Source organism: Micromonospora sp. DT4 (assembly GCF_049841675.1).
Classification (GTDB): domain Bacteria; phylum Actinomycetota; class Actinomycetes; order Mycobacteriales; family Micromonosporaceae; genus Micromonospora.
Window position 1 is genome coordinate 1 of record NZ_JBNCKT010000032.1, and the last position, 50,946, is coordinate 50,946.

50 protein-coding genes, 3 tRNA genes and 2 pseudogenes are annotated in these 50,946 nt (G+C 71.7%); 27 read left to right on the plus strand and 28 right to left on the minus strand.

Translation table 11 applies throughout. The features are described 5' to 3' along the window. Positions 1-179 precede the first annotated feature (179 nt). Entirely contained in the window at positions 180-392 is a 213-nt protein-coding gene (locus tag ACLQ24_RS12225) for a hypothetical protein (RefSeq protein ID WP_425891272.1), read from the minus strand. Between the two features lie 120 nt (positions 393-512). Here ACLQ24_RS12225 and ACLQ24_RS12230 point away from each other — a divergent pair, with 120 nt between their 5' ends. Further along, positions 513-896, plus strand: coding sequence for a phage holin family protein (locus tag ACLQ24_RS12230; RefSeq protein ID WP_425891273.1), 384 nt, complete (start codon positions 513-515; stop codon positions 894-896). 136 nt (positions 897-1,032) lie between these two features. Next, entirely contained in the window at positions 1,033-2,058 is a 1,026-nt protein-coding gene (gene fbaA / locus ACLQ24_RS12235) for a class II fructose-bisphosphate aldolase (protein WP_425891275.1), read from the plus strand. Positions 2,059-2,109: 51 nt separating this feature from the next. Here fbaA and ACLQ24_RS12240 read toward each other — a convergent pair whose 3' ends face one another. Beyond that, complete coding sequence (locus ACLQ24_RS12240; protein WP_425891277.1) at positions 2,110-3,303, minus strand: LOG family protein; 1,194 nt, start codon at positions 3,301-3,303, stop codon at positions 2,110-2,112. 249 nt (positions 3,304-3,552) lie between these two features. Here ACLQ24_RS12240 and ACLQ24_RS12245 point away from each other — a divergent pair, with 249 nt between their 5' ends. After that, positions 3,553-3,981, plus strand: a complete 429-nt coding sequence (locus tag ACLQ24_RS12245; protein WP_425891279.1) for a DUF3151 domain-containing protein — start codon at positions 3,553-3,555, stop codon at positions 3,979-3,981. Positions 3,982-4,026: 45 nt separating this feature from the next. On the opposite strand, the pseudogene ACLQ24_RS12250 reads toward ACLQ24_RS12245, so the two are convergent. After that, positions 4,027-5,828: pseudogene (locus tag ACLQ24_RS12250) on the minus strand (chromosome partitioning protein). On the opposite strand from ACLQ24_RS12250, the gene ACLQ24_RS12255 reads away from it, so the two are divergent. After that, a complete protein-coding gene (locus tag ACLQ24_RS12255) occupies positions 5,807-6,172 on the plus strand; it encodes a hypothetical protein (protein ID WP_425891281.1) in 366 nt (121 codons plus the stop codon). The pseudogene ACLQ24_RS12250 and the gene ACLQ24_RS12255 overlap by 22 nt on opposite strands. Before the next feature lie 382 nt (positions 6,173-6,554). On the opposite strand, the gene ACLQ24_RS12260 is transcribed toward ACLQ24_RS12255, so the two are convergent. After that, complete coding sequence (locus tag ACLQ24_RS12260; protein ID WP_425891283.1) at positions 6,555-7,574, minus strand: hypothetical protein; 1,020 nt, start codon at positions 7,572-7,574, stop codon at positions 6,555-6,557. A 124-nt stretch (positions 7,575-7,698) separates the two neighbouring features. On the opposite strand from ACLQ24_RS12260, the gene ACLQ24_RS12265 reads away from it, so the two are divergent. Next, the gene (locus tag ACLQ24_RS12265) at positions 7,699-8,988 is read left to right on the plus strand and encodes an adenylosuccinate synthase (RefSeq protein ID WP_425891285.1); all 1,290 of its coding nucleotides are present in this window, start codon (positions 7,699-7,701) and stop codon (positions 8,986-8,988) included. A 77-nt stretch (positions 8,989-9,065) separates the two neighbouring features. Here the strand turns inward: ACLQ24_RS12265 and ACLQ24_RS12270 are convergent, their stop codons facing one another. Beyond that, positions 9,066-9,524, minus strand: coding sequence for a hypothetical protein (locus ACLQ24_RS12270; protein WP_425891287.1), 459 nt, complete (start codon positions 9,522-9,524; stop codon positions 9,066-9,068). Positions 9,525-9,536: 12 nt separating this feature from the next. Between ACLQ24_RS12270 and ACLQ24_RS12275 the strand changes: the two genes are divergently transcribed. Then, on the plus strand, positions 9,537-10,085 hold the full coding sequence (locus ACLQ24_RS12275) for a hypothetical protein (RefSeq protein ID WP_425891289.1): 549 nt from the start codon (positions 9,537-9,539) through the stop codon (positions 10,083-10,085). A gap of 105 nt (positions 10,086-10,190) precedes the next feature. Then, the gene (gene purD / locus ACLQ24_RS12280) at positions 10,191-11,441 is read left to right on the plus strand and encodes a phosphoribosylamine--glycine ligase (protein WP_425891290.1); all 1,251 of its coding nucleotides are present in this window, start codon (positions 10,191-10,193) and stop codon (positions 11,439-11,441) included. Positions 11,442-11,446: 5 nt separating this feature from the next. On the opposite strand, the gene ACLQ24_RS12285 is transcribed toward purD, so the two are convergent. The 3 genes from ACLQ24_RS12285 to ACLQ24_RS12295 all read right to left on the minus strand — a co-directional run bounded on the left by ACLQ24_RS12285 (position 11,447) and on the right by ACLQ24_RS12295 (position 15,015). Further along, positions 11,447-13,009, minus strand: coding sequence for an AMP-binding protein (locus tag ACLQ24_RS12285; RefSeq protein WP_425891292.1), 1,563 nt, complete (start codon positions 13,007-13,009; stop codon positions 11,447-11,449). A gap of 337 nt (positions 13,010-13,346) precedes the next feature. Next, a complete protein-coding gene (locus tag ACLQ24_RS12290) occupies positions 13,347-14,561 on the minus strand; it encodes an acyl-CoA dehydrogenase family protein (protein ID WP_425891293.1) in 1,215 nt (404 codons plus the stop codon). Between the two features lies 1 nt (position 14,562). Beyond that, entirely contained in the window at positions 14,563-15,015 is a 453-nt protein-coding gene (locus tag ACLQ24_RS12295; RefSeq protein ID WP_425891294.1) for an SCP2 sterol-binding domain-containing protein, read from the minus strand. Positions 15,016-15,083: 68 nt separating this feature from the next. On the opposite strand from ACLQ24_RS12295, the gene ACLQ24_RS12300 reads away from it, so the two are divergent. Continuing rightward, a complete protein-coding gene (locus ACLQ24_RS12300) occupies positions 15,084-15,722 on the plus strand; it encodes a TetR/AcrR family transcriptional regulator (protein ID WP_425891295.1) in 639 nt (212 codons plus the stop codon). 178 nt (positions 15,723-15,900) lie between these two features. Here the strand turns inward: ACLQ24_RS12300 and ACLQ24_RS12305 are convergent, their stop codons facing one another. The 7 genes from ACLQ24_RS12305 to ACLQ24_RS12335 all read right to left on the minus strand — a co-directional run bounded on the left by ACLQ24_RS12305 (position 15,901) and on the right by ACLQ24_RS12335 (position 23,099). After that, positions 15,901-16,521: a DedA family protein gene (locus ACLQ24_RS12305; protein ID WP_425891296.1), complete on the minus strand. Its 621-nt coding sequence runs from the start codon at positions 16,519-16,521 to the stop codon at positions 15,901-15,903. Between the two features lie 48 nt (positions 16,522-16,569). Next, a complete protein-coding gene (locus tag ACLQ24_RS12310; protein ID WP_425891298.1) occupies positions 16,570-17,847 on the minus strand; it encodes an adenylosuccinate synthetase in 1,278 nt (425 codons plus the stop codon). Further along, positions 17,844-18,803 (minus strand): hypothetical protein, encoded by a 960-nt coding sequence (locus ACLQ24_RS12315; protein ID WP_425891299.1) that lies wholly within the window; start codon positions 18,801-18,803, stop codon positions 17,844-17,846. The genes ACLQ24_RS12310 and ACLQ24_RS12315 overlap by 4 nt, the downstream gene beginning before the upstream one ends. Positions 18,804-18,813: 10 nt before the next feature. After that, positions 18,814-19,779 carry a serine/threonine protein kinase gene (locus ACLQ24_RS12320; protein WP_425891301.1) on the minus strand — a complete coding sequence of 322 codons (966 nt, stop codon included), beginning with the start codon at positions 19,777-19,779 and terminating at the stop codon, positions 18,814-18,816. Then, on the minus strand, positions 19,776-20,528 hold the full coding sequence (locus tag ACLQ24_RS12325; protein WP_425891303.1) for an NUDIX hydrolase: 753 nt from the start codon (positions 20,526-20,528) through the stop codon (positions 19,776-19,778). Before ACLQ24_RS12325 ends, ACLQ24_RS12320 begins: the two co-directional genes overlap by 4 nt. A gap of 97 nt (positions 20,529-20,625) precedes the next feature. Then, positions 20,626-21,450: a MaoC family dehydratase gene (locus ACLQ24_RS12330; protein WP_425891340.1), complete on the minus strand. Its 825-nt coding sequence runs from the start codon at positions 21,448-21,450 to the stop codon at positions 20,626-20,628. Between the two features lie 266 nt (positions 21,451-21,716). Continuing rightward, positions 21,717-23,099 carry a 3-oxoacyl-ACP reductase gene (locus ACLQ24_RS12335; protein WP_425891304.1) on the minus strand — a complete coding sequence of 461 codons (1,383 nt, stop codon included), beginning with the start codon at positions 23,097-23,099 and terminating at the stop codon, positions 21,717-21,719. 55 nt (positions 23,100-23,154) lie between these two features. Here ACLQ24_RS12335 and ACLQ24_RS12340 point away from each other — a divergent pair, with 55 nt between their 5' ends. Together ACLQ24_RS12340 and purB are read left to right on the plus strand one after the other, a co-directional pair. Beyond that, positions 23,155-24,447 carry an acetyl-CoA C-acetyltransferase gene (locus ACLQ24_RS12340; protein ID WP_425891305.1) on the plus strand — a complete coding sequence of 431 codons (1,293 nt, stop codon included), beginning with the start codon at positions 23,155-23,157 and terminating at the stop codon, positions 24,445-24,447. Positions 24,448-24,526: 79 nt separating this feature from the next. Then, positions 24,527-25,951 (plus strand): adenylosuccinate lyase, encoded by a 1,425-nt coding sequence (gene purB / locus ACLQ24_RS12345; protein ID WP_425891306.1) that lies wholly within the window; start codon positions 24,527-24,529, stop codon positions 25,949-25,951. A 144-nt stretch (positions 25,952-26,095) separates the two neighbouring features. On the opposite strand, the gene ACLQ24_RS12350 is transcribed toward purB, so the two are convergent. After that, positions 26,096-26,659, minus strand: a complete 564-nt coding sequence (locus ACLQ24_RS12350) for a YbjQ family protein (RefSeq protein ID WP_425891307.1) — start codon at positions 26,657-26,659, stop codon at positions 26,096-26,098. Between the two features lie 23 nt (positions 26,660-26,682). Beyond that, positions 26,683-26,934 (minus strand): annotated as a pseudogene (locus tag ACLQ24_RS12355) (trypsin-like serine protease); the annotation flags it as partial. Positions 26,935-27,210: 276 nt separating this feature from the next. Here ACLQ24_RS12355 and purS point away from each other — a divergent pair. The 4 genes from purS to ACLQ24_RS12375 all read left to right on the plus strand — a co-directional run bounded on the left by purS (position 27,211) and on the right by ACLQ24_RS12375 (position 31,696). Next, positions 27,211-27,474 carry a phosphoribosylformylglycinamidine synthase subunit PurS gene (gene purS / locus ACLQ24_RS12360; RefSeq protein WP_425891308.1) on the plus strand — a complete coding sequence of 88 codons (264 nt, stop codon included), beginning with the start codon at positions 27,211-27,213 and terminating at the stop codon, positions 27,472-27,474. Then, positions 27,471-28,154, plus strand: a complete 684-nt coding sequence (gene purQ / locus ACLQ24_RS12365; protein WP_425891310.1) for a phosphoribosylformylglycinamidine synthase subunit PurQ — start codon at positions 27,471-27,473, stop codon at positions 28,152-28,154. Before purS ends, purQ begins: the two co-directional genes overlap by 4 nt. Before the next feature lie 67 nt (positions 28,155-28,221). Continuing rightward, positions 28,222-30,936 (plus strand): phosphoribosylformylglycinamidine synthase subunit PurL, encoded by a 2,715-nt coding sequence (gene purL / locus ACLQ24_RS12370; protein ID WP_425891312.1) that lies wholly within the window; start codon positions 28,222-28,224, stop codon positions 30,934-30,936. 4 nt (positions 30,937-30,940) lie between these two features. Further along, a complete protein-coding gene (locus tag ACLQ24_RS12375; protein WP_425891341.1) occupies positions 30,941-31,696 on the plus strand; it encodes a 2-phosphosulfolactate phosphatase in 756 nt (251 codons plus the stop codon). Between the two features lie 200 nt (positions 31,697-31,896). Here the strand turns inward: ACLQ24_RS12375 and ACLQ24_RS12380 are convergent, their stop codons facing one another. Beyond that, entirely contained in the window at positions 31,897-33,726 is a 1,830-nt protein-coding gene (locus ACLQ24_RS12380; protein WP_425891313.1) for a carboxypeptidase-like regulatory domain-containing protein, read from the minus strand. A gap of 323 nt (positions 33,727-34,049) precedes the next feature. Between ACLQ24_RS12380 and ACLQ24_RS12385 the strand changes: the two genes are divergently transcribed. From ACLQ24_RS12385 to amcA, 5 genes are all read left to right on the plus strand, one after another. After that, positions 34,050-34,403: a sterol carrier family protein gene (locus tag ACLQ24_RS12385; RefSeq protein ID WP_425891315.1), complete on the plus strand. Its 354-nt coding sequence runs from the start codon at positions 34,050-34,052 to the stop codon at positions 34,401-34,403. 168 nt (positions 34,404-34,571) lie between these two features. Continuing rightward, on the plus strand, positions 34,572-36,110 hold the full coding sequence (purF, locus tag ACLQ24_RS12390; RefSeq protein WP_425891317.1) for an amidophosphoribosyltransferase: 1,539 nt from the start codon (positions 34,572-34,574) through the stop codon (positions 36,108-36,110). 62 nt (positions 36,111-36,172) lie between these two features. Continuing rightward, positions 36,173-37,327, plus strand: a complete 1,155-nt coding sequence (purM, locus tag ACLQ24_RS12395) for a phosphoribosylformylglycinamidine cyclo-ligase (RefSeq protein ID WP_425891319.1) — start codon at positions 36,173-36,175, stop codon at positions 37,325-37,327. 126 nt (positions 37,328-37,453) lie between these two features. Continuing rightward, a complete protein-coding gene (amcB, locus tag ACLQ24_RS12400; RefSeq protein WP_425891343.1) occupies positions 37,454-38,557 on the plus strand; it encodes a cyclophane-forming radical SAM peptide maturase AmcB in 1,104 nt (367 codons plus the stop codon). Then, positions 38,526-38,762, plus strand: a complete 237-nt coding sequence (gene amcA / locus ACLQ24_RS12405; protein WP_425891320.1) for a multiple cyclophane-containing RiPP AmcA — start codon at positions 38,526-38,528, stop codon at positions 38,760-38,762. Before amcB ends, amcA begins: the two co-directional genes overlap by 32 nt. Positions 38,763-38,903: 141 nt before the next feature. On the opposite strand, the gene ACLQ24_RS12410 is transcribed toward amcA, so the two are convergent. Both ACLQ24_RS12410 and ACLQ24_RS12415 read right to left on the minus strand, forming a co-directional pair. Continuing rightward, positions 38,904-39,119, minus strand: coding sequence for a DUF3073 domain-containing protein (locus ACLQ24_RS12410; protein WP_007454329.1), 216 nt, complete (start codon positions 39,117-39,119; stop codon positions 38,904-38,906). A 302-nt stretch (positions 39,120-39,421) separates the two neighbouring features. Next, positions 39,422-40,504: a Glu/Leu/Phe/Val family dehydrogenase gene (locus tag ACLQ24_RS12415; RefSeq protein ID WP_425891321.1), complete on the minus strand. Its 1,083-nt coding sequence runs from the start codon at positions 40,502-40,504 to the stop codon at positions 39,422-39,424. Positions 40,505-40,688: 184 nt separating this feature from the next. On the opposite strand from ACLQ24_RS12415, the gene ACLQ24_RS12420 reads away from it, so the two are divergent. Beyond that, the gene (locus ACLQ24_RS12420; RefSeq protein WP_425891322.1) at positions 40,689-41,528 is read left to right on the plus strand and encodes a hypothetical protein; all 840 of its coding nucleotides are present in this window, start codon (positions 40,689-40,691) and stop codon (positions 41,526-41,528) included. 251 nt (positions 41,529-41,779) lie between these two features. After that, entirely contained in the window at positions 41,780-41,989 is a 210-nt protein-coding gene (locus ACLQ24_RS12425) for a BldC family transcriptional regulator (RefSeq protein WP_007073996.1), read from the plus strand. Between the two features lie 105 nt (positions 41,990-42,094). Here the strand turns inward: ACLQ24_RS12425 and ACLQ24_RS12430 are convergent, their stop codons facing one another. Then, positions 42,095-42,490, minus strand: coding sequence for a PPOX class F420-dependent oxidoreductase (locus tag ACLQ24_RS12430; protein ID WP_425891323.1), 396 nt, complete (start codon positions 42,488-42,490; stop codon positions 42,095-42,097). Positions 42,491-42,543: 53 nt separating this feature from the next. On the opposite strand from ACLQ24_RS12430, the gene ACLQ24_RS12435 reads away from it, so the two are divergent. Next, complete coding sequence (locus tag ACLQ24_RS12435; RefSeq protein WP_425891325.1) at positions 42,544-43,323, plus strand: class I SAM-dependent methyltransferase; 780 nt, start codon at positions 42,544-42,546, stop codon at positions 43,321-43,323. A 46-nt stretch (positions 43,324-43,369) separates the two neighbouring features. On the opposite strand, the gene ACLQ24_RS12440 is transcribed toward ACLQ24_RS12435, so the two are convergent. Next, the gene (locus ACLQ24_RS12440) at positions 43,370-43,660 is read right to left on the minus strand and encodes a hypothetical protein (protein WP_425891327.1); all 291 of its coding nucleotides are present in this window, start codon (positions 43,658-43,660) and stop codon (positions 43,370-43,372) included. Between the two features lie 178 nt (positions 43,661-43,838). Between ACLQ24_RS12440 and ACLQ24_RS12445 the strand changes: the two genes are divergently transcribed. After that, on the plus strand, positions 43,839-44,696 hold the full coding sequence (locus ACLQ24_RS12445) for a 3-hydroxyacyl-CoA dehydrogenase family protein (protein WP_425891329.1): 858 nt from the start codon (positions 43,839-43,841) through the stop codon (positions 44,694-44,696). 28 nt (positions 44,697-44,724) lie between these two features. Further along, positions 44,725-45,468 carry an enoyl-CoA hydratase/isomerase family protein gene (locus tag ACLQ24_RS12450; RefSeq protein ID WP_425891331.1) on the plus strand — a complete coding sequence of 248 codons (744 nt, stop codon included), beginning with the start codon at positions 44,725-44,727 and terminating at the stop codon, positions 45,466-45,468. A gap of 87 nt (positions 45,469-45,555) precedes the next feature. Here the strand turns inward: ACLQ24_RS12450 and ACLQ24_RS12455 are convergent, their stop codons facing one another. Continuing rightward, positions 45,556-46,899 carry an ABC transporter substrate-binding protein gene (locus ACLQ24_RS12455; protein WP_425891332.1) on the minus strand — a complete coding sequence of 448 codons (1,344 nt, stop codon included), beginning with the start codon at positions 46,897-46,899 and terminating at the stop codon, positions 45,556-45,558. Positions 46,900-47,053: 154 nt separating this feature from the next. Here ACLQ24_RS12455 and ACLQ24_RS12460 point away from each other — a divergent pair, with 154 nt between their 5' ends. Further along, positions 47,054-47,443: a hypothetical protein gene (locus ACLQ24_RS12460; RefSeq protein ID WP_425891333.1), complete on the plus strand. Its 390-nt coding sequence runs from the start codon at positions 47,054-47,056 to the stop codon at positions 47,441-47,443. Positions 47,444-47,662: 219 nt separating this feature from the next. Then, positions 47,663-48,367, plus strand: coding sequence for a DUF2786 domain-containing protein (locus tag ACLQ24_RS12465; protein ID WP_425891335.1), 705 nt, complete (start codon positions 47,663-47,665; stop codon positions 48,365-48,367). 17 nt (positions 48,368-48,384) lie between these two features. Here the strand turns inward: ACLQ24_RS12465 and ACLQ24_RS12470 are convergent, their stop codons facing one another. Next, positions 48,385-48,906: an SRPBCC family protein gene (locus tag ACLQ24_RS12470; RefSeq protein ID WP_425891336.1), complete on the minus strand. Its 522-nt coding sequence runs from the start codon at positions 48,904-48,906 to the stop codon at positions 48,385-48,387. A 167-nt stretch (positions 48,907-49,073) separates the two neighbouring features. On the opposite strand from ACLQ24_RS12470, the gene ACLQ24_RS12475 reads away from it, so the two are divergent. Continuing rightward, positions 49,074-50,177, plus strand: coding sequence for a hypothetical protein (locus tag ACLQ24_RS12475; protein WP_425891338.1), 1,104 nt, complete (start codon positions 49,074-49,076; stop codon positions 50,175-50,177). A 205-nt stretch (positions 50,178-50,382) separates the two neighbouring features. Here the strand turns inward: ACLQ24_RS12475 and ACLQ24_RS12480 are convergent. The 4 genes from ACLQ24_RS12480 to ACLQ24_RS12495 all read right to left on the minus strand — a co-directional run. Then, positions 50,383-50,456 (minus strand) — tRNA-Phe (locus tag ACLQ24_RS12480). 99 nt (positions 50,457-50,555) lie between these two features. After that, positions 50,556-50,629 (minus strand) — tRNA-Asp (locus ACLQ24_RS12485). 31 nt (positions 50,630-50,660) lie between these two features. Further along, positions 50,661-50,733: transfer RNA gene (locus ACLQ24_RS12490), tRNA-Glu, on the minus strand. Then, positions 50,719-50,946 (minus strand): hypothetical protein (locus ACLQ24_RS12495; RefSeq protein WP_425891339.1); only part of this gene is annotated, 228 nt, incomplete at its 5' end. The genes ACLQ24_RS12490 and ACLQ24_RS12495, both read right to left, overlap by 15 nt.

The following is a 50,946-nucleotide window of genomic DNA, read 5'->3' on the forward strand; positions in this document are numbered from 1 at the left end:
TGGCACTTCACCACCAACGACGCCCGTACCCGACTCCGCCACCTATACCCAGAACGTTAGACACGACGCTCTACTAGGGAGACCCCGGCGCTTTCGGTTACCCAGTTTTATCGATAGTTGTCTAACGACCCGAACGGCTGAGCACCTCTGCCGCAACGGACAGCCGGTCGCGCAGCAGGTCAGCGGTAGTCGTCCTCGTCCGCGGTGACCACCCGGGCCTGCTCCATGGCGTCCCAGTCGTCGACCTCCATGCCGCGGTGCGGCTCGGCGTCGACGTCGGCGGGGCCGACCATGGTGGCCTGCTCGACCGCGTCGGCCGGCTCCGCCTCCGGATCGCGTTCGTCTGCGGCGAGGTGGTCGCCGGGGGTGAAGTCCTCATCGGGCTGACCCATGGTCCCTCCGGGTTCTCGGGCACGATTCTCCCCACCGTACGGGCTGTGTCGGCGCCGCGCGCGGAAGCCGAGTCGGCGGAATCAACCCATGATGGCGCGGGCCGGTGCCAGGATGGTGCCGTGGGCTTCCTCATCCGACTGGCGATCACCGCTGTCGCGTTGTGGGTGACCACGCTGATCGTGCCCGGCGTCGACGTGCACGGCCGTTCGGGTAGCAACACGGTGCTCACGTTGATCGTGGTGGCGCTCATCTTCGGCGTGGTCAACGCGGTGCTCAAGCCGATCATCCGGGTGGTCGGCTGCGTGTTCTACCTGCTGACCCTGGGCCTGTTCGCGCTGGTCGTCAACGCGCTGCTCTTCCTGCTCACCGACCGGATCGCCCGCGGGCTCGACCTGCCGTTCCAGGTGGACGGCTTCTGGGCGGCGTTCTGGGGAGCGATCGTGATGACAGTGGTCACCTGGCTGATCAGCGTCATCGTGCCGGACCGTCTGGACAGCCGGTGAGCGGCTGACACCCCCCTCGGTTGGGCCTGCGCACCCCACCTGCGGGATACTGCCGGGCGGAGGACAGCGCGGTCCGGCGCACAGACGAACAACAGCGGCCAGTACGGCCGAGAGTGGTAAGTAAGGAGCGCATCACATGCCCATCGCTTCCCCCGAGGCCTACGCGGAGATGCTGGACCGCGCCAAGGCTGGCCGGTACGCGTACCCCGCGATCAACGTGACCTCCTCCCAGACGCTGAACGCGGCGCTCAAGGGCTTCGCCGACGCGGAGAGCGACGGCATCATCCAGGTCTCCACCGGTGGTGCCGAATACCTGTCCGGTCCCTCGATCAAGGACATGGTCACCGGCGCGGTGGCGTTCGCCGCGTACGCGCACGAGGTGGCCAAGAAGTACTCGGTCAACATCGCGCTGCACACCGACCACTGCCCGAAGGACAAGCTGGACAAGTTCGTCCGCCCGCTGATGGGCATCTCGCAGGAGCGGGTGAAGCGCGGCGAGGAGCCGCTGTACCAGTCGCACATGTGGGACGGCTCGGCCGTGCCGGTCGCCGAGAACCTGCAGATCGCCTCCCAGCTCCTCGACGAGGCCGCCAAGGCCAAGATCGTCCTGGAGATCGAGGTCGGCGTCGTGGGCGGCGAGGAGGACGGCGTCGAGAACGCCATCAACGACAAGCTCTACACCACCACCGAGGACGGCCTGGCCATGGTCGAGGCGCTCGGCCTCGGCGAGAAGGGCCGCTACATGGCGGCGCTGACCTTCGGCAACGTGCACGGCGTCTACAAGCCGGGCAACGTCAAGCTCCGCCCGGAGATCCTCAACCAGATCCAGGAGGCGGTCGGCGCCAAGTACGGCAAGGACAAGCCGCTGAGCCTGGTCTTCCACGGCGGCTCGGGTTCGCTCCTGAGCGAGATCCGTGAGGCCCTGGACTACGGCGTGGTGAAGATGAACATCGACACCGACACCCAGTACGCCTTCACGCGGCCCGTCGCCGACCACATGCTGCGCAACTACGACGGCGTGCTGAAGATCGACGGCGAGGTCGGCAACAAGAAGCAGTACGACCCGCGCGCCTGGGGCAAGGCCGCCGAGGCCGGCCTGGCCGCCCGCGTGGTCGAGGCGTGCGAGCACCTGCGCTCCACCGGCACCACGATGACCAAGTAACGACGTACCCGTCGACGGCCGGCTCCCCGTGCGGGGGTCGGCCGTCGCCGTTCACGCCGTCAACAGGCGGACGGCCTCCCGGACGTCGTCGGTGAGGTGGATCGTCGACGACAGGTCACCGAACGGCGAGGCGGCCAGCAGCGGGCGCAGCAGCGCCTCCACCGGCAGTTCCCGCGTCCAGTAGTCACGGTCCAGGAAGATGTACGCGCCGCTGGCCCCGTCGGTGCCGTAGTAGGTCTTGGTGGCCGCCTGGAACACCTCCTGCACCGTGCCCGCCCGCCCCGGCGCGAACACGATGCCACCCCGGGCGAGGCGCAGGATGGTGTCCTCCCGGATCGCGTTGGAGAAGTACTTCGCAATCCGTCCGGCGAACAGGTTCGCCGGCTCGTGCCCGTACAGCCAGGTCGGGATGGCCAGCCCACCGCTTCGCGCCCAGCCCAGATCGTCGCCGCGTTGCCGGGGCACACCCGCGTACCGCTGCCGGACCGTCAACGCCACCGCCGTGTACCGGTGGTGGTCGGTGAAGTCGGGCGCGGTGGCCAGCAGGTCGATCGCCGCGGTGAGGTCCGCCGCCGGTCGGTCTGCCAGGTACGCGCCCAGGTTCGCGGCCTCCATCACCCCAGGACCGCCGCCGGTGACCACCAGCCGGTCGGCCCGCGCCAGCTCCCAACCCAGCACAACCGCCATCCGGTACGCGGGACTGCCGCGCCGCACCGCGTGCCCGCCCATGATGCCCACCACCGACTGCGACCCGTGCGCGGCCAGCCAGGCCCGGGTGGCGTCGCCCAGCGCGTTGTCCACGCCATGGTCGTGCAGCCGCTGGCCGAGCGCCTCCTTCACGTCCGGCAGCGCGCCGCCGTGCGCCCGGTAGTGCTCGTAGACCCGGATGTCGTACATCCCGGTGAACCCGCCCTCGACGAACCCGGCAGCGAGGTCGTCCGGGGTGTAGAGGTGCGCCGGCTGGGTCGGGTACGGCAGCCCGGAGAACGGCGGCACCACGTTCGCGCCGCGCCGGACCAGGTCGGCGCCGACCTCCCGGGAGGCGAACCGGCAACCGACGAAGAGGGTGCCGGTGACGTCGACGCCGGTCAGGTCGGGCATCGGAGCGAGGTCGAGGCGCAGCCCCTGCACGGTCAGCCCGGTCAGGCGGCCGGTGACCAACTGCCGGTCGAACTCGTCCCGGGTCTGGATCTCGTCGGCGTGCAGGTGCGGTTCGATGACGTCCGTGGGTGGTGGGGTCGGCACCCGGCCATCCTGCCCCTTTGGCGGGGCCGACCAAACCCCGGGCGGCCCCCGGAAACGACAGGAGCCCGGTGGTCGTGGCCACCGGGCTCCTGCTTAACCGGTTCCTGGGGAGGCTCCGGACCATTAGTTGTAGTGGAAAACACCTGGCGGCGGCATAGGCCGCAGGCGTGATGAACTCCTCAGCCGTTCAGCGGAACGCGTCCGCCGACCCGCTCGCATGTCGCCCTGTCCAGCGGGTTGAATGGGGCGATGCAGAACCTTTTGCCGGAGCCACCGGCCACCCTCCTGCCCGCGAACGACGAGGCCGACGCCGCCCTGGCCGCTGCCCAGGAGGCCGGCACCGACGAGGCGTTCGCCGAGGTGGCGGCCCGCTTCCCGACCTTCAGCGCGGCCTGGGGCGCGCTCGCGGCCCGGGCGTTCGCGGCCGGTGCGGTGGTGACGGGGTACGCGTACGCCCGCACCGGCTACCACCGTGGCCTGGACCAGCTCCGCCGCAACGGTTGGAAGGGCCACGGGCCCGTGCCGTGGTCCCACGAGCCCAACCAGGGCTTCCTGCGCTGCCTGTACGTGCTCTCCCGGGCCGCCGACGAGATCGGCGAGGCCGACGAGGCGGCCCGCTGCGCCCAGTTCCTGCGCGACTGCGATCCGGAAGCGGCGGACGCGCTGGCCAGCAACTGACCCCGCTTCGACGGCCGGCCCGGCATCGGGCCGGCCGTCGGTTGCTCAGAGCCCCTCGGCGACCGCCGCCGCGATCTTCAGCCAGGCGTCCCGGGTGGCCGAGGACAGACCGCCGTACCGGATCGGCTCGCCGCTGTCGATGAGCCGCTCGTACGGCGCCAGCAGCACCGCCCGGGTCCGGGCCGCGAAGTGCTCCTGGATGGCCGGAAGGTCGATCTCCTTGCGGGACGGCGGCATCGACACCACGGTGACCGCCTGCCGGACCAGCCGCTGCCGGCCGCTCTGCTCCAGGTGGTCGAGCATCCGAGCAGCGGTCTCCGCCGAGTCGTTACGCGCGGACATGGTGACCACGAGCTGGTCGGTGGCGTCCATCGACGCCTGCCAGTTCTGCGCCCGGACGTTGTTCCCGGTGTCCACGAAGATCAACTTGTAGAACCGGCTGACCACCTCGCGGATCTCGGCGAACGCGGCAGCGGTCAGCATCTCGCCACCGGTGGCCGACTCGTCCGAGGCGAGCACGTCGAACATGCCCTCGCCCTGCGAGCGGACGTACTGCGACAGGTCACCGACCCGCCCGTGCGCGCCCTGGAACTGCCCGAGATCACGCAGCATGTCCCGCACCGTGCGGGAGTGGAAGTCCTGCTGGGCCCGCATGCCGAGGGTGCCCTGGGTCTCGTTGTTGTCCCAGGCCAGCACGTAGCCGCCGCGCTTCTGACCGAACGTCATGGCCAGCAGCAGGATGGCCACCGTCTTACCGGCGCCGCCCTTCGGGTTGACCACTGTCACCTGCCGCAGCCCACCGAAGTTGCGGCGCACCATCTCGATGTCCCGCTTGAGCTCCTGCTCGTGCCGCCCCGGCGAGAGCCGGAGCAGACCCATCTTGTTGACCACCGCCCGTACGCCCATGGTGGCCACCGGGTCGGCGGGTCGTACCTGCCGGCGACGGGCGAAGTCCTCGGCGGTCGGCGCGGCCGTGGTCTCCGGCGTCCACGTGGCGTCCGGGTAACCCGTGGCCGGCACCCGCGCCACCGGGTCGGTTTCCTGGCACTGCTGCGGCGGCGCTGGCGAAACAGCGGCCGCGCCCTGCTGCCAGGGTGGCGGATACCAGCCCGGCGACGGTGGGAACGGCCCCGGCGGCGGGGCCGGCACGGCGTCCTGCTGCGGCGACTCGACCGGTGCCGGGCCGGCCTGACCAGGGATCGCCGTCGAGTACATCTGCCCGGCGTAGGTCTGCCCGGCGTACGTCTGCCTCACCGCGCCGCCGTTGTCGACGGCAGGCGTCGGCGGTGGCGGAACGGGCGGGGCGGGAATCGGCGGCGGCGGGATGTTGGCCTGATCCGCCGACGGTGGCGGGCTGGCCGGTCGCTGCGGTGGATACGCCCAGGGGGATTCGGTCGCCGGCCGCGCCGCCCCGACGGCAGGCACGCTCTCCCCGCCACCCCGCGACGCCGGTTCCGCGCCTGGGCCTGCGGCGGTCGGGCCTGTCGTGCCTGGGCCTGCGGCGGTCGGGCCTGTCGTGCCTGGGCCTGCGGCGGTCGGGCCTGTCGTGCCTGGGCCTGCGGTGGCAGGGTTTGCCGTGCCTGGGCCTGCGGCGGTCGGGCCTGTCGTGCCTGGGCCTGCGGTGGCCGCTCGGTCGGCGGCTGCGACTGGGGCCGACGGGCGGTCCAGGGAGAAGGGCATATCCAGGTCGACGCCGCCGCCCGACACGGCTGGCGGCCCGGGGACCGTTCGCTGGCCGGGTTCGTCCGCCGGTTCCGCCCCGGTCGCGGTGCCTGCTGCCCCGGTCTTGGTTCCGGCCGGTCGGGTCGCGGTGCCTGTTGCCCCGGTGCCTGTTGTTCCGCCCGCACCGCCCGACGACGCGGAGGTTGACGCGGAGGTTGACGCGGAGGTGGTCGCCGGGGTCGTGGTGGCCGGGTTCGGCGTGGCGCTGTCGGTGGCCGGAGCGCCGGTGGTCGACGGCGACGAGTCGTTGCCGGGATCGACGAGTCCGCCCACCGCAGGCGGAAGCGGTGCCGTCGACGGAACAGGGGCCGTGGAGGGAGTGGGCGGCGCCGTCGACGCGGGTGGAGTGGGCGGCGGGTCGGCCGGCGGCCAGCTCGGCTGCGCCGGTGCCCAGCCCGTGCCCGGCCCGCCCGGCCCGTTGGTTCCCCAGCCGGTCGGTGGCGGCACCGCCCCGGTCAGCGACGGGTAGTCCGACGGGGACGGCGGGGGCAGAGCGGCGGCGCCCGGCTGCCCGGGTACCGGTGGACGGCCGGCCGGCGGTGCGGTGATCAGCGGCGAGACGGCCGGCGGTGCGGTGATCGGCGGTGCGGCGATCGGCGGCGAGACGGCCGGTGGCGCGGACGGCGACGGGCCACTCCGCTGCTTGGCGACCGCCGCCCACGGCGGCACCACCTCACCCGCGCCCTGCTCGGTCGGATCCGGTGGCCAGAGTGGTTCGATGTCTCGCTCCGGCACCGGCTGCTGGCCGGGCACCTGCGCCCGGTCGGCGTTCTTGTCCATTACGGTTCCTCCCCAGTCCTCCTGCGAGGATAGGCCGACCGGCCGACCAGGGCCGGTCGGCGCAACCGGGGTCAGACCGCCCAGACCGCCCAGGCGCCCGGCTCGACCCACCACGAGCGCTTGCGGGTCAGCTCCCCCTCGACGCCATCGTCGAGGTAGGGCACCTTTCCCTCGCGGGGCAGCACCGACACCGCCCGTCCATGCGCCCGCCGCACTTCGAGGCGTACCCGCTTGCGACCCAGGGCCGACCGGACGACCACCGGGACGGCCACCGCGACCTCGACCTGGCCGTCCGCCGGGTCCGGCGCGGCCAGCAACGCCACGTCATCGAGCGACGCGTACCCGCCGGCGTTGCCGACTGCGCAGGCCAACAGCGGTTCGTCACCGTCGGTGAGGATGGTGTCGTCGACCTCCACCCGGGCCCGCCAGGGCAGCGGGCGGCCCGCCTCGTCGGCGGCCCCGAGCAGTGCACCGTCCAGGGTCACCGAGCCGCCGTCGTTGCGCAGCAGGTCCAGCCGGCGCGGCGTGCCGTCCAGCACCGCAGCGGCCACGGCGGCCGGATCACGGGGCAACCCGAGCTGCGCGGCCAGGTCCCGCTGGATGCCGCCGCGCGCCGGGTCGAGAGGGAGTACGGCGACCGGCGGCAGGTCGGGCAGGGTCCGGTCGTCACGCAGGTCCGCCGGGCGGCGACTCGGCGCTGGCGCGTACCGTCGGACCAGCCGGCGCAGCACGGCGCGCAACTGACCGTCGCTGGCCGTGGCGACGACCAGCCGGGTCTTGCCGTCCGTGTCCGGCCAGGTGAGACCGTCCGGGCGGGCCGGGCCGTCGAGCTGAGCGAGTACGGCGTCGATCTCCGCGTCCGAGCGGGCGGTGACCGTCTGCACAAGGGCGCCCCGCGCGGTCAGCGCGTCGGCGCAGGCCAGCACCGGCACCCGGGGCCGGTCGGTGGCACAACTGTCCGTCGCTTCGGTGTCGGTCCCGTCGGTATCCGCGCTGGTTGCTGTCGTGCCGCCGCAGCAGGCCCCGCCGCTGCCGCACCCGCCGGAAGCGTCCCGCTCCGACGAGAGGGTGAGCAGCACCACGTCGTACACCGAAGGATCCTCCTGCCTCTCGGCGCGACCCCTGCCGGTCGCGCCGTCACTACTTGTTAACCTGACACCCCGGGCTCGCCAACCGGTCGCCACCTGGCACCCGAGCCTTCTGGAGGCGGAAGAGATGCCAGCGATCGTGCTCATCGGGGCTCAGTGGGGCGACGAGGGCAAGGGCAAGGTTACCGACCTGCTGGGTGAGCGGGTCGACTACGTCGTGCGCTACTCCGGCGGCAACAACGCCGGGCACACGGTGATCACCCCGGACGGCCAGAAGTACGCGCTGCACCTGATGCCCTCCGGGGCGCTCTCGCCGAGCGCGATGATCGTCATCGGCAACGGCGTGGTGGTCGACCCGAAGGTGCTCCTCGCCGAGATCGACGGTCTCGCCGCGCGCGGCGTGGACGTGTCCCGGCTGCGGATCTCCGGTGACGCGCACCTCATCATGCCGCACCACCGGGCGCTGGACCGGGTGGTCGAGCGGTACCTCGGCTCGTCCCGGATCGGCACCACCGGTCGGGGCATCGGCCCGGCGTACGGCGACAAGGTCGCCCGCATGGGCATCCGGCTCCAGGATCTGCTCGACCCGGGCATCCTGCGCAAGAAGCTGGAACTCGCGCTACGCGAGAAGAACCAGATGCTGTTCAAGGTCTACAACCGCAAGGCGATCGACCTTGAGGCCACGGTCGAGGAGTACCTGGAGTACGCGGAGCGGCTCAAGCCGTACATCACCGAGACCCGGGCCATGCTCTGGGACGCCCTGGATCGGGGCGAAACGGTGCTGCTGGAGGGCGCCCAGGCCACCATGCTGGACATGGATCACGGCACGTACCCCTTCGTGACCTCGTCCAACCCGACGGCCGGTGGCGCCTGTGTGGGCGCCGGCATCCCGCCGACCGCCATCAACCAGGTGATCGCGGTGAGCAAGGCCTACACCACGCGGGTCGGCTCCGGGCCGTTCCCCACCGAACTGTTCGACGCCAACGGCACGCACCTGCGCAAGATCGGCGCGGAGTACGGCACCACCACCGGCCGGGAGCGCCGGTGCGGGTGGTTCGACGCCGTGGTCGCCCGGTACGCCTGCCGCCTCAACGGCGTCACCGACCTGGTCATCACCAAGCTGGACGTGCTCACCGGGCTGCCGAAGGTCCCGATCTGCGTCGGCTACGAGATCAACGGCGAGCGGGTCGACGACATGCCGATGACCCAGACGGACTTCCACCACGCCACGCCGGTGTATGAGGAGCTGGACGGGTGGTGGGAGGACATCACCAAGGCCCGCACCCCCGAGGACCTCCCGGAGAACGCCCGCCGCTACATCGCCCGCATCGAGGAACTCTGCAACACGAGGGTGAGCGTCATCGGCGTAGGCCCAGGCCGAGACGAAAACGTAGTCCAACACCCCCTCCTCCCCTAACCCCCCGGGCGCTTTCGCCCAGGTGATCATGAGGTTGGCGAGGCCTCTGAAGATCGAGTTCCCCGCCAACCTCATGATCACCAGAGGCCGCGGGAGGTGTTGTCCACAGGGTTGTCCACAGGGATGGTGTGCCGGGTGCCCGGCGCGGCAGCGTGACTGCCGTGAATCGCACAGACCTCTTGCATTCCATCGCTGCCGAGTAAGATGGGTTGGTCACCCGGGGGCAGGCGATGCGGGTCGGATTCAGCCGGAACGATATCGATCAGCTTGCAGCCGTCGGCCGGTGGCGGCGGGCGGCCCGGGCGGTTTACCTGACGCGTGGCCGTCCCGGCGACCCGCTCGGCCGTCGATGTCGCATCCGCGCTGGCGTGCTCTCGCTGGGTCCGCCCGCGCACGCGGTATTCGGGACGGCGGCTGAACTGCACGGCATTGCCGGCCTGCCGCAACGTGACGAGATCCACGTGGCGCTGCCCGGTAGGGCGGCCAGGTTGGCGCGGATCGCAGATCCGGCCATTGTGTTGCACCAGCTCGAACATCCGCCGGCCACGGTGTGCAGGCTGAACGGAATCGCGGTAACCACGCCGCTGACGACCGTCAGCGAGATCATCCTTCGGGAGCACCGGTACGCCTCGGTCTCGGTGCTCGATTCGGCCCTCAATCGTGGCCTGCTCACGGTCGACTGCCTGGCGAGCATTCCGACGTTGATCAAGGGTCGGCGGGGCGCGGTCGCGGCACGGGGTTACCTCGCCGAGGCCGACGGCCGGTCTCAGTCACCGTTGGAAACCCGCACCCGCCTCCGCTGCGTCGATGGTCGGGTGCCGCCCGACGTTCTCCAGCTAGAGATCCGTGATCCGGACGGCTACCTCCTGGGGGTCGGTGACCTCGGCTGGCGCCGCCCGCAGGTGGTCGCGGAAGCGGACGGTCGGGATGTCCACAGCCTCCCGGAGGCAGTCTTCGCCGACCGGCGCCGCCAGAACCGTCTCGTCAACGCCGGCTGGACCGTCCTCCGGTTCACCTGGCAGGACACGATGCAACCCGATTACATCCCTTGGGCGGTCCGCCAGGCCATCGCCGCCGCCCGACCTCATCGATCATGAGATTAGCGACCTAGTGGATCAAAACTGGCCCCGCCAACCTCATGATCACCGAAGCTGCGGCGGGGGGCGGGGGTGGGTGGGGGTGGGGCGGTAGGGTGGGCGGTTGTGCGGGTTCTCTTGGTGGGTGGTGGGGGGCGCGAGCATGCGCTTGCCCTCGGGTTGGTGCGCGATTCGGCTGTCTCGGCGTTGATCGCCGCTCCGGGTAATCCGGGGATCGCCGATGTCGCTGAGCTGCGGTCCGTCACCGCGACCGATCCGGCCGCCGTTGCCGCGCTGGCGGTGGAGACCGCTGCTGACCTGGTGGTGATCGGTCCGGAGGCGCCGCTGGTCGCCGGTGTCGCCGACGCGGTACGTGCCAAGGGCATCGCCGTGTTCGGCCCGTCGGCCGAGGCCGCCCAGTTGGAGGGTTCCAAGGCGTTCGCCAAGGACGTGATGACTGCCGCCGGTGTGCCGACCGCCCGGGCGTACGTCTGCACCGACGAGGAGAGCACCGCGCGGGCGCTCGACGAGTTCGGCGCACCGTACGTGGTGAAGGACGATGGTCTCGCCGCTGGCAAGGGCGTGGTGGTGACCGACGACCGGTCCGCCGCGCTGGCGCACGCCGCGGAGTGTGGCCGGGTCGTGGTCGAGGAGTTCCTCGACGGCCCGGAGGTCAGCCTGTTCGTGGTCACCGACGGGGAGGCCGCGCTGCCGCTGCTGCCCGCGCAGGACTTCAAGCGGATCGGCGACGGCGACACCGGCCCGAACACGGGCGGCATGGGAGCGTACGCGCCACTGCCCTGGGCGCCGCCGAGCCTGGTCGACGACGTCATGCGCGACGTGGTCCACCCGACGCTTGCCGAGTTGCGGCGGCGGGGCACGCCGTTCGCGGGGCTGCTCTACGTCGGCCTCGCGATGACCGCCACCGGCCCTCGGGTGATCGAGTTCAACGCGCGGTTCGGTGACCCGGAGACCCAGGTGGTGCTCGCGCTGCTGGAGACCCCGCTGGGTGGGTTGTTGCACGCGGCGGCCACCGGCACGCTGGCCGAGCATCCGCCGCTGCGGTGGCGGGACGGCGCCGCGGTCACCGTGGTGCTCGCCGCGCAGGGCTATCCCGCCGCGGCGCGCAGCGGTGACGTGATCACCGGCGCGGACCGGCCGGGCATCATCCACGCGGGTACCGCCCGCCGGGCGAGCGACGGCGCGTTGCTGTCCGCCGGCGGCCGGGTCCTCTGTGGTACGGCCACCGGCCCCGACCTGGCGACCGCCCGGGACGCGGCGTACGCCCTAGTGGACGGGGTGGAGTTGGTCGGCGCGCAGCACCGCAACGACATCGCCGCCGCCGCGATCGAGGGTCGGATCACGATCCCGGGCTGAGCTTGTCAGCCGTTGTAGCGCCGTAGTTCCCGGGCGAGCACCTTGCCGGTGGCGTTGCGGGGCAGGTACTTCACGAAGACCACGTCCCGGGGTACGGAGAAGCGGGCCAGGTAGTGCCGGACGTACTCGCGGACCGCCTCGGGGTCGAGCGTCTCGCCGGGGTGCAGAGCGAGGAACGCGGCCAGGCGCTGGCCGTACGCGGGGTCGGGTACGCCGATCACGGCCGCCTCGCGTACCTGCGGTAGCTGGGCGAGCAGATCCTCCACCTCGGACGGGAACACGTTCTCGCCCCCGGAGACGATCATGTCGTCGGCCCGGCCGTCGACGAAGAGCAGCCCGTCGGCGTTGAGTCGGCCGAGGTCGCCGGTGTCGAGCAACCCGTCGCGGGTTTCCCGGGTGGCGCCGGAGGTGTAGCCCTCGAAGAGCATCTCGTTGCCCACGAAGATGCGCCCGACCCGTCCCTCCGGCACCGGCTGGCCGTTGGCGTCGAGCAGTTCCAGTCGGGTGCCGTGCGGCGGTCGGCCGGCCGTGGTGGGCGCCTGGCGCAGATCCGCCGGGTTGGCGATGGATGCCCAGGAGACCTCGGTGGATCCGTACAGGTTGTAGAGGACGTCTCCGTACACGTCCATGAACTTCGGGGCGAGCCCACCGGGCAGGGCCGACCCGCTGACCGCGACGACCTTGAGCGTCGGGCACGGGTCCGGCGGGGGCACCTCCAGCAGCCGCTGGAGCATCACGGGGACGGCGAAGAGGGCGTCGCAGCGGTGTGCCACCAGGGCGGCGAGCGTGGCGGCCGGGTCGAAGCGGCGGTGCAGCACGATGGTGGCACGCAGCGCGAAGCATACCTGCAGGGCGGCGAATCCCCAGGTGTGGAAGATTGGGGCGGCGATCAGCACCCGCTCCTTCGTGTGCAGGGGAATGCGGTCGATGATGGACACGAGCGGCCCGAAACCGTTGGGTGTGGGGCGGCGGGCGCCCTTGGGAGCGCCGGTGGTGCCCGAGGTGAGCACGATGATGCGGCCGTCGCGCTCCGGCGGGTGCAGTTCGCCCGGCAAGGCCCCGGCCACCAACTCCTCGCGGGCGCGCTCGTCGAGGCGGGGCAGTTCGGCGGGGAGACCGAGGACCCGTTCGGCGAACTCGTCGTCGTGCACCAGCAGCCGCAGCCGTTGTTCCTCGGCGACGGTCGCCAACTGGGCGGCGGAGAGGCCCGTGTTGACCAGGACCGCGTCGACGCCGAGCAGGGTCGCCGCGACGATCGTCTCGATCAGTCCGTGGTGGTTGCGGCAGAGCACGCCGATCCTGTCGCCGGGTTGTACGCCGAGGCCGGACCGCATTGACCGGGCCATCCGCTCGGCCCGGTCGAGGAGAGTCTGATAGGTCAACTCGACGCCGTCCTCGTCGATGACCGCCGGTCGGCCGGGGTCGCGGGCGGCCGCTTGGAGCAGCTCGCCAGCGAGGCTCCATCCCCAGGTACGCAGCGCGTTGATCTGCGAGGCGATCCGGACCGGACGGCCCGGGTTGAGCAGACCGCGACGGGTCAGCGTGGTGACGACGAACGGCAGGTCCATGCCGCAGACCTCCTCGGGGTGGTACGCGGGACAGCCCCATCGTCGGGGCGTCTTCCTTGAGCATGCACCCGGCGCGTCGGTGGGCCCAGCCGACGTCGGCGTGGGGTGATGTAGTCGGCACGGATAGACAGGAGCGGGCCGCCCGGGCCGGACCGGGCGACACCCGACCCGAACGACCGCCGGCCGGGCGGGCCGACGGTCGGAGCGACCGCCGGCCCGCAGGCCGCCGCCCTGGGCGGCAGCCGGCCCCAAGGACCCCGCCGCCCTGGGCGGCCGCCGGCCCCAAGGACCGCCGGTCGGAGCGGAGGAACCGCTTCAGCGGCCGGCGGCGGGAGCGTCAGCGGATCTGCATGCCGGAGATCGCCCGGGAGATCACCAGGCGCTGGATCTCGGACGTACCCTCGAAAATGGTGTAGATCTTGGCGTCGCGGTACCAGCGCTCCACCGGGTGGTCGCGCAGGAAGCCTGCCCCGCCGAGGAGCTGCACGGCCTTCTCGGTGACCGACACCGCGACCTCACCGGCCTTGAGTTTGGACATCGAGCCCTTGCCCCCCGTGAACGGGCGGTTGTTGCGGCCCATCCACGAGGCCCGCCACACCAGCAGCCGGGCCGCGTCGATCTCCATCCGCATGTCGGCCAGCGCGAACGCGACCGCCTGGTTCTCGATGATCGGCCGGCCGAACTGGACCCGGTCCTTGGCGTAGTCCAGGGCGTACTCGTAGGCGGCTCGGGCCACGCCGAGCGCCTGTGCGCCGACGGTGGGTCGGGACAGCTCGAAGGTGCGCATGGCCGCCTGGCCGGAGGCACGTTGCCCCGACCGGGCCCGGGCCAGCCGCTCGTCCAGGGCGTCCTTGCCGCCGAGCAGGCAGCGGCCGGGCACGCGTACCCCGTCGAGGAAGACGTCGGCGGTGTGGGACGCGCGGAGACCCAGCTTGCGCAGCTTGCGGGTCGCGGCCAGGCCGGGGGTGCCCGGCGGTACGACGAACGCCGCCTGGCCGCGCGAGCCGAGCGTGGGGTCGACCGAGGCGGTGACCACGTGCACTCCGGCGATGCCGCCGTTCGTGGCGTACGCCTTCTGGCCGGTGAGCACCCACTCGTCGCTGGCCTCGTCGTAGACGGCGCGGGTGCGCATGGCGCCGACGTCGGAGCCGGCCTCGGGTTCGCTGGTGCAGAACGCGGCGACGGCCGGAGAGTCGACGTCGCCGAAGCACTGCGGCACCCACTCGACCATCTGGTCGGGTGTGCCGGCACCGTAGATGGCGGCGACGGCGAGCGAGGTGCCGAAGATGCTCAGCCCGATGCCGGCGTCACCCCAGAAGAGTTCCTCGCTGGCGATGGGCAGGGAGAGTCCGGTCGGGTCTGCCCAGCAGGTGGCGAGGAATTCGAAGCCGTAGAGGCCGACCTTGGCGGCCTCCTGGATCACCGGCCACGGGGTGTCCTCGCGCTCGTCCCACTCGGCGGCGGCCGGGCGCACGACCTCGGCGGCGAAGCCGTGCACCCAGTCGCGTAGATCCCGCTGTTCCTCGTTCAGGTCGAGCGAGAACTCGGCCATGTCAGGCCTTGGGGATGTCGAACAGGTTGGCGATGTTGGCGGCGAGGCCCAGGTCGCCCTTCGCCTTCAGCTTGCCGGTCATGAACATCATCACCGGGTTGGCGCCACCGGAGACGATCTTCAGGAACTCGACCGGGCCCATGGTGAGGCTCAGCTTCGGGTCGTGCTGCGGGGTCTCATTCACCGCGCACCTGCCGTCGGCGATGACCACCTCGTAGGTGTCGCTGCCGCCGTCCGGACGGCCGGTGATGATCCAGTGGATGACCGCGTTGGTGGAGCCGGCCCGGTCCGCGCGGAACAGCGACGGCATCCGGCCGAACACCTCACCGAGGACCTTGCCGCGCAGGTCACCGGACATCACCTGGGCGATCTTGTCGTCCGGGGTGGACTTGACCAGCTGGGCGAACTCCTTGGGCCCGACATTGGCGAAGTTGGCCGGGTCGAAGTCAGTCATGAGACGCGCCTTCCGGAAGATTTGGCTACTCGCGCGTAACCCTACGCACGAGTAGGTATGCTCGCAAGGTGTCCACCGTTCCCGCCTTCAAGCGCCTGCCGCGCGCCGTCCGCGAGCAGCAGATGCTCGACGCGGCCGTGAAGGTCTTCTCCCGGCGCGGCTTCCACGCCGCCAACATGGACGAGATCGCGGAGGACGCCGGCATCTCCAAACCGATGGTGTACGCGTACCTCGGCACCAAGGAGGAGCTGTTCGTCGCCTGCCTGCACCGGGAGGGGACCCGGATGATGCAGGCCATCGCCGGTGCCGCCGCCCCCGATCTGCCCGCCGACGAGCGGCTGTGGCGTGGGCTGAAGGCGTTCTTCGGCTTCGTCGGCGCCCACCGCGACGGCTGGGCGGTGCTCTACCGGCAGGCCCGGGGCGAGCAGCCGTTCGCGGGTGAACTGGCCACCATGCGCGCCCGGCTGGTCGAGGTGGTCGCCGGGATGCTCGACCACGCGCTGCGCGAAGAGGGCCGCGAGATCGCGCCAACCGACCTGGAGGTCGTCGCGTACGCCTTGGTCGGCGCGACCGAGTCGCTGGCCGACTGGCTCGCGGACCACCCGGAGGCCGACCCGGAGAAGACGGCCACCCGGATGATGAACGTGGCCTGGCTCGGCGCCGCCCAGCTTCTGCACGGCGTCACCTGGCGTCCGCCGGCCGACTGACGGCCTCGGCGGAGACGGCGTCGGGGCCCGGCTGGCAGGCACGCGCCGCGCGGCGTCCGCAGAGCCAGCGAACCACCTCGACGACCACCGTCACCGAGAGGGCGAGACCCAGCCCGAGCAGGGGACCGCCCAGGGGATCCAGCCAGCCGGACGGCGGTAGCGGGCAGACAGCGAGGGGTCAGCGGCGGGAGGCGGCGTGGCGGTGGGCTCGTCGGCGCAGCCAGCGGATTCCCTCCAGGCCGAACGTGACGATCACCGAGACCCCCACACCGACCAGGACCCCACGTATCGGGTCCCGTTCGAAGGCCAGGCCGCCGAAGTAGCCGAGCAGCCCGCAGTACAGCGCCCAGGTGAACGCCCCGATGCTGTCGTACAGCAGGAACGCGCGGCGGGGGTAGCTCACGGCGCCCATGGTGAGGGTGACGGCGGTCCGGCCACCCGGCACGTACCGGCTGGTGGTCAGGATCATCCCGCCCCGGCGGTCCACCGCGCGTCGGGCCCACTCGGAACCGGCCCGCCGACGGCTGCCGTCGGGCAGCCGGGCCAGCCGGCTCGCGCCGCCGCCACGTCCGATGGCGTACGAGATGTGGTCGCCGACCAACGCGCCGACGCCGGCGCTGACGATCACAAGGGTCAGGCTGGGATGACCGCCGCTGGCGGACAGCACCCCGGCGGTGATCACGGCTGCCTCGCCGGGCACCGCCGGGAAGAACGCGTCGACCGCGGTGAGTCCGAAGATCAACAGGTACACCCAGGGCGAGGTGACCGTCCCACGGAGGAGGTCGAGCAGGGCGTCCATCCCCCCATGCTCGCCGGGCGCGATCCGCCTGGTGGCCGAGTCGCCGGATCACGCACCAGCGGTCGCGGCGCTATCGGCCAGAGCTGCCGGGGCGACGAGCGGACCGTGCGCCCGCTTGTCGTCGGCGGTGGGCCCGTGCGAGGTCAGCACCACCGGCGTGGCCAACTCCGCGCCCACCGCCTCGGCCCAGTCGGCCGGTGGGTCGTCGTACACCGGACGGGAAAGCAGGAGGCGGGCGGTGAGCGCGGCCTGCCGGTCCAGGTCGCCGGGCGGCCCCGGGGTGAGCCGGTCGCCTGTGTCGTAGCGGCGGCAGATCCGCAGGTCGGGGCCGGCGAGATCGAGGTGGGTCAGCGCCAGGCCGTCGACACCGCCGGCCACCGCGAGGGCGTACCGGTGGGCGACCGCGTCGAAGTGGCCGAACCGGAAGCGCCCCTGCCACGGGTTCGTCGGGTTGTGCCGGTCAGCGAAGGGCAGAGCCGGGTCCTCGGTCACCAGCGGGCCGGGGCCGTGCCGGGTGGTGACCACGCGCAGCACACCGATCCGGGTCACGTCGCCGGCCAGGCCCGCCTCGGCGAGCAGGCTGTCCGCCTTGCCGAACGTGGTGGTGCTCCACGTGGTGTACGGGTGGAAGCCGTGCCACTCGTCGAGCAACACCCCCTGCGCGCCCTCGAAGACGCAGGTCCCGGAACGTAGCGCCCCGGCCAGCCAGCTCCCGTCGACGATGGCGACCCGGCCGCCGAACCCGGTGAACGCGGGCAGGCAGTCCTCGACCGGCGGCGCGTCCAGCGGGCCGAGTTCGGCGGTCAACCGGTCCCGCAGGGTGGTCAGCCTTCGGCGCAGCAGGGCAGGGTGCCGGCAGTCGGCGACCCGGGGCGCGTCGTCCGGGTGGGCGAGACCGTACGCGACGGCCTCACCCACCCCCAGCCCGCAGGAGCCGTGCCGGTCGGCTCCCCGGGCGATCTCGCGGGCCCGGTTGGCGGCCCGGTGGTACGGGGTGGCGAGCAGTGCCGCCCCGTCGACGGTCAGCCGGTCGAACGCGTCGGGCACCCCGATCGTGGCGAGATGGTCGGCCTCGGCGGCCAGCGCCAGCGGGTCCACCACCACGTGCCGGGACAGGTGCGTGCCGACACCGGGATGGAACGTGCCCGCGCCGAACTGGGCGAACGTGTGGTGCCGCCCGTCGCGCAGCACGACGTTGTGCGCCGCCTGCGCGCCCCCGTTGAAGCGGACCACCGTGTGCACGGGCCGGGTGGCGCAGAGCCAGTCCACGACCGTGCCCTTGCCCGCGTCGCCGTAGCCGAGGTCGACCACCGCCACGTGCCTCACAGCCGGGTCACCCCGCTCGCGGTGTCGTGGAACGCCGGCAGCGTCGACACCTCGGACCGCCGCCCCCGGCCGAGCCGGGCCAGCGCCTTCGACACGGTCCCGGTGGCGCCGGAGCCGGCGCGGTCCAGGTGTCGCAGGCCCTCGTCCAGGTCGATGGCCTGCTCACCGAGGCCGATGGTGAGCGCGATGGTCTCGCAGACCGCGTCCAGGTCGTCGAGTACGACGGTGTTCTGCCCGAGCAGGTCCCGCCAGAAGTCGAGCACCTTGGCGTTGCCGGCGTAGTGGCTGCCGGCGGGGAGCAGGTAGTAGGTGTCCCAGCGGCGGGTCACCTCGTCGACGACCTGCCGCAGCGGCACGTCCTCGGTGAGGTTGTCGCCGATCAGGCCGGCCGCCTCCCGGGCCTTGACCCGCGGGTACGCCAGTTCGTCGCCGATGATGAACAGGTAGCCGCGTCGGCCGCGCTTCTCCCAGTTGTCGGTTGCGGTGTGCCGGGCCATGAAGTACATGGCCAGCTCGTAGGACTCGGTCATCTGCCCGCCGCCACCGCCTTCGAGGACGATGCGGCCGAGGTCGTCGTCCATCCGGTTGTCCGACTCGAACTGGCCAACCTGCAACGGCACCCGGTCGCAGGTGGCGTCGCCGATCGCGCCGAACATGATCTGCGGGTCGCTGGCGTAGCCCTGCCGTTGCAGCAGCCCGAGGAGCTGCGGCAGCTTGGTCTGGAGGACGCGCGGCACCTTGAGCATCGAGCCGGTCACGTCGAAGAGCACCGCGACAGGCGTCGACCGGGGGTGCTCGGCGGAGTCGCGGCTTTCCCGGGTCGCGTCCCGGGGGTCGAGCGCGGGGTGCACGGTGCGCGCGCCGCTGTCGCTGTAGGAGAAGGCGCTCTTGCCGGTGGACCGCCGGTAGCGGTCGGCGGCGTCGTACACGTCGGTGGACCAGGTTCCACTGCCCATGACAGCTCCTCTAGAGGGTGAAGGGTCGGAAGGTGCGTGGCCCGTAGAGCCGGTCCAGCACCTGGTCGAGTTCGCGCAGCAGACGCCAGGCGTCGTCGGGTCGGGCGTCCAGGGCGCGCTGCCGGCAGCCCTGCGCGAAGGTGTCCAGCTCGCGGGGTGCGCGTGGCCCCATCAGCCAGCTCATGCACCGGCTGGCCATCGCGATGTCGGTGCCCGGACCGCAGGGCCGCCTGCGCAGGACCTCCTTCGGATACCAGTCCTCGTGGTTCGGCACGAGCGCCGGGATCGTGCCGTCCGTTCGGGCCGAGAAGCACCAGTCGACGAGCACCACGCCGTGGGCGGCCGGCTCGATCAGCACGTGGCGCGGCAGGACTGCGCCGTGCACCACGCCGGCCCGGTGGGCCAGGCCGAGCGCCACCAGCAGCCGCCGCCATATCCAGGCCGCGTCCCGGGCGTCCAACCCGTCGGGGTACGCGCGCCGTACCTCGTCGAGGTCGTGCAGGCCGGGCGCGGTGGCGAGCACGGTGATCTGCCGCTCTGCCCCGGTGGCGGAGTCGCGGTGCCGGAACTCGTCGACCAGCCGGGGCACGTACGGCAGGTAGCGCGGGTCGCCCCGCTCGGCGATGGTGCGCAGGGCGTGCGCCTCGCGGGCCATCAGGTCGTTGTCGGTGGGTTGCCTGGGGAGTTTGAGTAGTCGATCGTCGCCGACGTCGTAGAGGTCGGCCAGGTCGCCGGAGTGGGCCGGTGCGCCGATCCGGTAGTCGCCGAGGACGGTGGTCCGCCGGGCCTGCCACCGGGTCGTGACGTGGACGAACGCGTCGAGGGCTTCGGCGCGTACTCCCGGGTCTGTCGGCAGGCGGTCGGGGTGCAGGGCCGCGACCAGCTCGCGGTAGCGGCGGGCCGGCTTGTCGGTGCCGAACAGGTCGGCGTCGGTGCGCGCGGCCGTGACCAGGTCGATGGCCTCGGCGGGCCTCATCGGACCGTCTCCTCGCGGGCGGGGCGCAGCAGCGCCGGGTGCAGCAGCCGGGCGTCGCCGGCCCGGTAGAGCCGGGCGCGGGGGCCACCCCGAGCGCCGCCGCGTTCGGTGCTGGCGCCGGTGCTCTCGACGAAGCCCGGCACCGAGAGCACCTTGCGGTGGAAGTTGCCGGGGTGCAGTGGGTGCCCCCAGACCGTTTCGTAGACGGCGCGCAGCTCGCTGATCGTGAACTCGGCGGCGAGGAAGCGGGTCGCCAGCGGCGTGTACTCCAGCTTGGACCGGGCCCGCTCCAGCGCGTCGTCGATGATCCGGCCGTGGTCGAAGGCGAGCTGCCGGCTGCTCAGCGCGGTCACCGGCAGCCAGATCGCCTCGTCGGCGTCGGTGCCGGCCGCCGGGTCCGGCAGGTCGGGGGCGAACGCGAGGTGGGCGATCGAGACGACGCGCATCCGCGGGTCACGGTCGGGACCGCCGTAGCTGCCCAACTGCTCCAGGTGTACGCGCCGCAGCCCCTCGCCACCGAGCCCGGTCTCCTCGGCCAGCTCCCGTCGGGCACCGGTGGTCAGGTCCTCCTCCGGGCGGACGAAGCCGCCGGGTAGCGCCCAGTGCCCCGCGAAGGGCGCCTCACCGCGTCGGATCAGCAGCAGGTGCAGCTCGCCGTCGCGGATGGTCAGCGCCACCACGTCGACGGTCACGGCGACCGACGGGTAGGCCCGCGGGTCGTACGCGGCCAGGAAGTCCTGCTCGTTCATCGGAGTCTCTCTCGTCTTGAGAACATCTCGTTGTGAGAACAACGTAGCGCAGACGTGCGCCCCTGCCAAGCCCGAACCGGGATCGGCAGGGGGTGCGTCAATGCACGAGACCCACCAGGTGCGGCCGGCCGCGCGAGTCGTGCAGGGCGAACCCGTCGTCCGGCAGGACGGCGAAGTGCACCGTGCTCGGCAGCGGAACGGGCAGCTTGAAGGCCACCTCGACGGTGTGGGCGTCCGGCAGCCGCGTCTCGAGCGCCGCGAGACAACGCGCCTTGCTCCACATGCCGTGCGCGATCGGCCGGCGGAAGCCGAACAGCCGCGCGCCGAGCCGGGAGGTGTGGATCGGGTTGTGATCCCCGGAGACGCGCGCGTACTCGGTGCCGACCCGGGGCTCGACCCGCCAGCGGGCCGTAGCGGCCGGCGCCTCGGGCCGCTCGCCCCGGTCGCGCCGCGCATCGCCGTCGGTCGTGCGCTCCCGACCCAGATACGTCGAGACGCCGCGCCAGACCTCCTCCCCGTCGACCGAGCCGACCAGCACCACGTCCACCTGCCGCCCCCGGCCGTGCGGGCGCAGATCCTGGGCGTACGTCGTGAAGTCGAGGACCTTGTCGGCAGTGATCGGGCGGTGCGTGGTGATCCGGTTGCCGACGTGCACCACGCCGGTCAGCGGGATGGGGAAGCCGGGTGCGGTCATCAACCGCAGGGCCAGCGGAAAGCCCAACACGTGCGGGTACGTGGCGGGCAGCCGGTCGGTGAGCCGGAACCCGCAGACCCGGTCGTAGTCGGCCAGGTGTGCCCGATCGGTGCGTACCCCGTGCACGGCGAACTCGACAGCCGGCAGGTCGGTCCCACGCTGCCCCCGGCCGAGGCCCGGCAGCGCCCCGAGCGCGGCCCGCCGGTACAGCGCCCCGGCCGCCGGCATCCGGGCCAGCTCGACGCGGTCGCGGCTGCCCGTGCCGGTCGGCCGGTCACCGCTGAGGTCGCTGGTCACCTGGGCTGCGGACGCGCTCAGGTCGCTGGTCACCTGGGCTGCGGACGCGCTCAGGTCGTGCGTCTGCTCGACGCTCAGGTCGGCGTCGGCGGATTCCGGCCGGCGGATTGCGCCCAGCGTCTCCCGCGACAGGATCTCGGTCGGGCCCTCGATCAGCTCGTGGACCGACAGCTCGTCCGGCTCTCTCCTCCTGGCCATCACGCCCCCAGCAGGCTCTGGCCGCAGACCCGGACCACGTTGCCGCTGACCGCGCCGCTCGCCGGCCAGGCCAACCAGCCGATCGTCTCGGCCACGTCCGCCGGCAGCCCGCCCTGGGCCAGGCTGTTCATCCGTCGGCCCGCCTCGCGGACGACAAGCGGGATGCGGGCGGTCATCCGGGTCTCGATGAAGCCGGGCGCCACCGCGTTGACGCTGATCCCCCGCCCGCGCAGGGCCGGGGCCAGCGAGTCGACCAGGCCGATCACGCCGGCCTTGCTGGTGGCGTAGTTGGTCTGCCCCCGGTTGCCGGCGATCCCGGCGATCGAGGACACGCCGATGATCCGCCCGCCGGCTGGGATCAGCTTCCGTTCCAGCAACACGTCGTTGATCCGCTCCTGACTGGACAGGTTGACGTCGATGACCTGGTCCCAGCGGTCGGCGTCCATCCGGCCGAGCGTCTTGTCCCGGGTGATGCCGGCGTTGTGCACCACCGCGTCGACGCGCCCGTGCCGGGTCGCCAGATGGTCGGCGAGCCGGGTCGGCGCGTCCGGCACGGTCAGGTCCAGCTGCACGGCCGTACCGCCGCTGTCGTTCGCCACCACCGCGAGGGCGTCCCCGGCCGCCGGCACGTCCAGCGCGACGACCTGGGCGCCGTCGCGGGCGAGGACCCGGGCCAAGGCCGCGCCGATGCCCCGGGCCGCCCCGGTGACCAGCACGACCTGCCCGTCCAGCGGGCGGTCCCAGTCCGCCGACGCGGTCGCCGCGCCGGCGCCGACCCGGACGACCTGTCCCGAGACGTACGCGGACCGCCCGGAGAGGAGGAACCGGAGGGTCGATTCGAGGCTCGTGGTTGTGCCAGGTGAGTGGGCCAGGCCGTCCGCCGCGGTACTGCCTGCGCGGGTCACCTGGACGAGCTGGGCGGTGGTGCCCCGGCCAAACTCCTTGCCGATGCTGCGCACCAGCCCCTCAAGGGCGCGCTGGGCGGTCGCCTCCCGCGGTGTCGGGCACTCGCCGGGTGGAGTGCCGAGCACGATCACCCGGCCGCTGGGCAGCAGCGTGCGGGCGTGCGGGTGGAAGAAGTCGTAGAGCTGGCGCAGTTGCGTCGAGTCGGTGATGCCGCTGGCGTCGTACACCAGTGCGCCGAAGCGGTCCTGCGCCGTGACGGTGCCGGTGTCGCGCAGCTCGACCCCGGCGGTGGTCAGGATCGTGGTGACCGGCTCGGCGAGCCGGCCGCCGCCGGCCGCGCCGAGCAGCGCCGGCCCGGGCAGCAGCGGGTCGCCGGGCTGATGTCGGCGCAGTCGCGGCGGGTCGGGTAGCCCGAGGCGCTTGACCAGCGCGCGGCCGGCGGCCGATTGGACGAAGCTCGCGTACCTGTCGGTCATGGGCGTAGCCTACTGGCGAGTAGGGTTCGAGCAACACTTGCCGAGGAGGCGGATCGTGCAGAGCATCCGGAGGGTCGCGGTCATCGGGGGCAACCGCATCCCCTTCGCCCGTTCCAACTCCCGCTACGCGGACGCGTCCAACGCGGACCTGATCGGCGCGGCGCTGGACGGTCTGATCGCCCGCTACGGGCTGGCCGGGCAGCGGGTCGGCGAGGTCGTGACCGGGGCGGTGCTCAAGCACTCCCGCGACTTCAACCTCACCCGCGAGGTGGTCCTCGGCTCCCGGCTCGACCCGCACACCCCGGCGTACGACATCCAGCAGGCCTGCGGCACCGGCCTGGAGGCGGCGATCCTCGTCGCCAACAAGATCGCCCTCGGTCAGCTCGACGTGGGCATCGCCGGCGGTGTCGACACCACCTCCGACGCGCCCCTCGCGGTCAACGAGGACATGCGGCGTACGCTGCTCAAACTCAACTCCGCCCGCACGGTCGGCCAACGGCTGAGGATCGCCGCGAAGCTCCGCCCGCTCCAGCCGTTCAAGCCCGAGATCCCCCGCAACGCCGAACCGCGTACCGGGCTGTCCATGGGGGACCACGCTGCCCGTACCGCCCTGCGCTGGCAGATCGACCGGCGCTCCCAGGACGAGCTGGCGCTGCACTCGCACCAGCGGCTCGCCGCCGCGTACGACAGGGGTTTCTTCGACGACCTGATGACGCCCTACCTGGGGCTCACCCGCGATCAGAACCTGCGCCCCGACAGCAGCCTGGAGAAGCTCGGGTCGCTCAAGCCGGTCTTCGGCACCCGCGGCCCGGACGGCGAGCAGGCCACCATGACCGCCGGCAACTCCTCGCCGCTCACCGACGGCGCCTCCACCGTGCTGCTGGCCAGCGAGGAGTGGGCGAACGCGCACAACCTGCCGGTGCTGGCCTGGTTCAGCTGGTCGGAGACGGCGGCCGTGGACTTCGTGCACGGCGACGAAGGGCTGCTGATGGCCCCCGCGTACGCGGTGCCCCGGATGCTGGCCCGCGCCGGGCTCACGTTGCAGGACTTCGACTACTACGAGATCCACGAGGCGTTCGCCTCGCAGGTGCTGGCCACCCTCGCCGCGTGGGAGTCGCCGGAGTTCTGCAAGGACCGGCTCGGCCTGGACGCCCCGCTCGGCGCGATCGACACCGACCGGCTCAACGTGAACGGCTCGTCGCTGGCCGCCGGGCACCCGTTCGCCGCCACCGGTGGACGGATCGTCGCCACGCTGGCCAAGCTGCTGGCCTCCAAGGGCAGCGGACGAGGGCTGATCTCCATCTGCGCGGCGGGCGGCCAGGGCGTGACGGCGATCCTGGAACGCTGAGCCCCGCCCGCGTGCTGGGCACCACCGCTGCCCGGGCCTCCTGCCCAGGCTGCTCGCCCGGTGCGAGAGGATGAGGTACGTGACGACGATCCCCAACGTGCTCGCCAACCGGTACGCCTCGCCCGAGTTGGTCGCCCTCTGGTCGCCCGAGGAGAAGGTACGGATGGAACGGCGGCTGTGGCTCGCCGTGCTCCGCGCGCAGCGTGACCTGGGCGTGGCCGTCCCGGACGGCGTGGTCGAGGCGTACGAGCGGGTGCTCGACCAGGTCGACCTCGCGTCGATCGCCGAGCGGGAGCGGGTCACCCGGCACGACGTGAAGGCCCGCATCGAGGAGTTCAGCGCGCTGGCCGGGCACGAGCACGTGCACAAGGGGATGACCTCGCGGGATCTCACCGAGAACGTCGAGCAGCTTCAGGTACGCGCGTCGCTGGAGCTGATCCGGGACCGGGTGGTGGCCACCCTGGCCCGGTTGGCGTGGCTCGCGTACGAGCACTCCGAGCTGGTCATGACCGGCCGCTCGCACAACGTGGCGGCGCAGGCCACCACGTTGGGCAAGCGCTTCGCGTCGGCGGCGGAGGAGCTGCTCATCGCGTACGACCGGCTGGAGGAGCTGATCGCGCGCTACCCGCTGCGCGGCATCAAGGGGCCGGTCGGCACGGCCGCCGACCAGCTCGACCTCTTCGACGGTGACGCCGACAAGGTGGCCGAGCTGGAGCGACGCGTCGCGGAGCACCTGGGCTTCGCGCGGGTGCTGGACAGCGTCGGGCAGGTCTACCCGCGCTCGCTGGACTTCGACGTGCTGGCCGCGCTGGCACAGACCGCCGCCGCGCCGTCGTCACTGGCCACCACGATCCGGCTGATGGTCGGCCAGGAGCTGGTCACCGAGGGCTTCAAGCCAGGCCAGGTCGGGTCCAGCGCGATGCCGCACAAGATGAACACCCGCTCGTCGGAGCGAGTGAACGGCTTCGCGGTGATCATCCGGGGTTACCTGTCGATGGTCGGCGAGCTGGCCGGCGACCAGTGGAACGAGGGGGACGTGTCCTGCTCGGTGGTCCGTCGGGTGGCCCTGCCGGACGCGTTCTTCGCCGCCGACGGGCTGTTTCAGACCTTCCTGACGGTGCTCGACGAGTTCGGCGCGTACCCGGCGGTGATCAACCGGGAGCTGGAGCGCTTCCTGCCGTTCCTGGCCACCACGAAGATCCTGGTGGCGGCGGTCCGGCGCGGCGTCGGCCGGGAGGTCGCCCACGAGGTGATCAAGGAGCACTCGGTCGCGGTGGCGCTGGCCATGCGCGAGAAGGGCGCTCCGGAGAACGACCTGTTCGACCGCCTGGCCGCCGACGGCCGCCTCGGCCTGTCCCGCGCCGACATCGACACCCTGGTAACGGACCGCACCGCCTTCGTAGGAGCGGCGAAGACCCAGGTGGAGTCGGTAACCCGCAGAATCACCAAGGTGGTGGAAACCCACCCCAACGCGGCCACCTACACCCCACCCCCCATCCTCTAACTCCCGGACCCCTCCTCGTTGATCACCCCGGCCTCTCCTCGTTGATCACCCCGACCCCTCCTCGTTGATCATGAGGTTGACGGGTGGTTCCGGGCTCGGGCGACCCGCTAATCCCATGATCAACGGGTTCGGTGGGGGTCGGCCCTACTCGCCGGTGGGGGTTTCTGCTGCTGTTCTCAGGTTGGGGGCGCTGGCTGGTTCGGCGATGCCGCCCAGGGACTCCGCGAAGGCCGGGTCGGTGGCGGTCTCCGCGGCCACCGCCGGCTGGTCGGCCGGCATGACCTCGGGCATCGTGGGTACGGCGATAACCGCCGTTCCGTACGCGCAGATCTCCATCCACATCTCGCCGCAGTCCCGGCTGTCGAAGCGCATGCCGATCACGGCGTTCGCGCCGAGCCGCAGGGCCTCCTCGCCGAGGCGGGTCACCGAGTCGGTACGCCAGCGGGTCAGGTTGTCCGGCGCCATCGGGTCGTACGCGCCACCGCGCAGGTTCTTGACTCCCTCGCGGTACGGGTTGCGCGTTCTGGCCATCGATGACACCACCTCACCGAGAATCTGGCGGATCTCGTAGCCGGGCAGTTGCTCTGTCGTCACGACCAGCACGTTTCCGATGCTGTCAGGAGTGGCGCGACCCGATCGTGTGCCGTGTTCACCTGATCGGATGCTGCAAAACGGCGCGGCGCGGACGGCCGGCGCGGCGCCGACCATCCGCGTCGCAGGGGCGCTAACCGTCAGACACCGGCCTTCGAGGTGATCCAGGCCCGGTTGTACGCGACGTTGCCGTAGTTCTGGATGTTGTAGCCGGCGGCCGTGGAGGCCACGCCGACCTGCTGGCCGTTGTAGAACTGCGGGCCACCCGAGTCGCCCCGCCAGGCGTTGCCGTTGATCCGGGTGCTGCGGATGGCCTGCCCGCCGTACGCGTCGGTGACGTTGGTACTGGTCACCCGGACGGTGGCGGTCTTGAGCTGGCTGGACGCGGAGCAGCATCGAGCAATATCGATGAAGCCAGGGCTGACGGGCATCGTTTTCAAGAAGCCAATCGAGGTCAGTTAATGTAACGATTCGACTACCCAGCGCGCCGCAACCGCCCTGCTGGGGCCGCCTGTCCCGCCCTGCCGGTCGCCCTCGCCGCCGGTTCTGTGGATCACTGCCTGAACTGCGCCCGGCCGGTGCGTCCGCAGCGGTATCTGCCAGGTAGGCTGGCTGCGCTCGCCCGTTGTGGGTCGGCACCCAACTGCGTACACAGTCAGGAGTGCCCAGTGCCTCGCGTCGTCGTCGACGTCATGCTCAAGCCCGAGATCCTCGATCCGCAGGGCCAGGCCGTCGCAAACGCGCTGCCCCGGCTCGGCGTCAGCGACGTCGCCTCAGTTCGGATCGGCAGGCGGATCGAGATCGACTTCACCGGTGAACCGGACCTGGACCAGGCCCGGGAGATCGCCGACAAGTTGCTCGCCAACCCGGTCATCGAGGACTTCACCGTCCGCCTGGTCGAGACCGACGAGACCGCGGACGCCCGCTCGTGACCGCCCGGGTCGGTGTGGTCACCTTCCCTGGCTCGCTCGATGACGGGGACGCGGCCCGCGCCGTCCGGATCGCCGGCGCCGAGCCGGTCCGGCTCTGGCACGGCGATGAGGATCTGCACGGCGTGGACGCCGTCGTCCTGCCCGGCGGGTTCTCCTACGGTGACTACCTGCGTTGTGGCGCCATCGCCCGGTTCGCCCCGGTGATGGAGACGATCGTGGACGCCGCCCACGGCGGACTGCCGGTGCTCGGCATCTGCAACGGCTTCCAGATCCTGTGCGAGGCGCACCTGCTGCCGGGCGCGCTCACCCGCAACCAGCACCTGCACTTCCGCAACCGGGACCAGGTCCTGCGCATCGAGTCGGCCGGGACCGCGTGGACCAACGCGTTCCAGGCCGGCCAGGAGGTGCTCATCCCGGTCAAGAACGGCGAGGGCTGCTACGTCGCGGACACCGCGACGCTGGACCAGCTCGAGGCCGAGGGCCGGGTCGTCGCCCGTTATGTCGGCGGCAACCCGAACGGGTCGCAGCGCGACATCGCCGCGATCACCAACTCCGCCGGCAACGTGGTCGGCATCATGCCGCACCCGGAGCACGCGGTGGAGGCGCTCACCGGCCCCTCGCTGGACGGCCTCGGCTTCTTCACCTCGGTCCTCAAGCACCTGGTGGGGGCGCCAGCATGACCGGCGGAACGATCATCGGTCGGCTCGACCGCCCGGCGGGCGGGCACGAGCGCAGCGAGGAGAGGTCATGACCACCCATCCGGACCCGGTACGGGACACGCCGGAGGCGTACTCCGCCCTGGCGCAGCCGACCGAGCCGCTGGCGCAGCCCACTGCCGCTCCGACGAAGCCGGCGACGGCCGACTGGACCGACGGCGTGGACACCGTGCCGCGCGCCGGTGACACTCCGGGCGAGTTGCAGCCGTACACCGAGCTGGGCCTGCGCGACGACGAGTACGACCGGATCCGGCAGATCCTCGACCGTCGCCCCACCCAGTCCGAGCTGGCGATGTACTCGATCATGTGGAGCGAGCACTGCTCCTACAAGTCGAGCAAGGTGCACCTGCGCCAGTTCGGTGAGAAGGCACCGCACAGCGACCGCCTGCTCGCCGGCATCGGTGAGAACGCCGGTGTGGTGCAGGTCTCCGACAAGCTGGCGGTGACCTTCAAGGTCGAGTCGCACAACCACCCGAGCTTCGTCGAGCCGTACCAGGGCGCGGCGACCGGCGTCGGCGGCATCGTCCGGGACATCCTCGCCATGGGCGCCCGCCCGGTCGCGGTGATGGACCCGCTGCGCTTCGGTGCCGCGGACCACCCCGACACCGCCCGGGTGCTCACCGGCGTGGTCGCCGGCGTCGGCGGCTACGGCAACTGCCTCGGCCTGCCCAACATCGGTGGTGAGCTGGTCTTCGACCCGTCCTACCAGGGCAACCCGCTGCTCAACGCGCTCTGCCTGGGCGTCCTGCCGGTCGATCGGCTGCAGAACAAGGCCGCCGCCGGCCCCGGCAACGTCGTGGTGCTGATGGGCGCCAAGACCGGCCGCGACGGCATCGGCGGCGTGTCGGTGCTGGCCAGCGCCACCTTCGACGAGGGCAGCGAGGCCCGTCGTCCGGCCGTGCAGGTTGGCGACCCGTTCACCGAGAAGCTGCTGATCGAGGCGTGCCTGGAGCTGTACGACGGCCAGCTCGTCGTCGGCATCCAGGACCTGGGCGGCGCCGGCCTGACCTGCGCCCTCACCGAGACCGCCGCCGCTGCCGGCACCGGCATGCGGGTCTGGCTGGAGCGGGTTCCGCTGCGCGAGCCCTCGATGGACCCGCACGAGATCCTGGCCAGCGAGTCGCAGGAGCGGATGCTGCTGGTCGTCGAGCCGGACAAGCTCGACGCCGTGCTCAAGACCTGCGAGAAGTGGGGCGTCCTCGCCACCGCGATCGGTGAGGTCACCGCACCGGAGCCGGACGGCCGCCCGGGTCGACTGCTGATCACCTGGCAGGACCACCTGGTCGTCGACGTTCCGCCGGGTTCGCTGGTGGACGACGGGCCGGTCTACGCCCGACCGATGCGTGAGCCGGCCGACCTGATCCTGCTCCAGGCCGACCGTGCCGAGACGCTGCCGCGACCGTCCGACCCGGACGCGCTGCGGGAGACCCTGTTACGCATGATCGCCTCGCCGAACCTGGCCGACAAGACCTGGGTCACCGAGCAGTACGACCGCTACGTGCTGGGCAACACCGTGCTCGCCCAGCCGGAGGACGGCGGCGTGATCCGCATCGACGAGCAGACCGGGCTCGGCGTGGCGCTGTCGGTGGACGGCAACGGCCGGTACGCCCGGCTCGACCCGTACCACGGCACCAAGCTGGCCCTCGCCGAGGCGTACCGGAACGTGGCGGTGACCGGCGCGAAGCCGATCGCCGTCACCAACTGCCTCAACTTCGGCTCCCCGGAGGACCCGGGCGTGATGTGGCAGTTCGCCGAGGCCGTACGCGGCCTGGCGGACGGCTGCCTGGAGCTGGGCATCCCGGTCACCGGCGGCAACGTCAGCTTCTACAACCAGACCGGCGCGGCGGCCATCCACCCGACCCCGGTGGTCGGGGTGCTGGGTGTGCTGGACAACGTGGCCGACCGGGTGCCGATGGGCTTCGTCCCGCGCCCCGGCGGCGACCACGACCAGCTCTACCTGCTCGGTGAGACGAACGTGGAGCTGTCCGGCTCGGAGTGGGCCTGGGTGACGCACGAGCACCTCGGCGGCATCCCGCCGCAGGTCGACCTCCTTCGCGAGAAGGCGCTGGCCGACCTGTTGGCCGAGGCCGCCCGGGTGGGTCACCTCAGCTCGGCGCACGACCTGTCCGACGGTGGTCTCGCGCAGAGCCTGGTCGAGTCCTGCCTGCGGCGTGGCGTCGGCGCCCGGATCGCCGTGCCGGAGCAGTTCGCCGACGGTTCGATGCCGTTCGTCTACCTGTTCAGCGAGTCCGCCACGCGGGCGCTGGTGTCGGTGCCGCGCGGCCACGACAAGGCGTTCGCGGCGCTCTGCGCCGAGCGGGGCGTGCCGTTCGAGCTGATCGGCGTCACCGACCCGTCCGGCGGGGCGCTCGAGGTGCACGGCCAGTTCCGGATCGGTCTGGACGAGCTGCGCGCCGCGCACACCGAGACGCTGCCGCGCCTCTTCGGCGGCACCGCCGCCGTCGAGGTTCCGGCCGCTGACGGTACGTCCGAACAGGCCGCTGGTGGGACGCCCGAGCCCGCCGTCGCTGAGGTGCCCGCGCCGGCCGCCGGTGTGGCGGGCGCGGTCGAGGCCGTGCCGCTGCCGGGTGCCCCGGCCGAGCCGGTGGACGCGTCGGAGGTGCTCTCCGAGCCGATCGCGTCGGCCGGCCCGTCCCCGCAGACCGGAGCTGTCGACCCGATCGGGCCGGAGCAGCCGTCCGAGTCTGACTCCGGTGCCACCGAACCGTCGCCTGACGAGCGCTGAGGCGTTGACGGCGGCCGTCTACGGCCAGCCCGGGTCAGGTGCCAGGTTCGACTGGGGTCTGACCGGGGCGGCCGAGCTCGGCCGGGTCTGCGCGGCGCTGGTGGTGGTGGACGTGCTCTCGTTCACCACCGCCGTGGAGGTGGCGGTCGCCCGGGGCATGCGGGTGCACCCCTTCCCGTGGGGCGAGCAGGCCGCCGAGTACGCGCTACGGGTCGGCGCGGTGGCGGCGGTCGGTCGTCGCCGGGTGGCAGCCGACCATCCGTGGTCGCTCTCACCGGCCGCGTTGAGCGCCGCGCCGATCGTCGCGGACCTGGTGCTGCCCTCACCGAACGGCTCGGCCATCAGCACCGCTGCCAGCGCCACCGGGCTGCCGGTGGTCGCGGCGTGTCTGCGTAACGCCAGCGCCGTCGGGCGTTGGCTGTGCCGCCAGGGGTACGGGACGACGGGTGCTCCGATCGGCGTCATCGCCTCGGGTGAGCGGTGGCCCGACGGGTCGCTGCGCCCGTCGGTCGAGGACCAGCTCGGCGCGGCGAGCGTGCTGGACGCGCTGTCCGGGGTACCGGGCGGCCTCTCCGTGGAGGCGGCCATGGCGCTCGCCGCGTTGGCCAGCACTCCGGACGTACCCGCCGCGGTACGCGGCAGCGTGTCCGGTCGAGAGTTGACCGAAGGCGGTTTCGAGGCCGACGTGGACATCGCCGTCCAGGTGGGCGTGTCCGACGTCGTACCGCTGCTCCGCCAGGGCGTCTACTCCGCCGCCTGACCACACGTCTGCCGCCTGATGACACGCGACCGGCCCGAGCAGGCCGGCGAAGTCGGTATATCCGGGTCGCCCTCGCCCTCGCCCTCGCCCTCCTGAAAGGCGGGGCGATCACGCCGATGCGGTGGGCGCGCGGTCAGCGGTGACAGCCGAACGGCCGCCCGGAAATTCGGGCGGCCGTTCGGCGTGTATCGGGGGAAGGGTCAGTCGTCCAGCCAGTCGAGGCGTCGGCCGCTGCGCTCGGTGGGTGGGGGAGCGTCCGGCCGGGCCCGGCCGCCACCTTGCTGCTGGCCGTAGCCGCCCTGGTCGTAGCTCCGGTCGTCGTAGCCGCCGCGTTGCTGCGGGGGCTCCTGCCCGTAGTTGCCGCCCTGGTCGTACCCGCTGGCGGGCTGGCCGTAGCCGCCCTGGTCGTAGCTCCGGTCGTCGTAGCCGCCGCGTTGCTGCGGAGGCTCCTGCCCGTAGTTGCCGCCCTGGTCGTACGCGCTGGTCTGCTGGCCGTAGCCGCCGCTCGGCTCCGCCCCCCGACCGCCGCCGTGCGGCGTGGTCGGATCGGGCTGGCCGTAGCCCTGGCCCTGCTGCTCCGGCTGGTACACGCCGGTGGCGTACGGGTCGGCCGGAGCCGGGTACTGCGCGCTGTCGCCGGTGTACCGGCCGGTCGGCTCGTCGAAGCGCTCGCCGTAGCCTGCCGCCCCACCAGCGGGAGCTGGCGGGTAACCCCCGGCGCCGGCCGGCGCGGTGTAGTCACGGCTGCCGTAGCCGCCCCCGGAGGAGGGCGCGGCACCGTAGCCAACGCCCGGGGCCGCGGCACCGCCGTAGCCCGATCCGGAACCGGGTGCGGCGCCGTAGCTGTCCGCCGCGCCACCGCCGTAGCCGCCGTCCGGCGTCGCCGACGTGCCGTAGCCACCACCCGAGGCGGGGGCGTTGCCGTAGCCGCTGTAGCCGCCCTGGGCGGGCTCGTCGTCGTAGCCGGAGCCACCCCAACCTTGCTGGTCCGCCGCCCCGTAGGGCTGGGCGGGCGCGGCGTACGGGTCCGGCGGGACGTCGTCCACGACCGGGCGGTGCATCATCGTCGGCGCCTCGCTCAGCGCCGCGCCGCCGACCATGGTCGGGTCGGGCCCGCCACCGGGGCGGTTGACCACCCGGGTCTGGTCGTCGGGCCCGTGGAAGGCTCCACGGGCCGCCGGCACCGCACCAGCGGAACCGGCCGCGCCAGCCGCCGGCGGCTCGTCATCGTCGTCGCCGCTCTCGCGGCGCTTCATCCACAGCAGGACGATCGTGCCGACGCCGGCCGCGACGAGCAGGCCGCCGAGCAGGATGATCAGGTACGAGCCGAAGCCGCCACCGTCGTCGTTCTCGTTGCTGGCGTTCGCCGGGGCGCCCGGGCTGGCCTCCTCGGAGGGCTGCTCCTCGGCACCCTCTTCGGTCGCCTCCTCGGTGGGGGTGGCGTCGGCGGTGGGCGACGGGGTGGGGCTCGGCGTCACCTCGACCTTGATCTCGAGGCTGATCCGCTGGCCGGTGACGGACTGCCCGGCGTTGGCGTTGAAGCTCTTGATCGCGTTGATGTTGTTGGCCGACGCGCCCACGTCGATCCGACCGGGGGTGATCGGGTTCTGGGTGCTGCCGCTGAAGCGGAAGTTGCCGCTGCCGTCGCTGATCGTGTCGTAGCGGTGGCCGCCGGTGTCCTGGAGGATCACGATCGCGTTCGGCACCGCGTCGCCGTTCGCCTTCACGACCACCTTGCCGGAGACCGACTTCACGGTCTGGTTCTGCGGCGGCGGCGGCGGAGCGGCCTTCGCGGTGAGGTTGACCGTGGTCGAGCCCTGTCCGTTTCCGAACCCGGCGCTGGCCCTGACGGTGACGCGGGCGGACCCGTTCGAAGCGTCGTCTGCCACCTTGAACTTGGCCGTGTAGGTCTTGGCCTCGGTTACGTTCCCCTGCGAGCAACCCTCGATGCACTGAAGCTTGGGGTTGTCGGAGCCGACAGTTATGTCGGCGGGAACTACCGGGTCGTCGAAGCTGAGTGTGTAACTCACTGTCGTCTCGCCGCCGGCTTGGACGGTGCCTGGGGAGGCTGAGACGTTGGTGACCTTTGGAGCGGCCATTGCTGGTGTGGCGGGGGCGGCGAGCAGAGCGCCTGCAACCAGGGCTACGACCACACCGGCCCGCTGGTTCCAGGCACGTCGGTGTGTTGACACGTCCACCGCCTTCCGGGCTGACTTCCCTTTGGCCGGCGGGGCGCCGGGCCGGGGATCATCACGGTACGAATACGCCGTCGGCCACTATGCCTTGTCCCACTGGATCGGCGCGACCCAGGGCCAGTGTCGGGTGCTCCACCGGTGGGTCGTATCGTCCCGCCGTGTCCTCTCCGCACAATAAGTCCACCGCCGTCGTGACAGCTCTGGCGGCGCTTGACGAGGGGCGTACGCCCGAACGGTCGGTACTCCGGGAGGCGGTCCGGTCCTTGTTGGCCGTACTCGCGGAGCGCGCCCCCGGCCGATCGGTGGAGGTGCGCGTCCCACCATACGGTGCGATCCAGTGCGCCCCCGGTCCTCGACACACCAGAGGAAACCCTCCGAACGTGGTCGAGATGTCGCCGCGGACCTGGTTGGAACTCGCGACGGGCCGGCTCGGGTGGGCCGAGGCGGTCGCGGGTGGTCGTGTTCAGGTGAGCGGCGTGCGGGCGGACATCTCGGCCTATCTGCCCCTCTAGCTGCCCCGATGTCCGAGTGATCGCTACTCTCGGCAGCGCAATCGTGACGTTCTGTATTGACGTTGACTCGCGTATACTGTCAGGCGACGACAGTGGTCCCGGCCGAGGAGTGTGGATCCGCCCCGTGATCCCCGCCAGGCCGGTCCAGACCAGCATGAGGGAGCGGTAGTGCCCCGAGGCGACGGCCGGCTGAGCCACGACCTTGATCCACAACGACCTGGCCCCCAGGATGCCTGCGGCGTCTTCGGTGTTTGGGCCCCCGGTGAAGAGGTCGCCAACCTGACCTACTTCGGCCTCTACGCCCTCCAGCACCGCGGCCAGGAGGCGGCGGGCATCGCGGTCAGCGATGGCTCGGGCGTGGTGGTCTACAAGGACCTCGGTCTGGTGGCCCAGGTCTTCGACGAGCCCACTCTGGCCAGCCTGCGCGGCCACCTGGCGATCGGGCACGCCCGGTACTCCACGACCGGCGCGTCCAACTGGGAGAACGCCCAGCCGACCATCCGGTCGACCAGCTCCGGCACGACCATCGCGCTGGCCCACAACGGAAACCTGGTCAACACCGCCGAGCTGGAGAAGGAGGTCGCCGAGCGTGGCCTCGTCGCGGATGGCTCGACCAACGACACCTCGCTGGTGACCATGCTGCTGGCCGGCCGCCCCGACCTGTCGGTCGAGGCGGCCGCGCTCGAGGTGCTGCCGCAGCTGCGCGGGGCGTTCAGTTTCGTCTTCATGGACGAGTCGACGCTGTACGCGGCCCGCGACCCGCACGGCGTACGCCCGCTGGTGCTCGGCCGGCTGGAGCGTGGCTGGGTGGTGGCGAGCGAGACCGCCGCGCTGGACATCGTCGGCGCGAGCGTGGTGCGCGAGGTCGAGCCCGGTGAGCTGATCGCGATCGACGAGGAGGGGCTGCGTTCGACCCGGTTCGCCGCGCCGGAGCCGAAGGGCTGCCTCTTCGAGTACGTCTACATCGCCCGCCCCGACGCGACAATCGCCGGGCGCAACGTGCACGCGGCGCGGGTGCAGATCGGCCGGCAGTTGGCCAAGGAGCACCCGGTCGAGGCCGACCTGGTCATCCCGGTGCCCGAGTCCGGCACGCCGGCCGCCATCGGTTACGCGGAGGCGTCCGGCATCACCTACGGCGCGGGTCTCATGAAGAACCCGTACGTGGGGCGTACCTTCATCCAGCCGTCGCAGACCCTGCGTCAGCTCGGCATCCGACTCAAGCTCAACCCCCTGCGGCAGAACGTCCGCGGCAAGCGGCTGGTGGTCGTGGACGACTCGATCGTGCGCGGCAACACGCAGCGGGCGATCGTCCGGATGTTGCGCGAGGCGGGGGCGCTCGAGGTGCACGTCCGGATCTCGTCCCCGCCGGTCAGCTGGCCGTGTTTCTACGGCATCGACTTCGCCACCCGGGCGGAGCTGCTGGCCAACGGGTTGGACAACGACGGCATCCGGCGTTCCATCGGCGCCGACACGCTGGGTTACGTCTCGCTTCCCGGCCTGATCGCCGCAACCGAGCAGCCGAAGACCCGACTGTGTCGGGCGTGTTTCGATGGGGAGTACCCGATCGAGCTTCCGGCTGGCAATCTGATCGGCAAGCACGTGCTAGAAGGGATGGGCCGCCGGGTCGCGAACGCGACGTCGGAGACCCCGGACAGCTTCGGCCCGCTCGTCGCCACTCCGGGCGGCGTGACCGCAAACCGCCCGTAGCACCAACTGGCGCGGCCCGGCCACCGCCGGTGCGGCACCGAGAACCACAAAAGGGGAGAACCGTGACGCACGTGTCCGAGCGCAGCGGCGCAGGAAGCAGCCCGAACGGCGCTGGCAGCGACCACCAGCCGTGGACGGGCGGCGCTGGCCGCCAGAGGGGCAAACGCTCGGTCTCGTACGCCGACGCCGGGGTCTCCATCGACGCGGGCGACCGTGCGGTGGAGCTGCTGAAGTCGAAGGTGCGCCAGACCCGACGCCCCGAGGTGCTGGGTGATCTTGGCGGCTTCGCCGGCCTGTTCCGGCTGGACACGAAGAAGTACAAGAGCCCGATCCTGGCGTCCTCCACGGATGGTGTCGGCACCAAGCTGGTCATCGCCCAGCAGATGGACATCCACGACACGGTCGGCATCGACCTGGTCGCGATGGTCGTCGACGACCTGGTGGCCTGCGGCGCCGAGCCGCTGTTCCTGCTCGACTACATCGCGACCGGCGAGGTCGTTCCGGACAAGGTCGCCGAGATCGGCGCGGGCATCGCCGACGGCTGCCGGTACGCGGGTTGCGCGCTGCTGGGCGGGGAGACCGCCGAGCACCCCGGCGTGCTGCGCCCGGACGAGTACGACATCTCCGCCACCGGTGTCGGTGTGGTCGAAGAGGCTGACATCCTCAGCCCGGACCGCGTCGAGGTGGGCGACGTCGTCATCGCCATGCGCTCCTCCGGCCTGCACTCCAACGGCTACTCCCTGGTCCGGCACGTGCTGCTCGGCGCCGCCCGGATGCGGCTGGACATCGTGATCGACGACTTCGGCCGGCAGCGGACCCTCGGTGAGGAGCTGCTGACCCCGACCAAGATCTACGCCAAGGACTGCCTCAAGCTGATCGCCGAGGCCGAGGTGCGGGCGCTGTCGCACATCACCGGCGGCGGCATCCCGGGCAACCTGGTGCGGGTGCTCCCCGAGCACGTCGACGCGGTGGTCAACCGGTCCACCTGGAAGCCGCAGCCGATCTTCGACCTGATCCAGTCGAAGGGCCGGATCGACGACCAGGACATGGAGTCGACGTTCAACATGGGCGTCGGCATGTTCGCGATCGTCTCGGCCGAGGACGCGGATCGCGCCCTGGCCACGCTGACGGGTCGGGGCGTCGAGGCCTGGCAGGCGGGCGAGATCATCGAGGGCACCGGTAACGTCCAGATGGTGGGTCAGCACACTCGAGGATGATCACGTTCCGGTGATCGTACGGGTACTTGATCAGGGCTTCACCCGAGTGGCCAGCGCCGCCTAGCCTGAAAGGCTCGGGCTCGGCGGAGGAGGGTGATGGCTGCTGGGGAACTGCCGTTCAGCGGGATGCGCGGTCTGGCCGCGGTCCCGTCGTACGTCGTCATGCAGCCCACCACCCTGTGCAACCTCGACTGCGCGTACTGCTACCTGCCGTTTCGGGCCGCCGACCGGCGCATGTCGGTGCCGGTGGCCGAGGCGGTGGCGGCGGCGGTCAACCCGTGGGCGGCGTCCGGTCGCTTCTCCGTGGTGTGGCACGGTGGCGAGCCGCTGGCGGCCGGCCGGGAGCACCTGGCCGCTCTGATCGCACCCTTCGGGCCCGAGGTCGAGCACCATGTGCAGACCAACGCCACGCTTATCGACGACGAGTGGTGCGACTTCTTCGCCCGGCACGAGATGCGGGTGAGCGTGAGCGTGGACGGGCCCCGGGAGCGCAACGGCGACCGGGTCAACCGTGGCGGTCAGCCGGCGTACGACCGGATTCTGCGGGGTGTGGCCGCGCTGCGCCGGCACGACCTGCCCTTCTCCGCGCTGGCCGTGGTGTCCCGGCCGACGCCGGGGCTCGCCGCGGAGCTGTACGACTACTTCCTCGATCTGGGCTGCGATGTGCTGGGCATCAACATCGAGGAGACCGAAGGCGTCAACACCCGCGACAACAGCCATGACCCGGCGGCGGTGACCACCTTCTGGGCCGAGTTGGTGACGGCCTGGCGGCGGGCGCCCCGGATCCACCTCCGCGAGGTCGAGTGGTCGCTGCGGTACGCGGCGGCGGTCCTCGACGGCTCGGCGGACGGTGTGCTGCCCCGCCGGCTCGATCCGATTCCGACCATCGGGCACGACGGGTCGGTGACGGTGCTCTCCCCGGAACTGGCCGGCTTCACCGACCCGCGCTACGGCGACTTCAGCAGTGGGAACGTGCTGACCACCCCGCTGGCCCAGATCCTGGCCGGTGCGGCGTCGACGCCTTGGGTCGGCGAGTTCCTGGCGGGGGTGGAGGCGTGTCGAGCGTCGTGCCCCTACTTCGGCTTCTGTGGCGGCGGTCATGCCGCCAACCGTTACTTCGAGCTGGGGCGTTTTGACGGTACGGAGACCGAGCACTGCCGCAACAGCAAGATCCGCCTATTGGAGGGAGTGTTGGAGCATGCCCGAGACCACCAGTCACCGGCGGCCTGAGCGCGAAGCGGACGATGCCCCGGACAGAGTCACCGAACGCGTGCGGGAGGCCGCCCCCGGGCTTGTCGCGCTACTACAGGAGGCCGCAGACGCGCGGCGGCTGCGGGCAGAGGTGCCGGGCGGAGACGGCGACAGCGCGGTCTGCGCCTGGAACCACTTCGAGAACATCCCGACCTTCTACAACTGGAACAACCGGCCGCGCTAGGCGGCCGTGATCAGGGGCCTGTCGGCGGTCGGAGTGATTCCCGGCCAGGGCAGGCCCCTGATGATCGGCACCGATCTCGCTCCCGAAGGACACATGCGTGAGCACGCGGGGCTTACCGCGTGCTCAGCTTGCGTCGAGAGGTCAGCGGGTCGGACGGACCCAGGGATCGGGGTCGTCGTCCGCGTGATTCTCATCATCGTCGTCGACGAACTCTTTTGAGTCGTCGTCGAAGTGGTGCTCAGACTTACCAGCACCCGCCAGTTCGCGCTGCAAGGCGGTGAGGTCGGTGTTCGGGGAGTGGTACTTCAACTCCCGGGCCACCTTCGTCTGCTTGGCCTTAGCACGGCCGCGCCCCATGGCTCGACCCCCTCGCACAGAATGCGGGGCAGCCCGAAGGCGGGCCCCGATGACGTCAGGCATCTCTCGTGGCTCTTACGGTACATGGGGATGCCATCGTTCGGCACCTCGGGTTACCGCCAGCCGGCTCTGCGCGTCGCGGCGATCCGGCCGTCACCCAGTGTACCTGGTAAGGAGCGGAACGGAGAGCGCCCGTGACACCGGGCAAAACATGCCAAACGTGACCCGGAACTCAGCTTACCGAGTCTGGCCATTGCGGGAGGCCCGGAGGCGGATCCCGGTCGATCCGCCCCCGGGGCGGATCAGCGCAGGTGGATCGTGCGCAGCCGCCCGACCTCGGCCATCCGCCGCTCGGCCAGCCGGTCCGCGGCGACCGCCGGCGGCACGCCCTCCGCGTCCGCGAGGCGCAGGATCTCCCGGGTGGTGTCGTAGATGCGGGTGGCCCGCAGCTTCGCCCGGTCGAAGTTGAAGCCCTCGATCTCGTCGGCCACCTGGATGACGCCGCCGGCGTTGACCACGTAGTCCGGCGTGTAGAGGATGCCCCGGTCGGCCAGCAGCTTCTCGATGCCCGGGTGCGCGAGCTGGTTGTTCGCCGCACCGGTCACCACCTTGGCGCGCAGCGCCGGAACGGTGTCGTCGTTCAGCGCGCCGCCCAGCGCGCACGGGGCGTACACGTCGATGTCCGCCGCGACCAGCGCGCTGGCGTCGTCCACCAGGCTGACCTGCGGGTGGTTGGCGCGTACCCAGGCCAGTGCCTTCGGGTTGACGTCCGTGGCGACCACCTCGGCGCCGTCGTCCAGCAGGTGCCCGGTCAGGTACTTGCCGACCTTGCCCAGGCCCGCCACGCCGACGCGGCGGCCGCTCAGGCTCGGCGCGCCCCAGACGTGCTCGGCGGCCGCCCGCATCCCCTGGAAGACACCCCAGGCGGTCAGGATCGACGAGTCGCCGGCGCCGCCGTGCTCCACGCTACGGCCGGTCACGTAGCGGGTCTCGCGGGCGATGACGTCCATGTCGGCCACGTAGGTGCCGACGTCGCAGGCGGTGTAGTAGCGGCCCGCCAGCGACTCCACGAAGCGACCGTACGCGCGCAGCAGCGCCTCGCTCTTGATCTGCTCCGGGTCACCCCAGATGACGGCCTTGCCACCGCCCAGGTCCAGTCCGGCGAGCGCGTTCTTGTACGCCATCCCGCGGGACAGGTCGAGCACGTCGGCGAGCGCGTCGTCCTCGCTGGCGTACGGGTAGAAGCGGGTGCCGCCGAGCGCGGGCCCCAGTGCCGTGGAGTAGATCCCGATGATCGCCTTGAGGCCGCTCTGCTTGTCCTGGCAGAAGACGACCTGTTCGTGACCTGTCGATACCGGGTCGTCGGTGCTCGCGAATACGCCCATGACTGGCTCCTGGAGGGGGTGTGCGTTCCTCGTGGGACGCGGACCTGTTGGAATGCTGCCGGTGTGATCGAGCCTAGTATTGGCCGCCGTGCGGGCGCCCGACGCGCCGCCGCCGTCCCACGGTGCGGCGCGCGCGGTCCGGCCGCTGGCCGCACCGGGGTGCGGTTCGTGGGAGGATCGCGCGGTGCCGTCGCTCTTCGCTTCTTACCTGCGCGTGTACGAGCCGCTGACCGCCTTCGACCGGGACCGGCAGAGTTACTGGCGTCGCTACGTCTCGGAGGGGCGGGCGGTCGCCCCGGTCGAGGGACCCGGCCGCCAGCGGACGGCGGTGATCGAGGCGTTGGGCGCGGGCTGGACCCGCCTACCCGACCTGCCCGAGGAGGCGTACGTCCTGGAGACGGACGACAGCCTGCTGGTCTGCCCCTGGAACCTGCGGATCCGGGTCGCTGAGGCGGCGCTCAACGCCCGGGACGGGGTGCCCTCGGTGCTCGCCGACGCGTTCGTGCCGCCGGTGCTCGCTGGGCAGGCCCGAGCGGTCGTCGACGACTGGCGCAGCGGGGCGCGGGTGCTGGAGCACGGGGTGCCCCGGGTGCATGAGCAGATCGCCACCTGGGGCGTACCCCTGCGGTGGTTCGTGCTCTTCGACCCGGCGGAGCGGGACTTCGTCACCCAGCCGGACCGGCGGGCGCTGCGCTACCGGACGGAGATCTCCAAGGCTCGTCGTCGCTCGTCCCGTGCGTTGTCGGTGCTGCGCAAGTCGGTGGGCGAGGCGCCGATCACGGAGGCGGTGGAGGAGGCGGCCCGGTGGCTGGAGGAGTTCCACCCGCGCTCGGTGGTGGAGCTGGACTACGGCGGCCTGGTCGACCTGCTCTCTGACGAGACTCTTGCTGCGGACGACTCGCCGGAGCTGGTCGCGGCCGGCCTTGCCGGCCTGTCGCGGGGCGAGGCGGACGAGGCGTCGGCGGCGTACGACAAGCTGGTGGCCCGCTGGCGCGCCGTGCAGCTGCTGGAGCGGTGCAATTAAGGCAAATCACCCCTAGGAGCGCTCCCAAGACGAGGGTGTCTCGTAGTTGACGCATCACGAACCGTGATCATGAGTCCGAATAAGATGGTTTCTGCCGTGTAAAAGTCGTAAAAATCGGGCATGGTTCATCCGTCCGTCTAGGGACCTTCATCCGTTCGGCCCATGTCGGACATCGGGGACTAGCCGGACCATGGGAGACGCGTCGGCCGGCGGGACCCCGGCCGATGTCTATACATGTGGAGGAGTGACCGATGGCATCGCGAACGCACGAACCAGAGCCGCTGCTTACACCGGCCGAGGTGGCGTCGATGTTCCGTGTTGACCCGAAGACGGTGACCCGGTGGGCGAAGGCGGGCAAGCTCAGCGCCATCCGCACTCTGGGTGGCCACCGTCGATACCGCGAGTCGGAGGTCAGGGCGCTGTTGCAGGGCCAGATCCCGCAGCAGCGGCAGGGCGACTGACCCGATAGAGGTTTCCCGAAAGGGGCGGTGGATTTCGATCCGCCGCCCCTTTTCATGTCCGCCCCCGCGCCGGCCCTGGACAGCGGCGCGTCAGTCGGCAGTGCGTCAGCCGACGTCGTCGGGGCCGGTCAACGTCACCCGGATGCCGACCGTGCCGCCCTCGCCGCGACGCAAACGGCTGCCCAGCAGACTCAGTCGACCGATGAGGCGGTACTTGTGCTTGAGCAGGTCGCGGACCCGACCCGTGTCGCGACCGCCGTAGAGAGTCGCGTGGGCGGGCACCTCCGCGCCATGCGGTCGACCCCGTACGTCGCACGGCGCCACGGTCACCTCGCCGTTGTGGCGGATCCGCTTGACCTTCCCCGAGTCGGCCCGGGTCCACACGGCCAGTGCGTCTCCGTCGCGGACCGACCAGACCGGGGTCGGCACCGCCCGGCCGTCCTTCCGGAAGGTCGTGAGCAGGATGTACTTCTCGGCCGACAGTCGGTCCAGCATGGTCACGCCGCCAGGATAGGCCGCTGCGGGCCACTGAGCGGCCAGATAGCGTGAACGGCGTGACGGGGGAGCCTGGAATCGGTGACGTGGTCGGTGAACTGCTGCGGGACGCGCTCGCCGTGGCGACCGGGGTCGGTCCGCGGCCGATGGTCGGCGGCCGACTGCCCCGGCCGGTCATCGAGATCATCGAACGGGACGACGGTCTGATCAACGGCGCTCCGGCGGCGCACTACCTCGACGGGCCGGCCGACTGGCAGCCGTACGACCACCGGGCCGTCGACCGGGCCCGGGGCGAGACGCTGGACGTCGGTACCGGGGCCGGCCGGATCGCGCTGCTGCTCCAGGAGCGCGGCGTACCGGTCACCGGGCTGGACACGTCGGCGGGCGCGCTCGACGTGAGCCGGCGTCGTGGCGTACGACGGCTGGTGCACGGGACGGTGGACACGCACGTCGCCGACGGGCAGCGCTACGACACGTTCCTGCTGCTCGGCAACAACCTCGGGCTGTTCGAGGGGCGCGAGCGGGCACCGGTGTTCCTGGCCGCGCTCGCCGCGTTGGCGCGGCCGGGGGCGCAGATCATCGCGCACGGCACCAACCCGTACGGCACCCGCGACCCGCTGCACACCGGTTACCACGAGCGCAACCGGCGCCGGGGGCGGTTCGGTGGCCAGCTACGGCTCCGTCTGCGCTACCGGGAGCTGGGCACCGAGTGGTTCGACTACCTGGTCTGCTCGCCCGACGAGTTCGCCGAGCTGGTGCACGGCAGCGGCTGGCAGCTGACCGATGTGGACGAGCGCGACGCCCCCTACTACCTGGCCACCCTGCGTCTTGCCGGCTGAGCGACGGCTCCTGCCTCGCGAACGAGCGCAGGAGCCGTCGTACGGCTCAGACCTGAACGGTCGGGGGCAGCGGCTCGGGCGGGAGGCCGCCGTCGCCGTCGACCACCTCGTCGGGGGTGCCGTCCTCGTCGATGTCGACCATGGTGATGTCCACCTTGCCGTCACCATCGGTGTCGAACTGGAACAGGTCGGCCTTGCCGTCGCCGTCGGTGTCCACCACCCACACGTCGGTCTTGCCGTCGTTGTTGGTATCGGCGCGCAGCAGGTCGACCCGCTCGTCGCCCCGGGTCTCCACGGTCTCGGAGTCGGAGGTGACGCTCTCCGGTGCCTGGCTCATCTCGATGCGGTCCTTCCCTTGGGTTGACGGGCCGTACGTACCCGATCCCGCACTCCCCCACGCATGGGCGGGGTCGGCGTGCTGTCTAGGGTCGCACCATGAACGAGCGCAACGGGCCGAGCACCCGGGCCGGCGCGGCGGGAATCCCGCGCGCTGCCCGGGCGGACAGGGAGGCGTGGTGAACGATCGTTTCGTGGTCGTCGGTGCGGGCACGATGGGGCTCGGCATCGCGTACGTGGCGGCCGGTGCCGGCCACACCGTCGAGCTGGTCGAGGTGGACGCGGACCGGGGCGCGACCGCGCTGACCCGGCTCGCCGACCTGTGGGAGCGGGCGGTGCAGCGCGGCAAGCTGACCGCCGACGAGGCCGCCGTGAACCGGCAGCGGGTGACCCTGCGCCCGAGCCTCACCGAGGTCGCCCCCGCACCGGAGGTGATCGTGGAGGCGGTGCCGGAGCGCCTGGACCTGAAGCGGGCGGTGCTGCGCGCCGCCGCCGCCCTGGGCCCGGCCCTGCTCGGCAGCAACACGTCCAGCATCGCCATCGGTGAGCTGGCCGTGGGGCTGGACGCGCCCGAGCGCTTCCTCGGCCTGCACTTCTTCAACCCGGTCTGGGCGATGACGCTGCTGGAGATCGTGGTCGGCCCCGCCACCGCCGAGGACACCACCACCGCGGCCGTCGCGCTCGCCGGCCGGTTGGGCAAGGACCCCGTCGTCGTACGCGACATGCCCGGCTTCGCCACCTCCCGCCTCGGGGCGACCCTCGGGTTGGAGGCGATCCGGATGGTCGCCGACCAGGTGGCCAGCCCGGCCGACATCGACAAGGCGATGGTGCTCGGCTACCGGCACCCGATCGGGCCGCTGGAACTCACCGACCTGGTCGGCCTGGACGTGCGCCTCGACATCGCCCGCACCCTCCAGGCCGCGTACGGGGACCGCTTCGCGCCGCCGGAGCTACTGGTGGAGATGGTGGCCGCCGGGCGGCTGGGCAAGAAGTCCGGGCATGGCTTCTACCGCTGGGACGGCGGGGTCAAGCGGTGAGCGCGGTCGCAAACGGAGGGTGGGCACGGTGAGCGGTCTACGGATCGAGGAGCGGCCGGACCGGCTCGTGGTGACGCTGGCCCGGCCGGAGAAGCGCAACGCCATCGACGCCGACCTGATCGCCGAGCTGCACCAGGTCTGCGCCGAGTTGGAGGCGCGGCCCCGGCTGCTGCTCCTGACCGGCGGTGCGGAGGGCATCTTCGCCGGTGGCGCCGACATCGGTCAGCTCCGTGAGCGGGGCCGCACGGACGCGCTGGCCGCGATCAACTCGGCGGCCTTCGCGCGCATCAGGGCACTGCCCATGCCGAGCGTGGCCGCCGTCGACGGGCCGGCGCTGGGCGGTGGCGCGGAGCTGGCGTACGCCTGCGATCTTCGGGTGTGCACGGCCCGGGCGGTCTTCGGCCAGCCGGAGGTGCGGTTGGGCATTCTGGCCGGCGCTGGCGCGACCCACCGACTGCCCGCCCTCGTCGGCGAGGGCCGGGCCAAGGAACTGCTCTTTACCGGGCGTCGGGTGGACGCGGCGGAGGCGCTGCGGATCGGTCTGGTGAACCGGGTGGTGGACGAGCCCGGCGAACTGCTGACGACGGCGCACGGGCTGCTGGACGAGATGGCCCAGGCGTCGCCGCTGGCGCTGCGGCTCACCAAGCTGGCCGTCGACGCGCCCGCCGCCGCGCACCCGCAGCTCGACCTGGTGAGTCAGGCGGTGCTCTTCGAGGACGAGGAGAAGCACCGCCGTATGACCGAGTTCCTCGAACGCCGCCGGACCCGCTGACGCGGCGACGAGAACGGCCGCACCGGCTGTGGAGCCGGTGCGGCCGTCGTGGTTCACGGGTGGTGCGTCGTGGCCCGCGGGTGGTGCTCAGTGCCAGATCTGCACCCCGGAGTCGGCGAGCGCCCGGATCACCTGAGCCGACTCACCGAAACCGATGATGAGGACGGCGTCGGCCCCGAATTCCTTGATCTCCTTCGCGCCGGCGGTGAAGTTCACGGGCGCCGCCTTGGCGTCGGCCGGAGGGTCGTACGTGAGCAGCTTGAGACGGTCACCGGGGATGCCGGCCTTCTCCAGCTCGTCACGGACGGTGGCTTGCAGGCCCTCGCCGTAGGAGTCCTTGCGGGCGACGATGACGATCTTCTGCGACCCGTCGCGGAGGACCACGTCGGCCAGCGCCCGGCCCTGGAGGCTGTCCGGCGGGGCGGTACGGAAGTAGAGGCCCTTGTCCTCGACGTCGGTCAGGCTGGCGTCGGTGTTCGACGGCGAGAAGAGGATCTTGCCGGCCTTGACCACGTCCGGCAGCACCTCTCGGGAGATGCCCGAGGCGCCCGCGCCGATGATGATGCTCACCTCGTCCGCCACGTGCTTGGCGACGGTCGCCTTGGCGACCGCCGGGTTGGTGCCGTCGTCGCCGTCCTTCCACGTCACCGGCTTGCCCAGCGCGCCACCGGCGGCGTTGATCTCCTGGATCGCCAGCGCCGCAGCGGCGGCCATCGGCGGGTACGCGAACGCCAGGTCACCGGTCTTCGGCAGCAGGCCGCCCACGATCAGCGCCTTCTGGCCCTTCGCGTCGCCGGGGCGCGCCTTCTTGCCCTTCGGCGGGGTCTTGTTGCTCGCCGCCGACTCGGCGCCCGCGCCGACGAACTCGGTCTTGCCGTCGTTGATCTGCTGGCCGTTGAAGGTCAGCGTGGCGTAGCTCGCAGTGGCCGGCTCACCCTTGTCGGTGAAGCCGGCGCGGGTCAGCGAGACACCGCGGTACTCGATGTCCTGCCCGGCGCGGGCCAGCGTGAGGCAACTGGCCGGGTCCTCGCAGCGCTGACCGTTGTTCGTCACGCCGACGATCTGCTTGGCGATGGCGGCCGGGTCGGTGCTGCCGGCCAGTTGTGCGGCGAGTACACCGATCACGATGGCGTCGTACGTCTCGGCGCTGTAGAGGTAATCCGTCAGCGCCGGATTGACGGACCGTAGCCGGCTCTTGAAGTCTTCGGGCAGCGGGGTGGCGGGCGTGGTGCCCTTCATTCCGTCGACGAGATCGGCACGCTCCTTCAACTCCGCTGGGTAGGAGTTGAGCATGTTGCCGTCCGTGCCGTAGAGGCGCACCTGTTGGGCGCTACCCTCGTCGGCCTTGTCGTCCCCGCAAGCGCTCGTGGCGAACAGGATCGTCGCGCAGGCAGCCAGTGTGGCCACCCGCGAGCGGCGTGATACGAACATGGTCGTCCTTCCTCAGGCGAAGGTCCGCTGCGCACATTAGCGTGCCGAGGCCGAGCGCGGGGCCGTGGAGGCGGCGCAATGCGCAGGTCGCTCGCATTGAACACGCAGAGTGACGGAAGGTGGGGGCTTGCCCCCCCGTCCTACTGTGCGCTGGGTGACGGATCTACCACAGCAGACGTTCGACGACGCGACCGCCGTGCTCCGTTCGGCGCTGGCCGGCGATGGGGACGCGGTGACGGGTGCGTTCGACGCGGTCGTCGACCGGGCCGGCCTGTCCGGGGCGTACGGGGTCGCCTGGTGCCTGGCCGCGACGATGGTCGGTGACGCCCCGCCGAGCACCGGATGTGCGCTGGACTTCCCAGGCATCGAGCAGGCGGACTACGACACCCGCTGGGTGGCGCGCTTCGTGAGCGCCTACGCCAACCGGGACGTACCGACCGGTGAGGCCCTGTTCGGGGCGGCTGCGGCGGACGGTCTGCTCTCCGACTGCCTGCTCACGCTCGCCGGTTCGACAATCGCCACCCTGCGCAGCCGGGCCGCGTGAATGCTGCACCCGCTTTGGGCGCCGCGTCCGTGCGGGTCGTTCGCAAGGCGTGGTACGCGACCAGCGGCTCGTACTCGTAGCGGTCGGGGACGGCATGCGACCTCCGGAACAGTTGGCTGACCGTCCGTAGTGGAGGGGTTGGCCGACCGTGACGATGGTCCTGATCGATTAATTTTGGCGTGGTCCCAGATCGTCGGACGGGTGTGGTAGCTCTGTGGCATGTCCGAGGCCATGCTCAGCAAGGTGCGCAAGCTGCTCGCCCAGGCCGAGGACCCGGCCTGCACGCCCGCCGAGTCAGCGGCGTTCACCGCCAAGGCGACCGAGTTGATCGCCCGCTACGGCGTCGACAGGGCACTGCTCGCGGTCCGGGACCCGACCACCGATCCGGTCGGTGACCGCGTGCTCGACATCGTCGCCCCGTACGCCCGGGACAAGGTCGGCCTGCTCGCGGCGGTCGCCGAGCCGCTGCGCTGCCGCTGTGTCCGGCGCAAGCAGGGCAACGGGTTCGTCGCGCACCTGTTCGGCTTCGCCAGCGACCTCGAACGCGTGGACCTGCTCTTCACCTCGCTGCTCGTGCAGGCCGCACACGGCCTGGCCGCCACGGCGGTGCCGCTGGACGACCATCCGGCCGCCTTCCGCCGGTCCTGGCTCGCCGGCTTCGCGGAGGTGATCGGGGGCCGACTGTGGGCGGCCGAGTCGGCGGCGGCCAGCGACTCAGGTGCCCCGTCGATGGCGTTGGTGCTGGCCGACCGCTCCGACCGGGTGCAGCGGAGGCTCACCGAGGAGTACCCGCGACTGCGTACCGCTCCGGCACGCCGGCTCGGCGGCACGGGCTTCGGCTCCGGCGCCGAGGCGGGTAACCGCGCGCACCTGGGCGGCCGGAATCTCGACACCGGTCGGGTCGGTCGACAAGTCGACCGGTGACCCCGTCCCGGCAATGCTCAGGCGGGGTGCTGACCGCGTGACACCGTAGCGAGGTAGCGGGTGAGCAACTCGTGCCAGCCCGCCGTGAGCGCCTTGCGATAACCCTCGGCCGCCTCGCCGTGCCGGTCGAAGTGCCGGTGCTCCAGCTCGACCCGGGTCCGTTCGGGCCCGTCGGCCAGGAACAGCACCTCGACCTCGCTCGCCTTCGCCGGATCCGGCACCGGCACCCGGTCCGGCCCGAGTTGCCAGGCGAAGACCAACCGTCGAGGCGGATCCCAGGTGAGCACCCGTCCCCAGTCGGCGCGGAAGCCGTACGGGCCGATCTCGTAGAGCATGCCGCCGGCCCGTGGCTCCATGCCCAGCTCGGCGAGAGCCTCCGGCCCCGACCAGGTGTACTCGGTGACCCACCACTCGGTCAGCTCGCCGGTGAACACGGCGAACGCCCGCTCGGCGGAACCGGGGACAAGGAGGCTGCACCGCAAGGAGAAACGCTCCAGGTCCTGCCGAATGTCGGCCGGATCAGCCATCCCCTGTCCCATAGGCCCGGACCATACCGGCTGATGCCCGGGCGTGCAGCTTCGCGCGGTGCACTGTTCCAGACAGTGGGTTGCCGAGCCGTCACGGACGGGATGCCCCGCCGGAAAGCGGGTAACCGCGCCCGGGCGGCCCGGACGACCGGGTTCGCGTACGGGCGGAGCGGGAGAGCATGAGCGAGAACGCGCAGGAGCGAAGGCCGGACCGGGACGTCGACGCTGGAGACCCGGACGTCCTCCTCGACATCCCGAAGGTCTCGGTCGACTCGATCCGCCTCGTCGTGGACGGGCTGGACGCCGACATCTCGCTGCGCGCCCGGCTGGCCAACCTCCTCCAACTGGACGCTGGCGTACGGGTCCACCTACACGGCGTCGAGCTGGACATCGACGGGGTGCACGCCGAGGCGCAGCTACGGGTCCGGCTGGAGCAGTTGGTGACACTTCTGAGCCGCGCGCTCGACACCATCGACAACAACCCGCAGGTCATCGAAGCCCTCGGCCGGGCCGGCAGCGGCGCGCTCGACGACGTCAACCGCAGTACCGAGCAGTTGGCGGCCGGCGCCGCCGGGATCACCGCCCGGGCGCAGCACTCCGGCGTACGCGACGAACTGGTCCGGCAGGCTGGTGTGCCGGCCGGCGACCAGACGCGGACACGACCCGCCCGTCCGGTGAGTCCGCCGACCGGTCCGCCTGCCCCTCCGGGCCCGTCCGGGCCTCCCGCCGGCGGCCGGAGCGACGGCGGTCCTCGTGGCGGGGGCCCGGCGGGCGGCGGTCCGGCCGGCGGCGGTCCGGCCGGCGGAGGGAGCGGCGGTCCGGCCGGCGGCACCCCGGGCGGTGGTCCGGGCGGTGGTCCGAGCGGTGGCGGTCCGGCTGGCGGAGGGGGCGTTGGTCCGGCCGGCGGCACCCCGGGCGGTGGTCCGGGTGGTGGCCCGACTGGTGGCCCGGGTGGTGGCGGCCCGGGCGGTGCCCCGGGTGGTGGCGGCTCGGCGGGTCGCGGCGAGCACGGCCGGGCCGGGGACGGCCCAAGCGGCGATCAACGAGGCGCCGGCCAGCGGGCCGGTGATCAGCAGGGCGGTGGTGCGCAGGCCGGTGATCAGCAGGGCGGTGGTGCGCAGGGCGGTGGTGGTGCGGCGGGCGGGGCGCAGGCGGCAGCCCAGAGCGCGGCGCAGCTCGCCGAGCAGGCGGGCGAGAGCATCCGGCAGGCCGGACGCAGCGTGTGGGAGGCGATCCAGGGCGGGATCGCCCAGCACCGCAGCCAGGACCGCCGGGACCGGTGACCGGACGCGGAGATCTTGAACAGTTTCCGTTCGGACCTAACGGAAACTGTTCAAGATTTCGCGACTACCGCGCTGGCGGGGGAGTGGTCGACTCGACCGCGGTGACGTGGCACCTGCGGGCGGCCGGAGGACGGGGCCGCACAAAGCAAGATCCCCACCTGCGTATCCGCTGGTGGGGACCTCTGTAGCCCGGCGAAAGGCTATGTGGCCAGGGGCGGGGTCGAACCGCCGACCTTCCGATTTTCAGTCGGACGCTCGTACCAACTGAGCTACCTGGCCCTATTGCTCAGCTCATGCTACCCGTCAGCAGATCGAACTGCTCACAGGATCACACGCTCCGATACGCAGAACGCCGCGCTATGCGCGGCGTCAGCGCTGCGGTCCTGACGGGACTTGAACCCGCGACCTCCGCCTTGACAGGGCGGCGAGCACTCCAACTGCTCCACAGGACCTAGCTTGTGTTGCTCCGACTTACGCCGGTCGTGCCCCCAACGGGATTCGAACCCGTGCTACCGCCTTGAAAGGGCGGCGTCCTGGGCCGCTAGACGATGAGGGCGGCCCCGCCATCATTGCACACTCGCAACTTCAAGCGGACTTGCTCCCATCCGGCCCCGCCGGAGGCTTGGAAAGCATACGTGATGCCTGGCCGGTCGACAAAACCGGTGTGGCCGGGGTCGTCGTGGACCGTATAACCGCAGGTCAGCAACACGGCGCCGTCATCGAGGCGCACCATGGTGCGCGAAGATTCGGTGCTGGTTGGTGGTTGCGG

Coding starts and splice junctions, on each gene's coding strand:
- ACLQ24_RS12225 (WP_425891272.1), bottom strand. CDS start 392: ATGGGTCAGCCCGATGAGGACTTCACCCCCGGCGACCACCTCGCCGCA.
- fbaA (WP_425891275.1), top strand. CDS start 1,033: ATGCCCATCGCTTCCCCCGAGGCCTACGCGGAGATGCTGGACCGCGCC.
- ACLQ24_RS12245 (WP_425891279.1), top strand. CDS start 3,553: ATGCAGAACCTTTTGCCGGAGCCACCGGCCACCCTCCTGCCCGCGAAC.
- ACLQ24_RS12265 (WP_425891285.1), top strand. CDS start 7,699: ATGCCAGCGATCGTGCTCATCGGGGCTCAGTGGGGCGACGAGGGCAAG.
- ACLQ24_RS12270 (WP_425891287.1), bottom strand. CDS start 9,524: ATGTTCGAGCTGGTGCAACACAATGGCCGGATCTGCGATCCGCGCCAA.
- ACLQ24_RS12285 (WP_425891292.1), bottom strand. CDS start 13,009: ATGGACCTGCCGTTCGTCGTCACCACGCTGACCCGTCGCGGTCTGCTC.
- ACLQ24_RS12290 (WP_425891293.1), bottom strand. CDS start 14,561: ATGGCCGAGTTCTCGCTCGACCTGAACGAGGAACAGCGGGATCTACGC.
- ACLQ24_RS12295 (WP_425891294.1), bottom strand. CDS start 15,015: ATGACTGACTTCGACCCGGCCAACTTCGCCAATGTCGGGCCCAAGGAG.
- ACLQ24_RS12305 (WP_425891296.1), bottom strand. CDS start 16,521: ATGGACGCCCTGCTCGACCTCCTCCGTGGGACGGTCACCTCGCCCTGG.
- ACLQ24_RS12315 (WP_425891299.1), bottom strand. CDS start 18,803: ATGGGCAGTGGAACCTGGTCCACCGACGTGTACGACGCCGCCGACCGC.
- ACLQ24_RS12320 (WP_425891301.1), bottom strand. CDS start 19,779: ATGAGGCCCGCCGAGGCCATCGACCTGGTCACGGCCGCGCGCACCGAC.
- ACLQ24_RS12325 (WP_425891303.1), bottom strand. CDS start 20,528: ATGAACGAGCAGGACTTCCTGGCCGCGTACGACCCGCGGGCCTACCCG.
- ACLQ24_RS12330 (WP_425891340.1), bottom strand. CDS start 21,450: ATGCCGGCGGCCGGGGCGCTGTACCGGCGGGCCGCGCTCGGGGCGCTG.
- ACLQ24_RS12335 (WP_425891304.1), bottom strand. CDS start 23,099: ATGACCGACAGGTACGCGAGCTTCGTCCAATCGGCCGCCGGCCGCGCG.
- ACLQ24_RS12350 (WP_425891307.1), bottom strand. CDS start 26,659: ATGGTCGGCGCCGCGCCGGCCGTCCGCGCCGCGCCGTTTTGCAGCATC.
- purL (WP_425891312.1), top strand. CDS start 28,222: ATGACCACCCATCCGGACCCGGTACGGGACACGCCGGAGGCGTACTCC.
- amcB (WP_425891343.1), top strand. CDS start 37,454: ATGCGCGGTCTGGCCGCGGTCCCGTCGTACGTCGTCATGCAGCCCACC.
- amcA (WP_425891320.1), top strand. CDS start 38,526: ATGCCCGAGACCACCAGTCACCGGCGGCCTGAGCGCGAAGCGGACGAT.
- ACLQ24_RS12410 (WP_007454329.1), bottom strand. CDS start 39,119: ATGGGGCGCGGCCGTGCTAAGGCCAAGCAGACGAAGGTGGCCCGGGAG.
- ACLQ24_RS12415 (WP_425891321.1), bottom strand. CDS start 40,504: ATGGGCGTATTCGCGAGCACCGACGACCCGGTATCGACAGGTCACGAA.
- ACLQ24_RS12425 (WP_007073996.1), top strand. CDS start 41,780: ATGGCATCGCGAACGCACGAACCAGAGCCGCTGCTTACACCGGCCGAG.
- ACLQ24_RS12440 (WP_425891327.1), bottom strand. CDS start 43,660: ATGAGCCAGGCACCGGAGAGCGTCACCTCCGACTCCGAGACCGTGGAG.
- ACLQ24_RS12455 (WP_425891332.1), bottom strand. CDS start 46,899: ATGTTCGTATCACGCCGCTCGCGGGTGGCCACACTGGCTGCCTGCGCG.
- ACLQ24_RS12465 (WP_425891335.1), top strand. CDS start 47,663: ATGTCCGAGGCCATGCTCAGCAAGGTGCGCAAGCTGCTCGCCCAGGCC.
- ACLQ24_RS12470 (WP_425891336.1), bottom strand. CDS start 48,906: ATGGGACAGGGGATGGCTGATCCGGCCGACATTCGGCAGGACCTGGAG.
- ACLQ24_RS12475 (WP_425891338.1), top strand. CDS start 49,074: ATGAGCGAGAACGCGCAGGAGCGAAGGCCGGACCGGGACGTCGACGCT.